Annotated in this window: 48 protein-coding genes, 1 tRNA gene and 1 pseudogene (1 of these 50 only partly in view); 9 read left to right on the top strand and 41 right to left on the bottom strand. The window is 66.9% G+C overall.

Annotated elements, in window-relative coordinates; genetic code table 11:
* Together gap and ppc are read right to left on the bottom strand one after the other, a co-directional pair.
* On the bottom strand, positions 1-446 hold the 5' end (the start) of the coding sequence (gene gap / locus AC1RQG_RS25115; RefSeq protein WP_493135691.1) for a type I glyceraldehyde-3-phosphate dehydrogenase. Its footprint begins 568 nt before the window's first position; 446 of the gene's 1,014 nt are visible here — the first part of the coding sequence; it begins with the start codon at positions 444-446; its stop codon lies off the left edge, out of view.
* A gap of 70 nt (positions 447-516) precedes the next feature.
* A complete protein-coding gene (gene ppc, locus AC1RQG_RS25110; protein WP_493135689.1) occupies positions 517-3,285 on the bottom strand; it encodes a phosphoenolpyruvate carboxylase in 2,769 nt (922 codons plus the stop codon).
* 269 nt (positions 3,286-3,554) lie between these two features.
* Here ppc and AC1RQG_RS25105 point away from each other — a divergent pair, with 269 nt between their 5' ends.
* Entirely contained in the window at positions 3,555-4,343 is a 789-nt protein-coding gene (locus tag AC1RQG_RS25105; protein WP_493135687.1) for a substrate-binding periplasmic protein, read from the top strand.
* Positions 4,344-4,382: 39 nt separating this feature from the next.
* Here AC1RQG_RS25105 and AC1RQG_RS25100 read toward each other — a convergent pair whose 3' ends face one another.
* The 15 genes from AC1RQG_RS25100 to AC1RQG_RS25030 all read right to left on the bottom strand — a co-directional run bounded on the left by AC1RQG_RS25100 (position 4,383) and on the right by AC1RQG_RS25030 (position 17,490).
* Positions 4,383-6,047 (bottom strand): methyl-accepting chemotaxis protein, encoded by a 1,665-nt coding sequence (locus AC1RQG_RS25100; RefSeq protein WP_493135685.1) that lies wholly within the window; start codon positions 6,045-6,047, stop codon positions 4,383-4,385.
* A gap of 94 nt (positions 6,048-6,141) precedes the next feature.
* Positions 6,142-7,194, bottom strand: coding sequence for a 4-hydroxy-2-oxovalerate aldolase (gene dmpG / locus AC1RQG_RS25095; protein WP_493135683.1), 1,053 nt, complete (start codon positions 7,192-7,194; stop codon positions 6,142-6,144).
* Positions 7,194-8,108, bottom strand: coding sequence for an acetaldehyde dehydrogenase (acetylating) (locus AC1RQG_RS25090; RefSeq protein ID WP_493135681.1), 915 nt, complete (start codon positions 8,106-8,108; stop codon positions 7,194-7,196). Before AC1RQG_RS25090 ends, dmpG begins: the two co-directional genes overlap by 1 nt.
* A complete protein-coding gene (locus AC1RQG_RS25085) occupies positions 8,105-8,305 on the bottom strand; it encodes a tautomerase family protein (protein WP_493135679.1) in 201 nt (66 codons plus the stop codon). The genes AC1RQG_RS25090 and AC1RQG_RS25085 overlap by 4 nt, the downstream gene beginning before the upstream one ends.
* 30 nt (positions 8,306-8,335) lie before the next feature.
* Complete coding sequence (dmpH, locus tag AC1RQG_RS25080) at positions 8,336-9,127, bottom strand: 2-oxo-3-hexenedioate decarboxylase (protein WP_493135703.1); 792 nt, start codon at positions 9,125-9,127, stop codon at positions 8,336-8,338.
* Between the two features lie 8 nt (positions 9,128-9,135).
* Positions 9,136-9,933 carry a 2-oxopent-4-enoate hydratase gene (gene dmpE / locus AC1RQG_RS25075; protein WP_493135678.1) on the bottom strand — a complete coding sequence of 266 codons (798 nt, stop codon included), beginning with the start codon at positions 9,931-9,933 and terminating at the stop codon, positions 9,136-9,138.
* Between the two features lie 7 nt (positions 9,934-9,940).
* Positions 9,941-11,401 (bottom strand): 2-hydroxymuconic semialdehyde dehydrogenase, encoded by a 1,461-nt coding sequence (locus tag AC1RQG_RS25070; protein ID WP_493135676.1) that lies wholly within the window; start codon positions 11,399-11,401, stop codon positions 9,941-9,943.
* Between the two features lie 170 nt (positions 11,402-11,571).
* Positions 11,572-12,630: an NADH:ubiquinone reductase (Na(+)-transporting) subunit F gene (locus tag AC1RQG_RS25065; RefSeq protein ID WP_493135674.1), complete on the bottom strand. Its 1,059-nt coding sequence runs from the start codon at positions 12,628-12,630 to the stop codon at positions 11,572-11,574.
* Between the two features lie 9 nt (positions 12,631-12,639).
* On the bottom strand, positions 12,640-12,996 hold the full coding sequence (locus tag AC1RQG_RS25060; RefSeq protein ID WP_493135672.1) for a phenol hydroxylase subunit P4: 357 nt from the start codon (positions 12,994-12,996) through the stop codon (positions 12,640-12,642).
* A 78-nt stretch (positions 12,997-13,074) separates the two neighbouring features.
* The gene (locus AC1RQG_RS25055; RefSeq protein WP_493135670.1) at positions 13,075-14,592 is read right to left on the bottom strand and encodes a YHS domain-containing protein; all 1,518 of its coding nucleotides are present in this window, start codon (positions 14,590-14,592) and stop codon (positions 13,075-13,077) included.
* An 11-nt stretch (positions 14,593-14,603) separates the two neighbouring features.
* Entirely contained in the window at positions 14,604-14,873 is a 270-nt protein-coding gene (locus AC1RQG_RS25050) for an MmoB/DmpM family protein (protein WP_492713661.1), read from the bottom strand.
* Positions 14,874-14,882: 9 nt separating this feature from the next.
* Complete coding sequence (locus tag AC1RQG_RS25045) at positions 14,883-15,875, bottom strand: aromatic/alkene monooxygenase hydroxylase subunit beta (protein ID WP_493135668.1); 993 nt, start codon at positions 15,873-15,875, stop codon at positions 14,883-14,885.
* Between the two features lie 21 nt (positions 15,876-15,896).
* Entirely contained in the window at positions 15,897-16,184 is a 288-nt protein-coding gene (locus AC1RQG_RS25040; protein WP_493135666.1) for a phenol hydroxylase subunit, read from the bottom strand.
* Positions 16,185-16,193: 9 nt separating this feature from the next.
* Positions 16,194-17,129: a catechol 2,3-dioxygenase gene (locus AC1RQG_RS25035; protein WP_493135664.1), complete on the bottom strand. Its 936-nt coding sequence runs from the start codon at positions 17,127-17,129 to the stop codon at positions 16,194-16,196.
* A 34-nt stretch (positions 17,130-17,163) separates the two neighbouring features.
* Positions 17,164-17,490: a 2Fe-2S iron-sulfur cluster binding domain-containing protein gene (locus AC1RQG_RS25030; RefSeq protein WP_493135662.1), complete on the bottom strand. Its 327-nt coding sequence runs from the start codon at positions 17,488-17,490 to the stop codon at positions 17,164-17,166.
* 550 nt (positions 17,491-18,040) lie between these two features.
* Between AC1RQG_RS25030 and AC1RQG_RS25025 the strand changes: the two genes are divergently transcribed.
* Positions 18,041-18,517 (top strand): VOC family protein, encoded by a 477-nt coding sequence (locus tag AC1RQG_RS25025; RefSeq protein ID WP_493135660.1) that lies wholly within the window; start codon positions 18,041-18,043, stop codon positions 18,515-18,517.
* 137 nt (positions 18,518-18,654) lie between these two features.
* Here the strand turns inward: AC1RQG_RS25025 and AC1RQG_RS25020 are convergent, their stop codons facing one another.
* From AC1RQG_RS25020 to AC1RQG_RS24985, 8 genes are all read right to left on the bottom strand, one after another.
* Positions 18,655-19,023 carry a hypothetical protein gene (locus AC1RQG_RS25020; protein ID WP_493135658.1) on the bottom strand — a complete coding sequence of 123 codons (369 nt, stop codon included), beginning with the start codon at positions 19,021-19,023 and terminating at the stop codon, positions 18,655-18,657.
* Position 19,024: 1 nt separating this feature from the next.
* Positions 19,025-19,501, bottom strand: coding sequence for a penicillin-insensitive murein endopeptidase (locus AC1RQG_RS25015; protein WP_493135656.1), 477 nt, complete (start codon positions 19,499-19,501; stop codon positions 19,025-19,027).
* A 9-nt stretch (positions 19,502-19,510) separates the two neighbouring features.
* Positions 19,511-20,002, bottom strand: a complete 492-nt coding sequence (locus tag AC1RQG_RS25010; protein ID WP_493135654.1) for an Hcp family type VI secretion system effector — start codon at positions 20,000-20,002, stop codon at positions 19,511-19,513.
* A gap of 137 nt (positions 20,003-20,139) precedes the next feature.
* Positions 20,140-21,810: a sigma 54-interacting transcriptional regulator gene (locus AC1RQG_RS25005; protein ID WP_493135652.1), complete on the bottom strand. Its 1,671-nt coding sequence runs from the start codon at positions 21,808-21,810 to the stop codon at positions 20,140-20,142.
* Positions 21,811-21,881: 71 nt separating this feature from the next.
* Positions 21,882-24,308 (bottom strand): efflux RND transporter permease subunit, encoded by a 2,427-nt coding sequence (locus tag AC1RQG_RS25000; protein ID WP_493135650.1) that lies wholly within the window; start codon positions 24,306-24,308, stop codon positions 21,882-21,884.
* A complete protein-coding gene (locus AC1RQG_RS24995) occupies positions 24,305-25,414 on the bottom strand; it encodes a WD40/YVTN/BNR-like repeat-containing protein (protein WP_493135648.1) in 1,110 nt (369 codons plus the stop codon). Before AC1RQG_RS24995 ends, AC1RQG_RS25000 begins: the two co-directional genes overlap by 4 nt.
* A 178-nt stretch (positions 25,415-25,592) precedes the next feature.
* Entirely contained in the window at positions 25,593-26,942 is a 1,350-nt protein-coding gene (locus AC1RQG_RS24990) for a DUF1329 domain-containing protein (RefSeq protein WP_493135646.1), read from the bottom strand.
* Positions 26,943-26,963: 21 nt separating this feature from the next.
* Positions 26,964-28,649 carry a DUF1302 domain-containing protein gene (locus tag AC1RQG_RS24985; protein WP_493135644.1) on the bottom strand — a complete coding sequence of 562 codons (1,686 nt, stop codon included), beginning with the start codon at positions 28,647-28,649 and terminating at the stop codon, positions 26,964-26,966.
* A gap of 302 nt (positions 28,650-28,951) precedes the next feature.
* On the opposite strand from AC1RQG_RS24985, the gene AC1RQG_RS24980 reads away from it, so the two are divergent.
* Positions 28,952-29,845 (top strand): LysR family transcriptional regulator, encoded by an 894-nt coding sequence (locus AC1RQG_RS24980; RefSeq protein ID WP_493135642.1) that lies wholly within the window; start codon positions 28,952-28,954, stop codon positions 29,843-29,845.
* A 63-nt stretch (positions 29,846-29,908) separates the two neighbouring features.
* On the opposite strand, the gene AC1RQG_RS24975 is transcribed toward AC1RQG_RS24980, so the two are convergent.
* On the bottom strand, positions 29,909-31,306 hold the full coding sequence (locus tag AC1RQG_RS24975) for a 2-hydroxycarboxylate transporter family protein (RefSeq protein ID WP_493135640.1): 1,398 nt from the start codon (positions 31,304-31,306) through the stop codon (positions 29,909-29,911).
* Positions 31,307-31,665: 359 nt separating this feature from the next.
* On the opposite strand from AC1RQG_RS24975, the gene AC1RQG_RS24970 reads away from it, so the two are divergent.
* Entirely contained in the window at positions 31,666-32,592 is a 927-nt protein-coding gene (locus AC1RQG_RS24970; protein ID WP_493135638.1) for a LysR family transcriptional regulator, read from the top strand.
* A gap of 1 nt (position 32,593) precedes the next feature.
* Here the strand turns inward: AC1RQG_RS24970 and AC1RQG_RS24965 are convergent, their stop codons facing one another.
* On the bottom strand, positions 32,594-33,775 hold the full coding sequence (locus tag AC1RQG_RS24965) for an MFS transporter (RefSeq protein ID WP_493135636.1): 1,182 nt from the start codon (positions 33,773-33,775) through the stop codon (positions 32,594-32,596).
* Between the two features lie 303 nt (positions 33,776-34,078).
* Between AC1RQG_RS24965 and AC1RQG_RS24960 the strand changes: the two genes are divergently transcribed.
* From AC1RQG_RS24960 to petA, 4 genes are all read left to right on the top strand, one after another.
* Positions 34,079-36,925 (top strand): GH39 family glycosyl hydrolase, encoded by a 2,847-nt coding sequence (locus AC1RQG_RS24960; RefSeq protein WP_493135634.1) that lies wholly within the window; start codon positions 34,079-34,081, stop codon positions 36,923-36,925.
* A gap of 86 nt (positions 36,926-37,011) precedes the next feature.
* The gene (locus AC1RQG_RS24955; protein ID WP_493135632.1) at positions 37,012-38,823 is read left to right on the top strand and encodes a thiamine pyrophosphate-requiring protein; all 1,812 of its coding nucleotides are present in this window, start codon (positions 37,012-37,014) and stop codon (positions 38,821-38,823) included.
* A 7-nt stretch (positions 38,824-38,830) separates the two neighbouring features.
* Positions 38,831-41,737, top strand: a complete 2,907-nt coding sequence (locus AC1RQG_RS24950) for an FAD-binding and (Fe-S)-binding domain-containing protein (protein ID WP_493135630.1) — start codon at positions 38,831-38,833, stop codon at positions 41,735-41,737.
* Positions 41,734-42,324: a ubiquinol-cytochrome c reductase iron-sulfur subunit gene (gene petA / locus AC1RQG_RS24945; RefSeq protein ID WP_493135628.1), complete on the top strand. Its 591-nt coding sequence runs from the start codon at positions 41,734-41,736 to the stop codon at positions 42,322-42,324. The genes AC1RQG_RS24950 and petA overlap by 4 nt, the downstream gene beginning before the upstream one ends.
* 45 nt (positions 42,325-42,369) lie before the next feature.
* On the opposite strand, the pseudogene AC1RQG_RS24940 reads toward petA, so the two are convergent.
* From AC1RQG_RS24940 to AC1RQG_RS24885, 12 genes and pseudogenes are all read right to left on the bottom strand, one after another.
* Positions 42,370-42,636: pseudogene (locus tag AC1RQG_RS24940) on the bottom strand (cytochrome C oxidase subunit IV family protein); the annotation flags it as partial.
* A 10-nt stretch (positions 42,637-42,646) separates the two neighbouring features.
* Positions 42,647-43,294, bottom strand: a complete 648-nt coding sequence (locus AC1RQG_RS24935) for a cytochrome c oxidase subunit 3 (RefSeq protein ID WP_493135626.1) — start codon at positions 43,292-43,294, stop codon at positions 42,647-42,649.
* Positions 43,251-44,894, bottom strand: a complete 1,644-nt coding sequence (gene ctaD, locus AC1RQG_RS24930) for a cytochrome c oxidase subunit I (protein WP_493135624.1) — start codon at positions 44,892-44,894, stop codon at positions 43,251-43,253. The genes AC1RQG_RS24935 and ctaD overlap by 44 nt, the downstream gene beginning before the upstream one ends.
* On the bottom strand, positions 44,878-45,816 hold the full coding sequence (gene coxB / locus AC1RQG_RS24925) for a cytochrome c oxidase subunit II (RefSeq protein ID WP_493135622.1): 939 nt from the start codon (positions 45,814-45,816) through the stop codon (positions 44,878-44,880). Before coxB ends, ctaD begins: the two co-directional genes overlap by 17 nt.
* Positions 45,813-46,679, bottom strand: coding sequence for an SCO family protein (locus AC1RQG_RS24920; RefSeq protein WP_493135620.1), 867 nt, complete (start codon positions 46,677-46,679; stop codon positions 45,813-45,815). The genes coxB and AC1RQG_RS24920 overlap by 4 nt, the downstream gene beginning before the upstream one ends.
* 26 nt (positions 46,680-46,705) lie before the next feature.
* Entirely contained in the window at positions 46,706-47,047 is a 342-nt protein-coding gene (locus AC1RQG_RS24915) for a hypothetical protein (protein WP_493135618.1), read from the bottom strand.
* Positions 47,040-48,083: a hypothetical protein gene (locus AC1RQG_RS24910; protein WP_493135617.1), complete on the bottom strand. Its 1,044-nt coding sequence runs from the start codon at positions 48,081-48,083 to the stop codon at positions 47,040-47,042. Before AC1RQG_RS24910 ends, AC1RQG_RS24915 begins: the two co-directional genes overlap by 8 nt.
* Positions 48,080-48,691, bottom strand: a complete 612-nt coding sequence (locus tag AC1RQG_RS24905; RefSeq protein WP_493135615.1) for a c-type cytochrome — start codon at positions 48,689-48,691, stop codon at positions 48,080-48,082. Before AC1RQG_RS24905 ends, AC1RQG_RS24910 begins: the two co-directional genes overlap by 4 nt.
* Entirely contained in the window at positions 48,688-49,230 is a 543-nt protein-coding gene (locus AC1RQG_RS24900; RefSeq protein ID WP_493135613.1) for a DUF3341 domain-containing protein, read from the bottom strand. The genes AC1RQG_RS24905 and AC1RQG_RS24900 overlap by 4 nt, the downstream gene beginning before the upstream one ends.
* A complete protein-coding gene (nrfD, locus tag AC1RQG_RS24895; RefSeq protein WP_493135611.1) occupies positions 49,227-50,597 on the bottom strand; it encodes an NrfD/PsrC family molybdoenzyme membrane anchor subunit in 1,371 nt (456 codons plus the stop codon). Before nrfD ends, AC1RQG_RS24900 begins: the two co-directional genes overlap by 4 nt.
* A gap of 2 nt (positions 50,598-50,599) precedes the next feature.
* Positions 50,600-53,491, bottom strand: a complete 2,892-nt coding sequence (locus AC1RQG_RS24890) for a 4Fe-4S dicluster domain-containing protein (protein ID WP_493135609.1) — start codon at positions 53,489-53,491, stop codon at positions 50,600-50,602.
* Positions 53,479-54,129: a cytochrome c3 family protein gene (locus tag AC1RQG_RS24885; protein WP_493135607.1), complete on the bottom strand. Its 651-nt coding sequence runs from the start codon at positions 54,127-54,129 to the stop codon at positions 53,479-53,481. The genes AC1RQG_RS24890 and AC1RQG_RS24885 overlap by 13 nt, the downstream gene beginning before the upstream one ends.
* A gap of 134 nt (positions 54,130-54,263) precedes the next feature.
* On the opposite strand from AC1RQG_RS24885, the gene AC1RQG_RS24880 reads away from it, so the two are divergent.
* Positions 54,264-55,361 (top strand): enolase C-terminal domain-like protein, encoded by a 1,098-nt coding sequence (locus AC1RQG_RS24880; protein WP_493135605.1) that lies wholly within the window; start codon positions 54,264-54,266, stop codon positions 55,359-55,361.
* A gap of 82 nt (positions 55,362-55,443) precedes the next feature.
* Here AC1RQG_RS24880 and AC1RQG_RS24875 read toward each other — a convergent pair whose 3' ends face one another.
* Together AC1RQG_RS24875 and AC1RQG_RS24870 are read right to left on the bottom strand one after the other, a co-directional pair.
* Positions 55,444-56,436 (bottom strand): SDR family oxidoreductase, encoded by a 993-nt coding sequence (locus AC1RQG_RS24875; protein WP_493135604.1) that lies wholly within the window; start codon positions 56,434-56,436, stop codon positions 55,444-55,446.
* Positions 56,437-56,673: 237 nt separating this feature from the next.
* Positions 56,674-56,747, bottom strand: a tRNA-Cys gene (locus AC1RQG_RS24870).
* Positions 56,748-56,898 lie beyond the last annotated feature (151 nt).

Raw genomic sequence — 56,898 nt, 5'->3', positions numbered from 1 at the left:
ACGGTGTCGGTCGACTTCAGCACGTGCTGGTTCACGCCGTACACGATGGTGGCGTCGACATCCTTGCCGCCGGGCGCGGAGATGATGACCTTCTTGGCGCCGCCCTTCAGGTGGGCCGACGCCTTTTCCTTGGTGGTGAAGAAGCCCGTGCATTCGAGCACCACGTCCACGCCCAGCGAACCCCATGGAATCTCGGCCGGATTACGCTGCGCGAACACGCGGATCACGTCGCCGTTGACGATCATGTTGTCGCCGTCCACCTCCACCGTGCCGGGGAATTTTCCGTGGGCCGTGTCGTAGCGGGTCAGGTGGGCATTGGCCTTGGCGTCGCCCAGGTCGTTGATGGCCACGATCTGGATATCCTGCTTCTTGCCGCCTTCGTAGAAAGCGCGCAGCACATTGCGGCCGATGCGGCCATAACCGTTGATTGCTACTTTGATCGTCATGCTCAGTTCCTCGGGGTTGGTTGGAAGGACACATCATTCGTTACGGGTGCTGCGTGCGGAGCTGCGGCGTTTAGCCGCTGTTGCGCAAGCCGGCCGCGATGCCGTTGATCGACAGGTGCAGGCCAACGCGCGTGTCGGCGTCCGCATTGTTGTCGCGATAACGGCGCAGCAGTTCGACCTGCACGTGATTGAGCAAGTCCACATACGGGAAGCGGTTGCGGATCGAACGTTGCAGCAGCGGGTTGTGGTCCTGCAGTTCGCGCTGGCCGGTGATCTGCTTGACCGCGTCCACCGTGCGCGCATGTTCGGCCTGGATGCGGCCGAAGATGGACTCGCGCAGCGCCACGTCCGTCACCAGGCTGGCGTAGCCGCTGGCGATGGCGATATCGCTCTTGGCCAGCACCATGTCCATGTTCGACAACAGCGAGTGGAAGAACGGCCAGTCCTGGTACATCTGGCGCAGCATGGCCAGGCGTTCGGCCGGGGCGTCGGCCAGGAAGGCGGCGACGGCCGAGCCGAAACCGTACCAGCCCGGCAGCATCAGCCGGCATTGCGACCAGCTCAGCACCCAGGGAATGGCGCGCAGGTCCTCGATCTTGCCCGCCGCCTTGCGCGAGGTGGGACGGCTGCCGATATTGAGCGCGGCGATCTCGGAAATGACGGTCGATTGCCAGAAATAGGTGTCGAAGCCTTCCGTCTCGTACACCAGCGAGCGGTAAGCCTGCATGGCCGATGCCGACAACGCCTCCATGGCCGCCAGCTGCGCCGCGTCGGGCTGGAACTGGCGCTCGCCCAGCAAGGTGGCCTTGAGCGTGGCCGCGATCATCACTTCCAGATTGCGGCGCCCCACTTCGGCGTTCGCGTACTTGGCCGTGATCACCTCGCCCTGCTCGGTGACGCGGATGCGGCCCTGCACCGTGCCGGTGGGCTGGGCCATGATGGCTTCGTAGCTTGGGCCGCCGCCACGGCCGACGGAACCGCCACGGCCATGGAACAGCTGCAGCTTGACGCCATGGCGCGCGAACACCCTCACCAGTTCGATCTCGGCCTTGTACAGTTCCCAGCCCGAGGTCAGGTAGCCGCCATCCTTGTTGCTGTCGGAATAACCGAGCATGACTTCCTGGCGCATGCCGCGCGACTGCAGCAGCCGCATATATTCAGGCGCCGCGAATGCCTGTTCCATGATGGCGGGACCGGCGCGCAGGTCTTCAATGGTTTCGAACAGCGGAATGATGTTGACGGCCAGCGTGCCCGCCTCGCGGCGCAGCAGGCCGAATTCCTTGCACAGCACCGCCACTTCCAGCAGGTCCGACAGGCTGGCCGCCTTGGAGATGATGTAGTTGCAGATCGCATCCTGGCCGTAGGTGTCGTGCGCCTGTTTCAATTGCGCGAAGATGGCCAGTTCGCCGGCCGTGGCTTCGGAATAGCCTTGGTATGGGCTGACCAGCAGCCGTGGCGATGCGATTTCCTCGCGCAACAAGGCGCAGCGCTGGGCTTCGTCCAGCGCCAGGTAGTCGCAGCCGGGACGGGCGTGGGCCAGCAGCTCGGCCACCACGCGCTCGTGCACGTCCGAATTCTGGCGCAAGTCGATCGGCGCCAGGCTGAAACCGAACACCTGCACCGCGCGGCGCAACTGGCGCAGGCGGCCCTTGGCCAGCGCGCCCGCACCGTGGGCCAGCAGCGAATGGTGGAGGATGTCCAGATCGTCGCGCAGTGCTTGCGCGCTGGCGTAATGCGGCGCCTGCGGCTGCGGCGCCCGCGCGTCCGCGTCGTCGGCGGCGCCGGTCAGCAGCGCGTGCGTGGCCGACAGCTTGGCGTGCATGCCATGCAGCGCGCGGCGGTATGGCTCGTCCACCTGGTGCGGCGAACCGTCCGTCGCCTCGTCGGCGAGGCGGCGCAGCTCGTCGGAGCTGCCGCTCAGCGCTTGCGCCAGCGAGAACTGCGACGCCAGCGTGTGCAATTCCGTCAGATAGTGCGACAAGGCGACGTTCGCCTGGCGCTGCAAGGTGGCGCGCAGCACATCGGCCGTGACGAAGGGATTGCCGTCGCGGTCGCCGCCGATCCAGCTGCCGATGCGCATGAAGGGGGGCAGTTCGCGCCCCTGCCAGGCCGGGTCCAGCTTGCCCAGCGTATCGTGCATGCTGCCGTACAGCTGCGGCAAGGTGGTGAGGATGGTGCGGTTGAAGAACGACAGGCCGTTCTCCACCTCGTCCAGCACGGACAGCTTGGTCGTGCGCAGCAAGCGGGTCTGCCACAGCGTGACGATGCCGCGCGCCAGCGCCTCCTCGTTCGCGGCCTCCTCCTCGGGCGTCATCTGGATGCGGTCACGCTCGTCCAGCAGGCGGGCGATGGCCATCTGGCAGTTCAGGATGCTCTTGCGCTGCACTTCGGTGGGGTGGGCCGTGAACACGGGGTTGATGCACGCTTCGGCCAGCACCTGCTGCAACTGGTCCGAGTGGCCGTCGTCGACGATGTTCTTCAGCGCCTGCGCCAGGCTGCCGTTGCGCGGCGCGGTGCCGGCGATCAGGTGGGCGCGGCCGCGGCGGGTGTGGTGCTGGTCTTCCGCGATATTGGCCAGCAGAGAGAAGTAGCTGAACGCGCGGATCAGTTGTTTGGTATCGACCGGGCTCAGTGCATGCAGCTGTTCCTGCAGCGCGTCGCGCCCTTCCTGCGACGGACGCTGGCGCAGGCCGATGGAGGTTTGCCGTATCGTCTCGATGGACTTGAACACCTCCTCGCCATGCAGCGAGCGGATCGCATCGCCCAGCAGGCGCCCCAGCTGGCGGATATCCCGGCCCAGCAATTCATCTTTGTCAAATAGTGCGTTTGAACCGTCCATGTACCCGCCAAATTGTAGTGAATTTACGTAGAACATTCATGGACAAGCATAAATGCCCTCAAATTTCAGAATATTCTACTGATTAAAGTGAGAAATTACAATGCACTGCACAATTACGTGAAATTTTACTACACGCATGAAAGAAACTGACAACTTGCCCGCGCATCGAGCGACGCCCAGCGGGAAGCGACCCGCCACGCGGCGCGGCCGGCAAACGATGCTATATTGAACACTTGGGCAAGAGCCAGGAAGGGAAACCGGAGGCGCATATGCATCGACTCCTATTGCCAGCGCTGTTGACGCTGTCCACCGCGAGCGTATCCGCCATGGCCGACAACTACCACTGCGTGTCGCTCGCCTACCCGCCACTGATCCAGCAGGATGCCGGCGGCCCGGCCCATGGCCTGGCGGTGGATGTGGTGCGCGCCGTGTTCGCCCGCCTTGGGCATGAGATGACGGTGGAGGTGATGCCCTGGGCACGTTCGCTCACACTGGTCAGATTGGGCCAGCGCGACTGCGTATTCACCATCTTTGAAACGCCGGAACGCGAGCAGTTCCTCGACTTCAGCAAGCAGTCCATCATCCCGCAGCTGATCTATTTTTACGCGAGAAGGGACGCCGGCCTCGCCTTCAACGGCGACCTGGGCGCGCTGGCGGGACGGCGGGTCGGCACCGTCATGAAGGTCAATTACGGCGCAAAGTTCGATGCGGCCCGCGAGCACTTCACGGTGCACGAGGTGGCATCGCTGGAGCAGAACTTCCGCAAACTGGTGCTCGGCCGCGTCGATCTGGTGCCGAGCAACGTCTACACGGCCACCTACACGCTGGCCAGCATGCACGACCCGGCCGTCGAGGCGGAAGTAGTCCAACTACCGACCCCGCTTGAAAACGTCGCCAGCCACATCGCTTTCGCCAGGAGCCGGCGGCTGACGGCGCTGCGCGACCAGTTCGACAAGGAGTTAAAGGCCTACATCGCCAGCGGCGCCTACCGTCACTTGCTGGAGCGGTACCGCATCGCCATCACGCCGGAGATGGCGCGCTTCCTCGACAATGATTAAACGCGGCGCCACAAGCGAAAGCCATGCGCAGGCGACACGCTACACCGCGCGCGCCAGGCCGCGCCCAACCGGCGCCTGCCGGGGACTGTGCTCAAGCTTGACCACGGCGCCGTCACGCGCCGCCAGCCGGAACACGTTCACCAGATGCCCGAGCCGGACGGCCTGCTGGCGCATGTTCTCGGCGCCGGCGGCGGCCTGCTCGACCAGCGCGGCATTCTGTTGGGTCATGGAGTCCAACTGCACCACCGCCTGATTGACCTGGGTGATGCCCCGGCTTTGCTCGGCGCTGGCATCGCTGATCTCCCCCATGATACTGGCCGAGCGGTCGATCGACAGCGCGATGCCGCTCATGGCGTTGCCCGCCGCGTCGGCCAGCTGGCCGCCCTGCCCCACCTGGCCGACCGCCCCCTCGATCAGCCCCTTGATCTGCTGCGCCGCCGTGGCCGAGCGCTGGGCCAGCGTGCGCACCTCCGCCGCGACCACGGCGAAGCCCCGCCCCTGCTCGCCCGCGCGCGCCGCCTCCACGGCCGCATTCAGTGCCAGGATATTGGTCTGGAACGCGATCCCGTCGATGACGCCGATGATGTCGGTGATCTGCTCCGCGCTGGTGCGTATCCGGCCCATCATGCCCACCACCTCGCCGACGGCGCTCTTGCCCAGCGAGGCGCTGTCGCAGGCGGCCACCACCAGCTTGTTGGCGTCGCGCGCGTGGTCGGCGTTCTGCCGCACCGTCTGCGTCAGCTGCTCCATGATGGACGCCGTTTCCTCCAGCGCGCTGGCCTGCGCCTCCGTGCGCGCGGCCAGATCGGCGTTGCCGGCCGCGATCTCGCTGGCGCCCTGGTTCACCAGCACCGTGGCCTCCTGGATCTGCCCGACCAGCAGCTTGATATTGGTCTGCAGGATGCGCAACGCCTGCATGACGGCGGCCAGTTCGTCGTAGCCGTCCGCATCGATCTTGCCGGACAGGTCGCCGGCGCTCATGCACTCGATGGCCGCCTTGGCCTGCTGCAGCGGCAACAGGATGCCGTGATACAGCAGCGGAACCAGCGCCAGCGCCGTCAACGCAGCCACCACGGCCGTGATGCTGGCCCAATAGCCGGTCACGCCCGCGCCCGGCCACGCGCAGGCGGCGCTCACCAGCGACAGCACCGCCAGCCCGCCGCCGGCCGCGCTCAACCTGGCCTTGATGGTCATCTTGCGGAATGGATTGAGCCGCGCCGACAAGGTCCGCGCGACCGCCTTGCCTTCCCTGATCTCCATGTGCTTGTCCCCGTTATTCATGGCCCGGTAGGCCAGGTCGGCGGCCCGGATCTGCTGCGCCGTCGGCTTGATGCGGATGGAGATGTAGCCCACCACCTTGCCCTCCTCCAGGATGGGCGCCGCATTGGTCTCGACCCAGTAGTAGCCGCCGCTCCTGGTCTTGTTCTTCATCATGCCGACCCACGTCTTACCGCTGCTCAGCGTGCGCCAGAAGTCCTCCGCCACCAGCTTGGGCATGTCGGGATGGCGCATGATGCTCTGATGGGCGCCGATCAATTCCTCGGCCGGGTAGCCGCTGATGCGGACGCAATCGGGATTGACATACGTGAAGTGGCCTTTGATGTCCGTCTTCGAGATGATCATGTCCGACTCGCTGAGCACATACTCGCCGCCGTTCTGGCGGGCCCTGCTCGCGATGGTCCGGGTGGTGATGGGATTGCTCATGGGAGGTTCCAGTGGTGTAAAGGCGGGGCCGGCGGCCCGGCGCGGCGGGCCGATCACGGCCGCCGTCCGTCCCGCCCGCCCCGCCGTCAGGCCATTAGGCCGCTTTGCCCAGCAGCAGGCCGCGTTCACGCGCCATGGTCATCGCCGTGTCGGTGATCATGTCTTCCTGCCCGCCGATCATCTTCTTGCGACCCAGTTCGATCAGGATGTCGCGCGCCGGCACGCCGAAACGTTCGGCGGCGCGCTTGGCATGCAGCAGGAAGGTCGAATACACGCCCGCGTAGCCGAGCGTGAGCGAATCGCGGTCCACGCGCACCATGTGGTCCATCAGCGGCACCACGATATCCTCGGCCACGTCCATCAGTTTGAACAGGTCGCAGCCGGTCTCGATGCCCATGCGTTCGCACACGGCCACGAACACCTCCAGCGGCGTGTTGCCGGCGCCGGCGCCCAGGCCCGCCACCGAGCCGTCGATGCGGCTGGCGCCGGCCTCGATGGCGGCGATCGAATTGGCGATGCCCATGCCCAGATTGTGGTGGCCATGGAAGCCGATCTCCGTCTCCGGCTTGAGCACCGCGCGCAGCGCGCCCACGCGCGCCTTGACGTGCTCCGGCAGCATGAAGCCGGCCGAATCGGTGACGTAGACGGTCTGCGCGCCATACGATTCCATCAACTTGCCCTGCTGGGCCAGCGCATCCGGCTCGCTCAGGTGCGACATCATCAGGAAGCCGGTGGTGTCCATGCCCAGCTTGCGGGCGAACGCGATGTGCTGCGGCGAGGTGTCGGCCTCGGTGCAGTGGGTGGCCACGTGCACACTGCGCGCGCCGCAGTCGTAGGCCGACTGCAGCTCCTTCATGGTGCCCAGGCCGGGGATCAGCAGCACCGATACCTTGGCCTGCTTCATCTTCGGCACCACGGCGTTCAGGTATTCCTCGTTGCTGTGCAGCGCGAAGCCATGCTGCAGCGAGTTGCCACCGAGGCCGCCGCCGTGCGTGACCTGGATCAGCGGCACGCCCGCATCGTCCAGCGCCGTGGCCACGGCCACCATGTCGGCGATGGTCATCTGCTCGCGCTTGGCGTGCATGCCGTCGCGCAGGCACATGTCATGGATGACGACCTTGCGGCCTTTGAGACTGTTCTCGTTCATTATGCGATCTCCATGGGAGAGAGTTGGATGGTGCCGGCGATGATCTCCTCGGCGAACATTTCGGCCGTGCGCGTGGCGGCGGCCGTCATGATGTCCAGGTTGCCCGCGTAGCGCGGCAGGTAGTCGCCCAGCCCCGCCACTTCCATGAACACGGTGACGCGCTTGTCGTCGAAAATGGGACCGTTGACGAGGCGGTAGCCGGGCACGTACTTCTGCACCTGCTCGATCATGGCCAGCACGGCGGCCGTGATGCGGGCCTGGTCCGGCGCCTCGTCCGTCAGGCAGGAGATGGTGTTGCGCATCAACATGGGCGGTTCGGCCGGGTTGATGATGCACAGCGCCTTGCCCTTGCGCGCGCCGCCGACGGCGCAGATCGCGTTGGACGTGGTGTAGGTGAATTCATCGAGGTTGGCGCGGGTGCCCGGACCCACCGAGCGCGACGCCAGGCTGGCCACGATTTCGCCGTAGCCCACGCTCTGCACGCCGGATACGGCGGCGATGATGGGTATGGTGGCCTGGCCGGCGCAGGAGATCATGTTGACGTTCATGACCACCTTCTCGGTCAGCGAACGCAGGTTCACCGGCGGCACGCACAGGGGGCCGATGGCGGCCGGCGTCAGGTCGATCATCATCACGCCCAGCTCATTGAGCTTGCGCGAATTCTCCGCGTGGACATAGGCCGAGGTGGCGTCGAACGCGATCTGGATATTGTCCTCCAGCACGTGCGGCAGCAGACCGTCCACGCCGCCGGCCGTCGTCTTCAGGCCCATGTCGGCGGCGCGCTTCAAGCCTTCCGACTGCGGGTCGATGCCCACCATCCAGACCGGCTCCAGCAGCGGGCTGCGTTGCAGCTTGTAGATCAGGTCGGTGCCGATATTGCCGGAACCGATCAACGCGCATCGTATCTTCTTCATGCTGCCTCCTGCTTGCGTTGGCCGACGGTGATGCCGCCGACGGCGAAATGTTCTTCCGTGTGTTCGGTGATCAGGACGCGGACCTGCTCCGGTCCCACGCCCAGCGTCTCCACCAGCGCAGTAGTGACTGCCGCCACCGCGTTGCGCTTCTTTTCCGTGCTGCGTCCCGCCAGCAGGTGCATTTCGATAATTGGCATGGTGATGCCTCCTTGCTTGTTTAGAATCCGTTATTCGATGAAGCGCATCGACACGCTGCCCAGCTCCTGGAAGCGGGCCACGACGCTGTCGCCGGGCTTGACGGGGATGGCTTCCGTGATGCCGCCGCTCATGACGAAGCTACCGGCCGGCAGCACCTCGCCCTGTTCGGCCAGGATGTTGACCAGCATGGCGATGGCCTCGGCCGGATGACCCAGCACGGCGGCCGAAGCACCCGTGGCCACGATCTCGCCGTTCTTCTCCATCACCACGCCCAGCGTGCGCAGGTCCACGTCGGCCGCGTAGCGCGCGCGGCCACCGGCCACGTAGCGCGCCGACGAGCCGTTGTCGGCGATCACGCTCGGCATGTCGAACTTGAAGCCGGAGAAGCGCGAATCGATGATCTCCACGGCCGGCAGCACGTAGTCGGTCGCATCGAGCACCTGCTGGAGGGTGCAGCCCGGCCCCTGCAACTGGGCCTTGGTGACGAAGGCCACCTCGCATTCCACGCGCGGGTGCACCAGGTCGGAGGTGGTGATGGCCGAGTTCTCGGGCCGCGCCATGTCGGCCATGAGGAAGCCGATCGACGGGGCGTTCACGCCCATCTGGATCATCTTGGCGCGCGAGGTCAGGCCCGCCTTCCAGCCCACCAGCCGCCGGCCATTGGCCAGGAAGCGCTTGCGCAGCGCGTGCTGCACGGCGTAACCGTCGTCGCTGGTCATGTTCGGATATTCGTCCGTCAGCTTGGGGATGGCCTGGGCGCGCGCCTGCGCGCCTTCGATGCGCTCGCACAGGCGCACAACGTCTTCAGGCTTCAACGTGATTTGACGGCTCATACCGCACTCCTTCCGGAAAATTTAACTTGGCAGCTGCCGAGGCCACCGACGGTGCAGGTCAGCTGGTCGCCGTCGGTCACCGGCACCAGCGCCGACTGGGAGCCGGACAGGATGATCTCGCCGGCCTTGAACGGGATGCCGAGCGCGCCCAGCGTATTGGCCAGCCAGGCCACGGCGTTGGCGGGCGAGCCTTGCACGGCGGCGCCGGCGGCGGTGGAGAACACTTCGCCGTTCTTTTCCAGCACCATGCCGGCCAGCGTGATGTCGAGCTGGCGCGGGTCGCCATGGGTCTTGCCGAGCACGAACACGCCGCACGAGGCGTTGTCGGCCACCGTGTCCTGGATCTTGATCTTCCAGTCGGTGATGCGCGAATCGACGATCTCGAAGCACGGCACCACGTAGTCGGTGGCGCGGATCACGTCCATGGCCGTCACGCCCGGGCCGACCAGATCGTGCTTGAGCACGAAGGCCAGTTCGGCTTCCGCCTTGGGCTGGATCAGGCCATTGAGGTCGATGGCGTCGCCCTCCTGGTAGATCATGCCGGAGGTGAGCTGGCCGAAGTCGGGCTGGAACACGCCCAGGAAATCCTGCACGGCCTTGCTGGTGACGCCGATCTTCTTGCCGACGATGGTTTCGCCGGCCTGCAGGCGGCGCGCGACCATGCGCGACTGGATGCGGTAGGCGTCCTCCAGCGTGATGTCTGGCGTGCGCGCCGTCAGCGGCGGCACGGTCTTGCGGTCGACGTAGGCTTGATACAGTTCGTCGCCGTATTGGGTGATGGTGTTATCGTCCATGAATTCCTCAGAGCTTGACGCAAACGTTGCGCATTTCGGTATAGAACTCCAGCGAGTGCACGCCGCCTTCGCGGCCGATGCCCGACTGCTTCGAACCGCCGAACGCGGTGCGCAGATCGCGCAGGAACCAGCTGTTGATCCAGGTGATACCGACCTCGATGCGCGCCGCCATGCGGTGCGCGCGCGCCAGGTTGGTGGTCCAGATCGTCGTCGACAGGCCGTAGTCGTTGTCGTTGGCCAGGTTGACCACTTCATCCTCCGTGTCGAACGGACGGATATGGCAGCACGGGCCGAACACTTCCTCGCGCACCACGGAGGCCGTCTCGGGCAGGCCGGTCCAGATGGTGGGCTGCACCCAGTTGCCCTGCTCCAGCGCGGCCGGCATGTCCGGCACGCCGCCGCCCGTCACCACCGTGGCGCCCTCCTCCACCGCCTTGGCGTAGTAGGACAGCACCTTGCGGCGGTGCTCGTCGCTGATCAGCGGGCCGTAGTTGGCCTCGGGATCGTCGGGGCGGCCGAACTTGACGGCTTCCGCCTTCTGCTTGAGCGCGGCGACGAAGCGCTCGAAGATCGGGCGCTCCACGTACACGCGCTCCGTGCCCAGGCACACCTGGCCCGAGTTGAGGAAGGCCGAGCGGAAGATCCCTTCCACGGCCGCGTCGAAATCGGCGTCCGCGAACACGATGCCGGCGTTCTTGCCGCCCAGTTCGAACGACACGTCGCGCATGCCTTGCGCGGCGGCCTGCATGATGGTGGTACCGGTGCGCGTCTCGCCGGTGAAGGTGATCGCGTCCACGCCCTGGTTGCGGGTCAGGTACTCGCCGGCCGAGGACGGGCCGAAGCCGTTCACCACGTTGTACACGCCGCGCGGGATGCCGACCTTGTTCATCACCTCGCCCAGCAGGGCCGCCGTCAGCGGCGTCTCCTCGGACGGCTTGACCACCACCGTGTTACCGCAGGCCAGCGCCGGCGCCACCTTCCACGTCATCAGCAGGAACGGCGCGTTCCACGGCGAGATCACGCCCACCACGCCCTTGGGCACGCGCAGACCGTAGTTCAGGGCGCTGCGGCCATCGGGCGTCGCCATCTGGAACGACTCGGTCGGCACGTTCTTGATGACGTCGGCGAAGACCTTGAAATTGGCCGCGCCGCGCGGAATGAACACATGGGTCATCACGTGGCGGGGCTGGCCCGTGTCGGCCATCTCGGCCGCCACGAAGTCCTCGAAACGGCGCGTGATCTCGTCGGCCACGCCGTACAGCAGATCGACGCGCTGGTCCGTCGTCAGCCCGCCCCACACGCCATGGCGCGCAGCCTTGGCGGCGCGCACGGCGCGGTCCACGTCCGCCTGGCCGGCTTCGGCCACGCGGGCGATCACGCGGTTGTCGATCGGCGAGCGCTTGTCGAAGGTCTTGCCTTCCACACTGTCGACGAACTCACCGTCGATAAAATTCTTCACTATTTGCATTGCCAACTCCTTACGGTGCTTTCGTCGGGCGAAAGCGGGGATAGTTTTTGCGCGGCGGTCCCCGTTTCAAACGGAGACCGACTGAAAGCCAGTTTAGGGACGGCAAGCCATACCGTCCAATACCTTTGTTCCGGCGCCGTGATACCCGTAAGGTATCAGGCGCCACGCCCTCAGATCGAGCGGAACAGCGGGCTGCGCACCTGCTGCGCGTCGGCCGCCGAGATGAATTTCTCGGTGTAGATGTCGCGCTCGAACAGGCGCCCCTGCATCAGCGTGTTGATGCAAGCGTCGATCATCAGCGGCGGCCCGCACAGGTAGGCCTTGTGGCCACGGAAGTCGTTGTCGAAGTGGGCCTTCGCCGCCTCGTGCACGAAGCCGCGGAAGCCATGCCACGCGCTGCCTTCCGGCTCGCCCGACAAGGCCGGCACGTAGTGGAAGTTCGGGTGCTTGGCGGCCAGCGCCAGGAACTCGTCGTGGTAGTACAGTTCCTCGCGCGTGCGCTGGCCGTAGACCAGCGTGATGGGCAGCGTGCTGCCCTCGGCCAGCAGGTCCAGGATCATCGAACGGGGACTGGACAGGCCGGAGCCGCCCGCCATGAAGATGGTGGGCACGGCCGCCGACTTCTTGACGAAGAAGCGGCCGTACGGGCCGGACAGCCGCACCCGCTCGCCCACCTTCATACTCTGGTGGACGTAGCCGGTGGCGCGGCCGCCCGGCACGATGCGGATATTGAGCTCCACCTCACCAAGGCCGGGCGGGCCGGCCAGCGAGAACGCGCGGCTGCCCATGTCGTCCGGGAAGTGCAGGTTGACGTACTGGCCGGCCTGGAAGTCGATGCCGGCAGGATCATCCAGCTTGATCCACACGCCCTTGATGGTGGGCGTGAGCGACTCGATGCGGCTCACGGTGCCCATGTAATCGCTCACGGGCAGGTTGCGGGCGTCCGCGTCCTCGTCGATCTCGGCCTCGATCACCAGGTCGCTTTGCGGCGTGGCGCAGCAGGCCAGGCACTTCTGCTCGTCGCGCTCGAAGTCCATCAGCGCGAACGAGGAGGCGGCGCCGTGATCGACCTCGCCGTCCACCACCTGCACCTTGCAGGTGGCGCACAGGCCGTGGCAGCAGGCATGCGGCAGGTAGATGCCGGCCCGCAGCGCGGCGTCGAGTATGGTCTGGCCCTCTTCCACCTCGATGGTCTGGCCCAGCGGCTCTATGGTCAGTTGGTAGCTCATTTCAATACCTCAGGCGGCGGCGCACAGCGTGTTCAGGCCCGGCGTGCTGAAGCGGATCTGGTCCTTGTGGCCGATGCCGTTGGCGGCCACGGTGGCGGAAAAGTCCGGCGTCCACGGCTGGTTCGATTTCAGCCACTCGACCTTGCTCCAGTCGATCGCGCCGGCATCGGGGTCCGGCTGCAGCAGCGGCACCAGCATGGTGTCGCGCACGTCGCCCAGCTTCATGTCCGGGGTGACGCACAGCAGGAACGGCGACGCGAACAGCGAGTGCCGGTCCCAGCTCGCGTACAGCAGCTGCTTGCCATTGAAGTTGGCCACCGCATCGCGCGCCACGCCCACGTATTCCTTGATTGAAGTTACAGCCATGATGATTCTCCTCGCATCTATTTGTCATTGCGGCGCCGCCCGCCAGCCCGTGCCGGCCGGCGGCGCCATTCGCGGCGCTTACTTGTTGGCCTTGGCCATGCCGCGCCAGCGGTCGAAGTTGGCCTCGTCCTGGGAACCGACGAAATCGCCGTTGTCCACGCCATCCTTCAGGCTGACCCAGTCCATCCACGCGCCCACGTCGCCGCCCAGCTCCTGGAACAGCGCCGGCATCGGCAGCCAGGCCTGGATGTACTTCTCCGGCTCGTTCTCGAAGATGTCCTGGCAGTGGTCCGAGCAGAAGTGGTACTTCTCGCCCTTGTACTCGGTCTCGCGGTGGCAGCTCAGCGTCGGATCGCCCGGCTCGTTGAACACGGACGGCAGCTGGCAGCACTGGCACAGCTTGGCCAGGCCGAAGTTCTTGAACGGCGTGCCGGCGTCGGCCAGCTTCTTGATGTGCTTCCAGCGCGGCCGGTAGTACTTGTCGAACGTGGTCGGGTACTTGGCCGACAGCCATTCCATGTCGTCCTCGGACGGAATCCAGCTGTGGAAGGCGGTGCCGAAGCTCCACTGGTACAGGCCCAGCATGAACTGGTGCGACATGTGGTCGATCGCCTCGCCGGCGTCGGCCCAACCCTTGGGAGGACGGATGCCGTAGCGCGCCAGGTCGCGGAACAGCGCGCCGCCGTTCTCCTCGCCGTAGATCTCCCACGCCTCGCGCCACGACATGACGCGCTTGGGCAGCATGTAGTCCATCATGGTGCTGACCAGGCCCAGCACGCGGAAGCCGCGCCAGAACCACTTGTCGATCCAGCCCTGCACGATGGGCAGGTTGTCCGGGTCCTGCTCCAGCATGAACTTGATGCACTCCAGGCCCAGCGTCATGTGGCGCGCCTCGTCCGACTGGGCCGAGAAGCCGAAGGTGACGGTGGCCATGTCGCCGTTGTAGGCGGCGCCGGACATGAACGGCACGAACAGCAGGTTGGTCAGCACGTATTCGAACGAGAAGCCGATGGCGATCATGAATTCGAACGGGCCGGCCGACATCGCGTCGTCGAAGAACGAGCGCGCCACCGAGGTGTACCAGATGCGGTCGCGCTGGTCGGCGAAGGCGTGGAAGCCGTTGTAGTACTTGTTGTAGTTCGACAGCGCATGGATTTGCGTCTGCGCGTGGCGGATCTCGTCGATGGCCTGCATCTGGCAAGCCACCTGCGTGCCCACGCCGGGGAACTCGCGGCCCGCGCGCGAGAAGCCCTTGTGCGCCGCGTACTCGCCGGGGCTGATCGCCTGCAGGAAGATCTTCAGCGCGCTCAGGTAGCGCGCGTCCGTGATGTTCAGGTGGCCGTTGTTCTGGGCGTGCGCGTCGATCACGGCGTAGAACTTGCGCTCCTTCTCGGCCTGGTATTTCCAGTACGAGTCCATGGTCAGGCGGAACGGGTCTTCCCACTTCTCCCAGTCGTGGATCTTGATGCCCTCGTAGCGCGCGTACGGGTACACCTCCTCCTGCGGCTGGTAGCTGGTTTCCCAGGCCAGGTCGCGGGTCAGCAAACGGTATTTTTCCTTCAGGCCCAGCTTGGGCTTGGTGACTTTGGTATCCATGTCGTGATTCCTTAATTGTTCCAGTGGAGCGTGAGTTCGTCTTCCGTCTCGTCGACGTTGCCGCTGAGCGTGATCAGGTTGACCTGCAGTTCCTGCAGATCGAAATGGGCGCCGGTCTGCTCCTCGATGGAGCTGCGGCGGATCACCAGGTGGCCGGGGGCGTTGATCTTGACCATGGCCGGATCGCGCTTGATGGTGGCCTCCGGGTTGTCGGCCAGGATGGCGTCGATGATGGGACGGGTCGCTTCGTTCGCTTGCAGTGCGATAAATACAGTGGACATGGTGCCTCCTCAGACTTCGATGCCGATTTTGTTCATACGCGCCTTGAAGGCCGCCACTTCCTCGCCGAGCACCTCGTCGGCCTCCGCGCCCAGCGCCAGACCGGCCACCGGCAGCAACGCGCTCGCCGCGCGGTTACTCCACTTCTGGGTCCAGTCCTGCAGCACGGCGCGGTTATGCGCCGACTCCGCCGCGGCGGTGCGCAGCACGGCATCGACCCACTTGCGGGTTTCGTCGAACCAGTCGTTCATGAACTGGGTGAGCATGGCCACGGCCGAACCGCCGGCCGTGGACCAGGTGTCGTCCACCACGCGCTCGTAGATCAGCGGGTACAGCAAACCGTCCATCGCCGCGTTCTGCGCCACGAACAGCTCGAACGGATCGCGCAGCACCAGGCAATCCTCCATGTAGCGGCGCAGCGGCTGCCACGCGTCGTCGGTCATCCAGGCGCGCTTGCCCTCGGCCAGCGCGTCCGTGCCCTCCAGCAGCAGGCCAAGGCGCGACAGGTACTGCGCGATGCCCAGGTTGTCCATCGCGTGGTACATGCACGGCTGGGTGAAGATGGTGCTGTAGCCGTAGCCGCAGATGAAGGTGTTGTTCAGGTTCGCGCCATAGGCCGCGTGACGCAGCGGCACCAGCACGCGCAGGGCCGCCTCCTTCAGGTTGTCCGGCAGCGCGTCGGCCAGGCCGCGCGATTCGACGAAGCTGAAGTTGGCCTCGGCCGTGTCCTGCTGGCGGGCGCGGGCCAGCGTGTAGGTGTTGTAGTAGAACTGGCGCGGGTCCTTCAACGCGTACCAGTCGGCCATCACGATCTTGGTGATGGAGGCGTCGTACAGTTCCTGGCTCGGGTCCCAAGTGGGGCGATAGTGCAGGTTCTCGGCGGCCTGGATATCGTAGCTGCCCTCCTGGTAGCGCGAGGCTGGCTTGTCGCCAAAGCGGCGCGCCAGGTGGTCGAAGGTTTGCCGCAGGGGCTGGATGCTCAGTGTTTGCAGATCGATTTGCATGGTGGTTCTCAAATAAGATGGTTATGCATCGGTGGACTTGAACGGGTGCGCGGTCGCATCGGACAGGCGCCAGTCCCAGTCGTCGGGCGTGTCGGACGGCGCGGACGCCGGCAGCACTTCCACCTGGTTGGCCTCGCAGAATTCCGCGTAGGCGTCCGGGGTGAGGATCAGCTCGACGAACAGTTCCGGCTCGCCGATGGCGAACTCGAACTCGATGAAGCCCTTTCCGCGCCCGCCGCGCGGACGCACGAAGCGGCGCGTGGTGTCGAGCGTGCGGGACGGCGTGGCCGTGTCCAGAACGGGTTGCATGGCGGCCTCTCAGCTGACCACGGTCAGGAAGGATTCATGCAGCTTGCGCTGCACATAGTCCAGGCCACCTTCGACGATCAGACCATCGAAGGTCCAGGTCAGCGGCGCGTGGTCCGGATACGGCGTGCGGTCTTCCTTGAACGTCTCGAAGCGGTTGCCCGACGGGTCGAACGCGTAGATGGTGCAGCCGCGCGTGACGCCGTGACGGGTCGGGCCGATATCGACCGGCACCTTGTGCATGGACATGATGTCGCCGGCGCGCAGCACGTGGTCCCAGCTGTCCATCAGGAACGAGCAGTGGTGCAGCTTGCCCGGCTCCGGGTATTCGCCGAACGCGATGTCGTGCGACTTGATCGAGCAGCTCAGGAACACCACCTGGTTGGCCTTGCCGTCCGGGGTGAGGATGTGTTCGACCAGCGTGAAGCCCAGCACGTCCACGAACAGCTTGCGCACTTCCTCTATGTTGGGGCCGTACAGCAGCGCGTGGTCGAGGCGGCGCGGCGCGATGCCGCGCTCCGACTGCGGGCTCCACGGCGTGGGGTTGACGGCACCGCAACCGTTACCGTGCGGCGCCTTCTCCGCGTACAGCTCGATGGTGTGGCCGGTGGCGACCACGAAGCGCACACGCTCGCCCGTTTCCAGCATCTCGCGCGCGGGGATGCGCTCGGTCTTGACGCCGTATTCCTTCAGGTCCGCTTCGAGCTGGTTCAGCGTCTTCACATTCAGCACCTTGAAGCCGATGAAGTCCAGGCCGGCGCGGTCGGCCTGGCGCAGCACGACGCTGGCGTGGTCGATCTCGTCCCAGCACTTGAGGTAGACGCGGCCTTGCTCGTCGCGGCCGGTTTCCTCCATGCCCATCACGTCGCGGTAGTGGCGCACGCCTTCATCCAGATCGAGAACGCGGATTTGTACATGCCCTGGACGTAAAACACCTGTCATTGCCATTTGAAGTCTCCTGGTTGTAATAAGAAAAGCTGGGTCAAGCCTGTTTGCTGGAAGGCTGGTCCAGTACTGCGCGTTTCATGTGGCCGAGCACGCGGATTTCGAGGTCCGTGCTCGGGGTGATGCGGCATGCGAGCACCCTGCCCTCGCGTTCATCGTCCGCATCGACGTGGCAGCGGCTCATCGGCTTTTGCGCGTAGCGGCCGGACAGCACCTCCACCTTGCACACACCGCAGGCGCCGCCGCGGCAGCCGAGCGGAATCCCGCGCTTGCCCAGGCGAACCATCCCTTCCAGCACCGACTTGTCGTCGGGGCAGGAAAAGACTTCCTGGGTTTCACTGACCGTTATGTTGAAAGTGGTCACGATCGCCTCCGGCCGTCAGTGGGAACGGTGGGGATGGCGGCAGCGGCCGGATCGTGATGGGGATGACGCCGCGTGGCCGTGGCTGAAGCCGGACCGGGGCGTATTGGACAAGGCTGGCGTACCACCGCCAGCCCGCAGATGGGCTGCTCGTTTCATGGCTGTCTCCTGTGAAATCGGTTTGCCGGCTGTCGCCGACAGAAAAAGATCGCATGTCTTTTTCCAGCTATTTAGCAAGCGCCGTGCCACTTCGCAAGCTATTGATTTAAAAGGAAAATGCAATAAACGCAAACTGGAAGATTCATGCCTGGCTCGACAAATTCGTTAAGCGGTAAACCGTCGTTGGACAAATTTGTCAAATGGCCGGAAGTGCCCTTGAGAGGCAGGGGCGCCGGCAGCTTGAGCGGGTGTGATTCGAACGCGGAGATGGCACCGGGACGCATGAAGCGGATGCTGCTTATTTGCTAACGGGAGTAAGCTAGGTCGCAGGACGGGATACGGCGCGTTATGGCGCGTGCGGACCAGCCCTGGTGATGACCAACAAAGGAGAACAATGATGGCAAAGAATACGATCTGCCTGTGGTACAACCATGACGCGGAAGAAGCCGCACACTTCTATGCCCGCACCTTCCCCGACAGCTCAGTCGGCGGCATCCACCGCGCGCCGTCCGATTTTCCGGGCGGTAAAGCGGGCAATGTGCTGACCGTCGAATTCACGGTCTGCGGCATCCCGTGCCTGGGCCTCAATGGCGGAGATGTTTTCAAACACAACGAAGCGTTCTCGTTCCAGATCGCCACCGACGACCAGGAGGAAACCGACCGCTACTGGAACGCGATCATCGACAACGGCGGCTCGGCCAACGCGTGCGGCTGGTGCAAGGACAAATGGGGCTTGTCGTGGCAAATCACGCCGCGCGTGCTGACCGAGGCGATGACGCAGGGTGGCGAGGTGGCGAAACGCGCGTTCGACGCGATGATGAAGATGCAGAAGATCGACGTGGCCGCGATCGAGGCGGCTGTGCGGGGTTAAACCCTCGTAAGCTAAACTCAAGCTGCTATATGAGCAGGTATATCAAAGTGATCTCCACAAAACAATGCGCCCCTCCTGGGGCGCATCGAAGCAAAAAATTCTGGCCGCATCAAGCTCTGCAAGCGGAAGATATGACATCAACAGCTAACGGTCGGGATGCTCTCGCCGGTTCGCAAATTGAGGCCGATCCAGCAACGGTATTCACTTCCTTTACGACTGTAGATGCAATCGACACCAACTTTCTGTCTCTCTCGATCGCCTTTTTCTTGACTGCAAAGCGGACGAATATCCGGCGCTATCGAATCGAACACTTCCTTAGCAGCCGGCCCTTCAATCGCCACCGTCATCGTGCGCTGGCTCGCCGTCGGCGCCTCTCGCTCGGCGAGCTCACCGGAATAAATCGTGTAACTGGCTTTCATTGGTTTCCATTCCCCAGACCATTCCGCAGCGGAAGCCACCACAAACACCACGCCAAGGCTGAGAATCACCCCGTTGATTTTTCGCATGCTAGCCTCGCATCTGTACATGAAAATGATTGTCATGCTTGATCATTTTCTCTACGAACGGCATATCTGGATCGTTGAAATAGATCAGTGCAACTGGAGCATAAATACGAAACAGATCAATCAGAACCTCTGTGGCGTCGTGGTCATACTCGGCGTCATGCCAAGTCACGGGTTCGGGCAATCCATCCTTGCGCAGTGGTCGTATGTCCACTTCCAGCCCGCTGTGGTGCGTCTTGTGGTCCAGGTTTGCCGCCCCGTTAGCCAGGCTGATATCACCGACACCAAACTTGCGCGAGTCAAGAGCTTGCCATTCCCGCTCCACTCGCAAAATCGCCGTCATCATCGACGGATGTGCATATTGAAAAGCGCCGTGACTTGGGTGGCCGTTTAACCTGCCGTAGACGTAATAACCCGCATCTTCGGGAGCCTGCGGGAGCATGAAGTATTTGCGCTCATCTTTGGGGGCGACTTCAAGCATGATCGCCCCTTATGCTATTTTGTTGGTCGACAAATTCCAGCCACCGGCCGTATTGCCGCCCGCACCACCGCTAATCTTTTGCTGCGTGTACTTCCACTTCACTTGGGAAAACTTCAGGCCGATGGAATCGTGGAGGATGCTGCCTTCGGTCACTAACTGATCCATGCTTCCGACCAGCACATTCTCCAGCTCGACTTCATAATACTTCACGCGTTCACCCTGGCCATCGGCGCGCATGAACTCCATCCTGGCCTTGGGAATTGTCTTGCCTGCCGAGCTGATCTGCATCAGCAATGGGGACGAAAGATCGGCCAGTTTGGTAATTGAGAGAGTCCGATGTTCGCACCGTTCGGCGGTGTGGCCACCGCCAGTCGACGCGGTCGCGCTTTTTGGCTGTGTCACCCCCCAGTGCGCTGAAGTGACCTCGATCCATCCAACGTGCGAGGAATCCGCTGACTCCCCCTTGATGCCATCGATCTGCAGATAGACGTCGATTGCCATGACATTCTCCAAATAAGAAAATAGTCATTGCATAGTCATACATTGGCGCACCGACGCTTAGCGAAAGATCAAGATTAGCGTGCTCACCCAGTAGTCGTCACGCAAGATAGCTGAGCCTGCGGAATTTGAATGAGCCATCACTCCCCACTCCGATTAAACTTATAAGCCAGCTGCCGCCGCGTAATCCCCAGCAAGCGCGCGGCCTGGCTCAAGTTGCCGTTGGCCTTCTTCACCGCCAGATCCACCAGCGCGTTCTCATGCGCGATAAGGTTAAAGTCCGGTCGCAACAACTCCTCGCACAGCCCCTGTTCCCGAGCCGCGTTGCGTTCCGGCAGATGCCCTTCCAGGTCTATCCCCTCGCCTTCCTGCACGAATTGCTGCTGCTCGGCGAATAAATGGCCGGCTTCGATGCGTGCGCCGGGCGGCACCAGCAGCACGCCGCGTTCGATCACGTTCTCCAGTTCGCGGATATTGCCGGGCCAGGAATACTGGCTCAGCATCTGCATGGCGCGCTCGGTGACGCCCAGCACCTTCTTCGGATACAGCGCGCTGAACTTCTCGATGAACGATTCCACCAGCAACGGCAAGTCGCTCGGCCGTTCGCGCAGCGGCGGGATGGTGACGGGATACGTCGCCAGCCGGTAGTAAAGATCGGCGCGGAATTTCCCCGTGCTGATGGCTTGCTGCAGGTTGACATTGGTGGCCGACACCAGCCGCACGTCGACCTTGCGCGCATGGTCGTCGCCCAGCCGTTCGACTTCCCCGGTTTGCAGCACGCGCAACAGTTTGACTTGCGCGGCGGGCGCCAGGTCGCCGATCTCGTCCAGGAACAAGGTGCCGCCGTTGGCCCGCTCGAACCGTCCGGGGCGCGACTGTTCGGCGCCCGTGTAGGCGCCCTTGGTCACGCCGAACAGTTCCGCTTCGATCAGGTCGTGCGGGATGGCGGCGCAGTTGACGGCGATGAAGGGCTTGTCGGCCCGTGGTCCATTCTCGTGCAGCCAGCGCGCGAAACGCTCCTTGCCCACGCCCGTTTCGCCCAGCAACAACACGTTGATCGGGCTGAGCGCGGCCTTCTTCAACAGCGAGAAGGCGCCCCTGAACGCGACCGATTCGCCCACCATGTTGTCCGATGATCCGCGCGCCGAATCGAGGGTGGCGCGCAGTTGCGTCACCTGCTGCTGCAGCTCGATCATCTGCTCGGCAATGTTTTCAGGATGGAAATAGCGCAGATATTCCTCATCCCATTCCTCGGCGTTCTTGCCGATCATGTTGCAGAGCGCTTCGCCGCAGGCGTGGCAGGCCGTCTCGCGGAACACGATCAGCCGGTTCATGAACGCGGTCACGTAGCCTGAGGCGTAGCCTATGACGCTCCAGCACGCATGGTCCTTGTCCACACCGAAGGTCTGCAGGTGCGATTCCGCCTCCCAGGAATTTTCGAGCGTGAATTCGCCATAGAAATTCCCATGCTCGAAATCAAGGTCGCAACGCACCGTCCTGGTCTTGACCACACCTTCAAGGCCGTGAATTTCCGGTCCCAGCAGGAAGATCTCGTCCAGCGGACGGTCGCCGGCCAGTTTCTTGGCCAGTTCCCCGTCCTGCTGTCCGGCCACAAAACCCATCCGCACCAACAGCCCACGCGCCCGCTCGACGCCCAGGGAATCGAACAATTCCTTGCGCAGGGCGCCGAACGCGCGCGTGTGCAGCAACATCATGCGGCTCTCGTCGAGCCAGATGTTGCCGTTGGCGGTGTCGAAACGCAGACGCGAGCGGAGATTGAATACTTCGCTAAGCGCCTTATTTTTTCCCATGTCTCGCATTCTGGTTTTATAGTTACCCTACTTTAACGCAGAAAACCCGTTTCAGCCATGGCCCGCCGGGCTCAGGCCACGGCCGTCGTTGGCTGCTGGGCCACCGGCGCGTCCTGCGCCGCCCGCTGCGCGGGACGCAGCAGGAAGTGCGCCAGCGCGGGCAGCAGGATCAGCGTGCCCAGCATGTTCCAGATGAACATGAAGGCCAGCAAGATGCCCATGTCGGCCTGGAACTTGATGGGGGAGAACGCCCAGGTCGCCACGGCGATGCCCAGCGTCACGCCCGTCAGCACCACCACCTTGCCCGTGAACAGCAGCGCCCTGTAGTACGCTTGCGACAAACTCATGCCCAAGCGCATCTGCCCCAGCATCACCGTCATCACGTACAGCGCATAGTCGACGCCGATGCCGACGCCCAGCGCGATGACGGGCAAGGTGGCGACCTTGACGCCGATATGCAGGGCCACCATCAGCGCTTCGCACAGAACCGAGGTCAGCATCAGCGGCAGCACGGCGCAGATCACGGCCCGCCACGAGCGGAAGGTGATGAACGACAGCACGATCACGGCGGCGTACACCAGCAGCAGAATCTCCAGGTTGGCGCGCTTGACGACGATGTTGGTGGCCGCTTCGATGCCGGCGTTGCCGGCGGCGGACAGGAAGCGGATCTGGTCGCTGTCATGCTCGCGGGCGAAGGCATCGACGCCTTCGACGACGCGGCTCAGCGTGTCTGCCTTGTGGTCTTTCAGATACACATAGACGGTCAGCAGGTCGCAGTTCTGGTTGAACAGCTCGCGCGGGGCCCGCGTGATGATCGAGTTCAGCATGTTCTGCGAACGCGGAATCTCGTACCATTTCAGGCTGCCTTCGTTCATGCCGGCCGCCGCCTGCTTGGCCAGCGCGGCCAGCGAGTTGGTCGCCTCCACGCCCGGCAGCTGTTGCAGGCGCGATTCGAGGTCGTCCACCAGTTGCAGCGTGTCGTAATGGGCGCAGTAGAATTGTGGCGTTTTGACCATGACCACGTAGGTGTCGCTGCTGGCCGCGTAGTTGGCCACCATGAAGGCGTTGTCGCGGTTGTAGCGCGAATCGGGCCGCAGTTCCGGCGCGCCGGGGTCGGTGTCGCCGATCTTCAGCTGGGTGCTGACCAGGAAGCCCGCGCCGCCCAGCACCAGGCTGGCCGCGATGGCGACGCCGGCCCACTTGCGCTGGGTGAACAGGTCGAGGAAGACCCAGAACGGATGCTTGTCCGCTTCGTCGCTCTGTTCGGCGACCAGGCTGCGCTGCGCGGCCACGGCGCTCACGCCGGTGAACGACAGCAGGATAGGCAGCAGCACGAGGTTGGTGAAGATCAGCACGGCCACGCCCAGGCTGGCGGCGAGCGCCAGTTCCTTGATGACCTGGATGTCGATCACCAGCAGCACGGCGAAGCCGACGGCGTCGGCCAGTAGCGCCGTCATACCGGCCAGGAACAGGCGGCGGAAGGTGTAGCGCGCGGCGATCAGCTTGTGCGTGCCACGGCCGATGTCCTGCATGATGCCGTTCATCTTCTGCGCGCCGTGGCTCATGCCGATGGCGAACACGAGGAACGGCACCAGCACGGAATACGGATCGAGTCCCAGGCCCAGCGTGGGCAGCAGGCCCAGCAGCCAGATCACGGCCACCAGCGAGCACAGCACCACCAGCGCCGTGCTGCGCGCGCAACGGGTGTGCCAGTACAGCACGCCGGCGCAGATGGCGATCGCGATGGCGAAGAACACCAGCACTTCACGCAGGCCGTCCAGCAGGTCGCCCACCACCTTGGCGAAGCCGGTGATGTGGATGTGGATGTTGCGCGTCTCGTACTTGGCGCGCAGCTTTTCGAGCCGGCCCGACAGGTCGTGGTAATCGATCGCCTTGCCCGTCTCCGCCACTTTTTCCTGCAACGGCAGCAGGATGATGCTGGAGCGGTAGTTGGCCGCCACCAGCAAGCCGATCTCGCCGGAACGTTCGACGTTCACGCGCACCTGATCCAGGCTGCCCGGCGAACCGTCGTAGGTGTCCGGGATCACGGGGCCGCCATCGAGGCCGTCCTCCGTCACGCCGGTCCAGCGCACGGACGGCGTCCACAACGACTTCATGTAGGGCCGGTCCACGCCCGGATAGAGGAACACTTCATCGGTGATCTTGCGCACCGTATCGAGGTACTCGGCGTCGAAGATGGTGCCCTGCTCCACCTCCACGGCGATGCGCAGCGAGTTGCCGAGGCCGGCGATCTGGGCCTTGTTGGCCAGGTAGTTGACGATGTAAGGATGGCGCGTCGGAATCATCTTCTCGAACGCGGCGTTGAGCGTGAGGCCCAGCGCCTGGTAGCCGAGCACCGCCGTCACGATCAGGCACAGCACGGCGATCACCAGCCGGTTGTTGAACAGCAGACGTTCGACCAGCGTGCCGGAGCGCGCGTCGAAGTCGCGCAGGTCGCGGATCACTGGTTCGTCATTGGACAGTTGGCCGTGGCTCATTTCGTAGCTCCTAAAACAGTTTCAGCGGCGATGCGCACCATGCCGCGCGTGCCGGACAGCACCAGGCTGCCATCGGCCGATTGCGCCACGCCCGTGAACGAGGCCCGCTGCGTGAGCGGCACGGACGCGAAACTCGCGCCATCGTCGCGGCTTTTCAGCACGCGGCCCGTCTCGTCGGCCAGCACGATCTCGCCGGACGCCAGGCGTTGGCCGGCCGTGAGCGTGATCGGCAGGCCGGTATCGACCTTCTGCCAGTTGGCGCCGCCGTCGGTGGAGCGGTAGGCGTTGCCGCGCAGGCCGAACAGCATCAACTCGCCGTGGCGGCCCGTCACCATGCCGAAGTAGCTGCCCGCGTACGGTGTTTTGATTTCCTGGAAATTGGCCGAACCGTCGGCGGCGCGGTACAAGGCGCCCTGCTCGCCGGCCAGATAGGTGTTGCCACCTTCGGCGTAGATCCGGTACAGGTGGTGGCCGCGCGGATTGTCGATCTGGCCGCGCAGCGTGGTCCAGTTGGCGCCGCCGTCGGCGGTGGCCAGGGCCATGCCGTAGGCGCCGACCACCATGCCGTGCTGGGTGTCGCTGAAGCGCACGTCCAGCCACGGCTTGTCCGCGCCTTCGGCCAGCAGGCGTTCAGCGTCGTGCAGGCGCGCGGCGCCGGCTTCGCCGTCCTGCGGCGCCTGCTGGCGCGCGCCGGCCAGTTCGATCTGCGCGGCCTGCAAGCCGTCCAGCTGCTTGCGCCACGTGGCGCCGCCATCGCTGGTGGCCAGTACCACGCCGCCGTGGCCCACGGCCCAGCCATGCTGCGCGTCCGGGAAGTGCACGGCCGTCAGCGCCACGCTGACGGGGGCCGGCGTCTGGCGCCAGGTCTTGCCCTGGTCGTCGGACAGCAGGATGATGCCGCGCTCGCCGACAGCCACCAGCCGCGCGCCCGCGCTGGCCACGGCCAGCATGACAGCGCTTTCCGCGTGCTGGCGGATCACGGCCGGGCGGGTCAGCAGGTCAACGCCCTTCTGGGCCGGCGCGGCTGCCGCCATGGCGAGCGGCGTGAGGCCGCAGGCCAGCCAGAAGGCGGCGATGCGGCGGTTTTGATTCAATGATGGGAACATGGTCGCAATCCGATGGCCCGCAGGCGGCTGGGAGGCTGCCCTTGGGCGGTAAAAATATAGGCGCCGTCACCCTAGCGTTCGTCGTTCCCGCGTAGGCGGGAACCCATAGACCGCTTGCCTGCTTACTCAGCATGGGTTCCCGCCTGCGCGGGAACGACGGGGGTGACGGAAGACTTTCTCAGCGCGCCGCTTCCGCCGCCACGGCGTCACCGGTGAAGAACTTCTCCGGCTTGCGCGGCACGATGCGGAACGTCTCGTCGTTCAGCAACTGCACGCCGCTCATGGTGCCCGCCTGCAGGTTGAACACCAGCACCGGCTTGACCAGGTTGGCCGGCACGGACGGCGCGGCGAACGGCGTCATCTGCGAGGTGCGCCACAGTTTGCCTTCCGTGTCGTAGCCATCGACCATGGCCAGCAGCCAGCTGTCCTCGTCGAAGTAGTAGCGGCGCTTGGGCACCGCATGGCGCTTGCCTGGGGCGACGGTCGCTTCCACCACCCACACGCGGTGCAGCTCCCAACGCATCTTGTCCGGGTTGTAGTGGTGCTTGCCCAGCGCGTCGTCCAGCTTGGCGCTGATCAGGTTGTTATTGTTGTACGGGATGTACATCTCCTGCTTGCCGATCAGCTTCCACTGGAAGCGGTCCGGTGGGCCGAAGAAGCCCTGCACTTCATCGAAGTAGTTGGCGCCGGAGGCGACGAAATCTGGCGTGTCGTAGCCGACCGTCGGTGCGCGGCGCACGCGGCGCTGGCCCACCAGGTACTGCCAGGCCTGGCGCGGTTCCTTGGCGTTGATGCCGTCGCGCAGCACCAGCGATTCACCGGCCTTGAACGGCGGCGCGGTGGTGATGAAGCGCTGCAGGAAGTACTCGCCCGACCACTTCTCGGCGCTGCCGTCCTTTTGATAGTACGGGTACTGGAACCAGATGTCGTTGCGCGTGGCCAGCGTGACGGAACCGTCGGCCGAACCGACCACGTTGCGGAACGCATAGGCCACCGACTCGGGCTCCACGCGCAGCAGGTAGTTCCAGATGATCTCCGCGCCGCTCTTGGGCACCGGGAACGGGATGCCGCCGAAGCAGCCTGCGACCGACGCGCCTCCCTCCACCAGCTTGCAGTTGGTGGCGTTCTTCAGCGTGTGCTCGTACACGGTCTGCGGCGCGGCGGCCGTGCGGTGGGTCGGGTAGACGTCCAGCCGGAAGCTGTCCGGATACTTGGCCATCAGGGCGCGCGTGCCGTCGCTCAGTTTGGCCGCGTACTGGGCGGCGTTCTTCGCCGTGATCTGCAACTGCGGCTTCTCGCCGGGGAACAGGTCGACCGGAATATCGCCGCGCACAGCGCCCGCTGGCATCTTGGTCAGGCCGCCGGTCCAGGCGGGAATCGTGCCGTCCTTGTTGGCGGCCTTCTCGGCGCCCAGCGGCGTGAGGACGGAATTGAGTTTGGCCGCTTCATCGGCGGGTACGGCGGCCATGGCCAGCTTGCCTGCGGCGAGCAAGGCGACCAGGGCGAGCAACTTGGGTTGGGTATGCATGTTGTGTCTCCGGCTAGGTAATTAGAAGGTGCGTTGGACCGAGAAGGTCACGAAATCCCGGTCCTTGTAATACTGCTGGTAGCTGGCCTGGGTGTTGGTGGCGGCGTTCAGCGACGGGGCCGCGCCGGCGGCGCCGATGTAGTGCGTGTACTGCACACCGGCGCGCCAGGTCTTCTTGTAGTCGAGGTTCACGCCGACACTGAGGTCGCCGCCATGCTCGGGCGCCACCTGGAACACGGCCGAACGGCCGGAGATACCGTAGCCCAGGCCGATCGGCACCTGCAGGTCGAGGCCGGACAGCACCTGGAAGTACTCGGGCTGGAACACCATGCGCATGGCCCAGGCATCGCGCGTGTGGGTGGTGTTCAGCACGCCGTTGGTGAACATGGGATTGGTCGGATTGCGCGTCACGCTCAGCAGCCGGTTGAACGCCAGCTCACCCACGAAGCTGCCCGCGTCCCACAGCGGATTGGCGGCCAGCACGGTGATCGCGGACAGGTTGGCGTGGAAGCTGTTGCCGACCGCGTATGGCGAGTTCTTGCGGTTGTCGGCCGTGGGATCGAAGTTGATCACCAGGTCGCCCAGCGGCGCCAGCGGCGTGTCGCGGCGGGTCGACATTTCGCCGCCCACGTTGGTTTCGCCAACCAGGGTCGAGAAGCTGGCGCCGTACACTTTCACGTCCTGCGCGTACATCAGGCGGTAGGTGCCGCCGTTGTAGGCGCCCGGCTCGGTCACGGTGAGCACGGGAATCGGCGACTTGTCGTGGTACTTCGCGGCGTACAGGCCGTATTCCACTTCGCTGCCCGGCACCTTGAACTTGACGCGGCCGCCGAACTGGCCCGAATCGCGCCCGCCCAGATCTGGCCTGCGGCTGGCGGCGCCGCCCACGGGCGTGAGCAACAGGTCGGCGCCGTCGCCAACGAAGTCGGCGGGGCTGAAGTAGCTGCCGGCGGCCGGCAGGCGCAGCGCGCGCCACTGGTACTGGTAGTAGGCGCCGATGGACAGGTCGGAATTGATTTGCAGATTGCCCGACACCTGCCCCACCGGCAGCGCGATTTCCTTGAACTGCACGCCGGGCAGCGAGAACAGCTTGATCAGGTCGACCGGGCCCTGGGCGTAGGCGATGCCGTTCGCGCCCAGGAACAGCGTTTCGCCATACAGCTGCGTGTGACGGCCGATGCGGCCACTCAGGCCCATGCCGTCGCCAATGTCGGTGCTGCCGTAGACGAAGGCGTCGGCCAGCTCGGCCTTGCGGCCCATCAGCTTCTTGGCCGCCGGCGTGAACGTGTTGTTGGGGCCGCCCGCCAGCGCGCCGGCCGTGTTCGGGAACGGAATCGAGACGGGGAAATCATTGCTGCTCTTGTTGTAGACCGTGTCATACCAGGCGGCGGCGGACACGCGCGCACCCAGGCCCTGATAGGCGACATCGAGTTCCGTCAGCCAGTCTACGCGGTTGTTGATCAAGCCCTTGTCCAGGGCCAGGTCGCCGGCGTCCACGTTGGGATTGACGTACGAGGCCGCCACGTTCTGGCTGGCATCCTTCACGCGCAAGGCGGCCGAATACTTGAAGGTGTTGTCCCAGCGCACCTTCAGGTCGGGCTGGCCGGTCTCGATCGTGCCGGCCTGGGCTTGCGCCATCTGCAGCAACGCCGCCACACCGGCCGCGAGCGCGAATCCACCTGCAGAAACTACATTCTTGTTACTCATGTCTCCTCCGTTGAAATCTCTTTTTTATGGTTCCCAACTGCGCTTGCGGGTCGCGGACGGTGCTCCTGGAACACTGGCCCGGGCCCGAAACTTCAGGACTTTTTGCATGGTATGTTGCGAAAAAATGAGCGTCCAATGCCTTCTGAACGCCTACTTGATACGAAAAAGGTATGACTCACCGGCCAGCGCGCGGAATCGCGCGTAAAATGGCTGGCCGCCGGACGCGGCGCGCGCGAGCCGCCGCCGCCGCCGCGTCGCGGCGCCGCCACGCGCCACCTGATCGCCATCATCGAAAGACCCGCATGAATTTTCGACAAATCAAATACTTCGTCGCCGTCGCACAGGAACTGAACTTCGGCCGTGCGGCCCTCGCGCTGAACATTTCGCAACCGCCGTTGACGCGTCAGATACAACAGCTGGAGGAGGAAATCGGCGCGCCGCTGTTCGAGCGCACGGCCAAGGGGGTGACGTTGACGCAGGCGGGGGAATTGCTGCTACAGGAATCGCTGAACATCCAGTCGCTGGTGGAGCAGGCGGTGGAGCGCACCCAGCGCGCCGCGCAGGGCAAGCTCGGGCGGATCGACGTGGGCATCTTCGGCTCCGGCGTGCTGTCCATGATCCCGAGGCTGCTGCTGCGCTTCCGCACGGCCTACCCGGACGTGAACATCGTGCTGCACGCGATGAACAAGACGGAACAGATCGAAGCGCTGCGGCAGCACCGGATCACGATCGGCTTCAACCGCATGCTGGGGCCGATTCCCGACATCCGCATCGAACTGGTCAAAATGGAGCCGGTGCTGGTGGCGCTGCCGGAAGGCCATCCGCTGGTCGCCGAGGAAGCGATTCCGCTGGCGGCGCTGAAAAACCATCCGATGGTGATGTTCCCCACCGGGGTCAAGCCGAATTTCATCGACCGGGTGATGGAGTTGTGCCGGCAGGAAGGCTTCCTGCCCGATGTCTCCCAGGAAGCCGGCGACGCCGTGACCGGCGTGGCGCTGGTGGCCAGTGGCTTCGGGCTGGCGCTGGTGCCGGAGTCGGCCACCAGCCTGCGCTTGCCGGGGGTGGTCTACCGGCCGTTGAAGAACGCGCCGCACGCGGTGGTCGACCTGAGCTGCATTTACCGCGAGGACGACGTGTCGCCTATCCTGGCGGCGTTCCTGGAGATCGTGCGGTCGCATAACGACCAGGCGGCTTAGCGGCACGCGATTCCATATGGGAGATGGGGTCGGCGACCTCAAGGGCTTGCTGATACAACTCGTTCAGGCCCCCAGCCTGGCCAGCGCGAACAGCGCCAGGGTGACCACGATGGCGCCGCCGATGCGGGTCGCGATCTGCGCGAACGGCATCAGTTGCATGCGGTTGGCGGCGGTCAGGATGGCCACGTCGCCCGTTCCACCCTGGCCGCTGTGGCAGGCGTTGACGATGGCCGCCTCGATCGGGTACATGTGCATGCGGCGCGCCACCACGAAGCCGGTGGCCATCAGGGTCGCCACCGTGGCCACGATGGTGGCCAGGTTGGCCAGCGTGAACGCGGCGATCAGCTTTTCCCACGGCGTCATGGCGGCGCCGATGGCGAACAGCAGCGGATAGGTCACCGCCGTGGAGAAGAACTTGTACACCACCAGCGAAGCCTGCTGCAATTGCGGCGAGACCAGCCGCCCCAGCTTGAACACGACGGCCACGAACAACATCACCACCGGCGCCGGGAAGTCGAACAGCTTGGCGCTGATCAGGCCCACCATGTACAGCGAGATGGCGGTCAGGCCGGCGGAGGCCACCTGGCCGACATCGACCGTGGCGGCCGGCAGTTCGACCACCTGCGGCGCGTTCTCAATACCCGGCTGCAAGCGTCCCTCGCCGGTCAGGTGCGGATAGCGCTTGCCGACGAAATTGAGCGTGCCCGCCATGAGGATGGCGCACAGGCTGCCCAGCATCACGGGCGGCAGCACCTGGGCGAACATGTCGCCCTGCGCCTGCCCGAGGATGGCCGCGTAGCCGATCGAGAGCGGGATGGCGCCCTCGCCCACGCCGCCGGCCATGATGGGGACGACGATGAAGAACAGCGTGTGCTGCCAGCCCAGACCGAGCATGGCGCCGACCAGCGTGCCCGCCAGCGCGGCCATGACGGTGCCGGCCGCCAAGGGCGCGAAGATCTTCAGGAAGCCCTGCACCAGCACCGTGCGGTCCATGCTGAAGATGCTGCCGACGATGATCGAGGCGATGAACAGGTACAGGAAATTGCTGACCTTGGTGAATTCCACCACATTCTTCAGCAGCACAGGCGGGATCGCGTGCAGGTAGACCAGCAGCGACGGCACGAAGGTGGCGAAGATGGCGGCTGCGCCGATGTTGCGCAACAGTGGCATCCGTTTGCCGAACTCGGCGCAAGTGAAGCCGCCGACGGCCAGCACGGCGATCGACACCGACATATCGGTTGGCAGCTTGCCCATCGCGATGAAGCCGCCGATCAGCGCCAGCAGCAGCACATAGATCGGCAAGGAGAGCAGGCCGACCCGCATATCCATCACCCGCCACGCATGCATGTGCCACGGCGTTTTGCCGCGCGGCTGGCCGGCGCTGTCCTCGAGCGGGACACGCGCCGGCGCAAGCTGGGACGGGATGGATGCGTCGGCATGGCGGGATGGGGAAGCGTTCATGGGCTGGCTCTCGTCTCTTGATATTAAAATCGTCTGTGCGACCGAGGCATTGCGCCAGGGTCGGAGCCGACTATACCGGTCCAAGCTTTCAATCCACTTTCATTCCCGGGCGGGGACGGACGATGCCGCCCCCTTCTCCCGCCAACCGCCCAGCGCCATCCATTCAAAGGGCCAGGCCGCGCGCGCCAATGTCATCGCGGTGTGCTCGATCATGTCTTCCTGCCCGCGTGCTTCCCTAAGAACCGCCGCGCGCACGAGGAGCAAGAAAAACCTGAGATGCCCTCGCTTTACGGCCCGGAATACGTCCTGATAAGATAGTGCAATTCGTCAAGACATTTGCGCGGACCGCAAAAGCAAACATGGACCGATTCTCCGAACTCAAGGCATTCATACTCGTCGGCAGCACGGGTGGGTTCTCATCGGCCGCGCGCCAATTGGGCGTTGCCACGTCTTCGGTCACGCGCCTGGTCGACGCCCTGGAGGAGCGCGTTGGCGGGGCACTCCTCAACCGCTCCACACGCAGTGTCACGCTGACCGACACCGGCCAGGCTTACTTCGAAAAAGCGGTGTTCATTCTTGAGCAACTGGAGGCCGCCGACGAGGCCGCGTCGGCACGCGACGGCGAGCTGCAGGGACTGCTGCGCGTGACCGCACCGGTGACGTTCTGCACCATGTACATCGCCCCGATGCTTGGGGAATTCGGGCGACGCTACCCGAAGCTGGAACTGGAAATACAACTGAGCGACGCCATCAGCAACATGGTCGACGACTCCATCGACCTCGCCATCCGCATCGGCGCGATCGATCGGCAACCGAACTTCATTGCGCGCCGGCTCACGGGCCACGAGCGGCGCGTTTGCGCCAGCCCCGCCTACCTTGCGGCACGCGGCATACCACAAGTTCCCGCCGACCTGCTGCACCACAATTGCCTGCAGTTCGCCTACGGTGCAACCAGGCGCGGCTGGCGCTTGCAGCGCGACCAGGATGTCGCGGACATCCCGGTGCGCGGCACGCTTTCCGTCAACAATGCCGAGGTTCTGCGGCAGGCCATCCTGGACGGCGCGGGCATTGCACTGCTTGCCGATTGGCTCGTAGGAGAGGACTTGCGGTCAGGCGCGCTCATCCGTCTCTTTGAAGGGTATCAGGTCAACCCTGGCGCGATGGACATCGGACTCCACGCGGTGTATCAGGCCAACCGCCGCGGCTCACTGAAGGTGAAAGCCTTTGTCGATATGCTGGCCGAACGCCTCGAAGTTGCGTTTAGCGCTCGTGGCACGGTCGACTGAGTCACTCACCGAGCCAGTACAACAGCGCCGCGCCCGGGAAGGCCATGCCTGTCCACAGCGCGGCATGCCAGCCAAAATTGGCATACACCCATGCGCCGGTGAACGAACCCAGCGCACCGCCAGCAAAGAACAGCGCGAAGTAAATGCCATTCAGACGACTGCGCACCTCGGCTCCCAGGGAAAAGATCGCGCGCTGCCCCAGTACCAGATTGCCGGCGACGCTCATGTCCAGCACGATCGACGCGACGACCAGCAATGTCAGCGCCAGGCCACGCGAGTTGGGGGCCAGCAGAGGGAGTGCGAATCCGAGCACACCCAGCGCAAGCGCCGCCGCCGTGGCAATTTTCGTATGACCACTGTCCGCCAGACGCCCCGCAATCGGTGACGCGATCGCACCGGCCATGCCCACCAGGGCAAAGATCGCGATGCCGGACTGGGACAGATGAAACGCCGGGCTTTCAAGCATCATCGGGGTGACGGTCCAGAACAGGCTGAAAGCACCGAACAAGCCTGCATGGTAGGCGGCACGTCGCCTTACCACGGGAGTGGACTTGAACAGTTCCCACAAGGACCCAATCAACACCGGATAAGGCGTAGGAATTGTCGGCATGCGTGCGGGCAGCTTGTTACGCAGCAGAACTGCAACCAGCAGGATCATGATGGACGCACCGGCAAAGACAACGTGCCAGCTGCTATGGTCCGCGACCAACGATGCCGCGGGCCGCGCCAACATGATGCCCAGGAACAGGCCGCTCATGACCTTGCCGACCGTCTGGCCACGCGTGGATTCCAACGACAAGTGCGCGGCAAATGGCACCAGAATTTGTGCCGCCACCGACCCCAGGCCAATCGCCAACGCTGCGGTGAGGAACACCCAGGCACGGGTGCTCAATGCCGCGGTCATCAGCGCCACCGACGTGAAGATCAACGCACTGACGATCAGACGGCGGTTTTCGAGACGGTCGCCAAGCGGCACAATGAACAGCAATCCCAAGGTATATCCAAGCTGGGTGAGCGTGACGATCAGTCCAGCGGCCTGGGCGGACATCCCCGTCGCACTGCTGATCGGCCCCACCAGGGTTTGCGCGTAATACAGGTTGGCGACAATGAGACCGGTTGCCACCGCGAGCAGCAGGACAGTGCCAGGCGCGATATTGGTCTGTACGGCGATAGTTTTGCTCATAATACTTCCTCGATCAATTGGATGGATCCCCGGCGACGACCCGCACGCAGCTGGGAACGCTCCCAGCTGCAGCAAGAGCGAGCGCGGGTGGGATTGAGTCGAGGATAGCTTTTGCGCCCGACATTGATAATCCACGGCCGACAGAATAGACCTTTGCGCGATCCGCAAAGGCAAGCGGAACTTATGCCGCACCGTTGCCCGCGCCACTAGCCCAACCGTAAGCCCTCACGTGCGCGCCGATTTCGCGCATCGATAGATAATCGTCGCAAACCGGCCCCAGAACATGCGCCCGGCGGAGGATGTATGACGGTGACTTTCGAATGCGATGTATCGGCGGCGGCAACGCCACTGCGCCACATGTGGGAGGAATGCGTGGGCAGCGGCCATGCGCCGCTGGCCCTGCGCGCCGACTGGCAGGCCCAGCTGCGCCGCGCGCACGCTGAGCTGGGCATGCGCCAGGTGCGCTTCCACGGCCTGCTGTCGGACGACATAGGCACGCTGATCTGCCACCAGAATCGCTTCCTGTACTCGTTCTTCAACCTCGACCAGATCTTCGACTTCCTGCTCGACATCGGCATGCGGCCGTTCGTCGAACTGAGCTTCATGCCGCGCACGCTGGCCTCGGGCGACACCACCGTGTTCAACTACGCGGCCAACGTCACGCCGCCGCGCGAGATGGCGCAGTGGTCGGACCTGATCACACGGCTGGCGCGGCACCTGCTGGCGCGCTACGGCGCCGCCGAGGTGCGCCACTGGAACTTCGAAGTGTGGAACGAGCCCAACCAGCCGCAATTCTGGCCGGCCAGCCGCGACGACTATTTCGCGCTGTACGACGCCACCCACGACGCGCTGCGCGCGGCCGATGCGCAGTTGCGGGTGGGCGGTCCGGCCACCTCGAAGAACGCGTGGCTGCCCGAATTCCTTGAGCACTGCCAGCGCGGCGGCCGTCCGCCCTCCTTCGTCAGCACCCACCACTATCCGACCGATGCGTTCGGCCAGCAGTCGGACGACACGGAAACCCAACTGGCCCACGCCGGCCGCAGCGTGCTGCTCCACCAGGCCGAGGCCGCGCGCGCGGCCGCCGGCAAGCTGCCGTTGTACTACACGGAGTGGTGCACCTCATCGAATCCGCGCGACCCGCTGCACGACGCGCCGTTCGCGGCGGCCTACATCGTCAAGACGGTGCTGGAGGCGGCCGGCGTGGTGGACGCCTACAGCTACTGGACGTTCAGCGACATCTTCGCGGAAAACTACTATCCGTCGCGGCCCTTCCACGGCGGCTTCGGGCTGCTCAACCTGTATGGCATCCCCAAACCGGCCTACCGCGCGTTCGAACTGCTGCACCAGGCCGGCGCCACCGTGCTGCCCGTCGCCGGCAGCCACGCCACGCTCGACGTGTGGGTCACGCGCGCGGCCGACGGGCTGCGCATCTACATCACCAACAGCGCATTGCCGCGCCACGCGATCGCGCGCGAGCGCCTGCGCATCGTGCTCACGCGCGCGCCGGCGCCCGGCGCGGCCACGCTGTACCGCATCGACGACGACCATGCGCACGCCACCGCCGCCTGGCGCGCGATGGGCGCGCCCGAGTACCTGAGCGCCGACCAGCGCGACGCCCTGCTGCGTGCGGCCGAGCTGCGGCCGCAACCGCTGCCATGGGCGCATGGCGACGGCGGCCTCACGCTGGAACTGGAACTGCCGCCGCAAGGGGTCGCCATGATCAAGCTGCCGTGGGCGGGCGAGGATGTCGCCACGGGCGCGCCGCCGGCGCAGGCGCAGGCCACCACCCCGGCCCGGCCCGGGGCCGACGGCGGCGCCGACAAGGGCGGCGACAGCCACGAGGCGGCCGACGACGAGCGCATGCTCGACGACATCCAGCGTGAAACCTTCGCCTACTTCATGAACGAAACCGAGCCATCCACAGGTCTGGTGGCCGACTGCACGCGTCCGGACTGGCCCAGCAGCATCGCCGCCACCGGCATGGCGCTGAGCTGCTACCCGGTCGGCGTCAAACGCGGCTACTGCGAACGCGAGGAGGCGCTGCGACGCGCGCTGACCACGCTGCGCTTCTTCGAGCGCAGCCCGCAGGGCGACGGGCCGCACGACACGGGCCACCACGGCTTTTACTACCACTTCCTCGACATGCGCAACGGCCGCCGCGTGTGGGAGGCGGAACTGTCGACCATCGACACGGCGCTGCTGGTGGCGGGCATGCTGACGGCGGCCGCCTATTTCGACCGCGACAACGCCGGCGAAGCCGAACTGCGCGCGCTGGCCGACCGGCTCTACCGGCGCATCGACTGGCGCTGGATGCTCGACGGCGGCGCCGCGCTGCGCCACGGCTGGAAGCCGGGCGGCGAGGGTTTTCTCGGCAGCCGCTGGCAAGGCTACAACGAGGCGCTGCTGCTGTACATCCTCGCGCTCGGCTCGCCGACCCACCCGCTGTCGGCCGACAGCTACCTGGCCTGGTGCGACAGCTACCACTGGAAGACCCTGTACGGCCGCGAACTGCTGTACGGCGGCCCGCTGTTCATGCACCAGCTGTCGCACGTGTGGCTGGACCTGCGCGGCATCCGCGACGCGCCTATGCGCGCGCACGACAGCGACTACTTCGAAAACAGCCGCCGCGCCACCCAGATCCAACAGGAATACGCGGTGCGCAATCCGCTCGGCTACAGCGCCTACGGCCCGAACTGCTGGGGCATCAGCGCCGGCGACGGCCCCGGCCCGGTGCAGCAACTGGTGGCCGGCGTGGACCGCCAGTTCTACGGCTACATGGCGCGCGGCGTGCCGTTCGGACCGGACGACGGCACCCTGATGCCGGCCGTCACGGCGGCCTCGCTGCCGTTCGCGCCGGAGCTGGTGTTGCCGGCGCTGCACCACTACATCGAGGCGGTCGACCTCAAACCGGGCGACCGCTATGGCTTCAAAACGTCGTTCAACGCGGAATTCATCGCATCCGATAGCGACCCGCAAAACCCGCACGGCTGGATCTCGCAATGGCACTACGGCCTGAACCTGGGCCCCGTGGTGCTGATGCTGGAGAACCAGCGCAGCGGCCTGCCGTGGCGGCTGCTGCGCACCTGCCCGTACGTGGTGGCCGGCCTGCGCCGCGCCGGCTTCACCGGCGGCTGGCTGGACGGCGCCTGATCCGGCGCCCACGGCAAGCGAACGAATCGACGGAACGAATCAACGGAACGAATCAACGGAACAGATCAACGGAACCGGAGGACGAGATGGCGACGACGGTGGGAGATTTTATCGTGGCGCGGCTGGCCGAATGGGGCGTGCGGCGTATCTATGGCTATCCGGGCGATGGCATCGACGGCGTGATCGGCGCGCTGCGCCGGGCCCGGGACCGCATCGACTTCGTGCAGACCAGGCATGAGGAACTGGCCGCCTTCATGGCCTGCGCCCACGCCAAGTTCAGCGGCGAGGTCGGCGTGTGCCTGGCCACGTCGGGGCCGGGCGCGATCCACCTGCTCAACGGCCTGTACGACGCCAAGCTCGACCACCAGCCCGTGGTCGCCATCGTCGGCCAGCAGAACCGCATGGCGCTGGGCGGCGACTACCAGCAGGAGGTGGACCTGATCTCGCTGTTCAAGGACGTGGCGCACGAGTTCGTGCACATGGCCACGGTGCCGGCCCAGGTCCGCCACCTGGTCGACCGCGCCATGCGCATCGCGCGCGAACGGCGCACCGTCACCTGCATCATCCTGCCCAACGACCTGCAGGACGTGGACGCCGTGGAGACGCCGCCGCGCGAGCACGGCACCGTCCACACCGGCATCGGCCACACGGGCCGCGCCCTCGCGCCGCCGGCCGACGAGCTGCAGCGCGCGGCCGACGTGCTCAACGCGGGGCGCAAGGTGGCCATCCTGGCCGGCGCCGGCGCGCTGCACGCGGGCGGGCCGCTGATCGAGACGGCCGAACGGCTGGGCGCCGGCATCGCCAAGGCGCTGCTGGGCAAGGCCGCCGTGCCCGACGCCCTGCCCTATGTGACGGGCGCCATCGGTCTGCTGGGCACCAAGCCCAGCTGGGACATGATGAACGACTGCGACACGCTGCTGATCGTCGGCTCGGCCTTCCCCTATTCCGAATTCCTGCCCAAGGAGGGCCAGGCCCGCGCCGTGCAGATCGACATCGACCCGCGCATGCTGAACCTGCGCTACCCGGTCGAGGTGGGGCTGGCGGGCGACAGCGCCGCCACGCTGGCCGCGCTGCTGCCGCTGCTGCGGCCACAGCCGGGCCCCGACCCCGCCTGGCGCGCAACCATCGAGCGCAATGTCGCGCAATGGTGGCGCGTGCTGGAGGCGCGCGCGATGAACGCGGCCCATCCGATCAACCCGCAGCGGGTGTTCTGGGAACTGTCGCCGCGCCTGCCCGACAACTGCATCCTCAGTTGCGATTCCGGCTCCAGCGCAGGCTGGTACGCGCGCGACCTGCGCCTGCGGCCCGGCATGCAAGCCTCGCTGTCGGGCGGGCTGGCCACCATGGGCTCGGCCGTGCCGTACGCGCTGGCGGCCAAGTACGCCCATCCCGACCGGCCCGTGATCGCGCTGGTGGGCGACGGCGCCATGCAGATGAACGGCATCAACGGCCTGATCACGCTGGCGCGCGTATGGCGCGAGTGGGGCGACCCGCGCCTGACGGTGATGGTGCTCAACAACGGCGACCTCAATCAGGTCACGTGGGAACAGCGCGTGATGCAGGGCGATCCCAAGTTCACCGGCTCGCAGGCGCTGCCGGACTTCCCCTACGCCCAGTACGCCCAGTTGCTGGGCCTGCGCGGCATCCGGGTCGACCATCCCGACGCCGTCGCCGGCGCCTGGGACACGGCGCTGGCGTCGGACGTGCCGACCGTGCTGGAGATGGTGACCGATCCCGATGTGCCGCCGCTGCCGCCGCACGTGTCGGCCAAGCAGGCGTTGGCCTACGGCCGGGCGCTGCTGCGCGGCGATCCCGATGCGCGGGGTGTGGTCACGGCCTCGTTCAAGGAAGTGTGGGACGGACTGGTCGCGCCGCTGCGCGGCAACCATCCGGGTTGAGGCGGCCATGGACACCGTGCACCTGGTTCCCCAAGCCGCGTTCGCGCCCGAGGGGCCGGCCGTCGATACCCACACGCTGGAAGCCGAGCTGCGCGCCGCCGTCGCCGGCGAGGTGCGGTTCGACGCGGGCAGCCGCGCCCTGTACGCGACCGACGCGTCCAACTACCGCCAACTGCCGATCGGCGTGGTCATCCCGCGCAGCGTGGACGACGTGGTGGCCGCCGTGCGCGTCTGCCATGCGCACGGCGCGCCGTTGCTGTCGCGCGGCGGCGGCACCAGCTTGTGCGGCCAGTGCTGCAACGTGGCCGTGGTGCTCGATTTTTCCAAATACCTGAACCGGGTGCTGTCGATCGACATCGAAGCCAAGACGGCGCGCGTGCAGCCGGGCGTGGTGCTCGACGACCTGCGCCACGCAGCCGAACAGCACGGCCTGACGTTCGCGCCCGACCCCGCCACGCACAGCCACAACACGCTGGGCGGCATGATCGGCAACAATTCCTGCGGCCCCCATTCCGTGATGGGCGGCGAGACGGTGCACAACATCGTCGCGCTCGACGTGCTGACCTACGACGGCGTGCGCCTGACGCTGGACGCCAACACGGCCGCCGCGCCGCCGCCCGGTCGCGCCGGCGAGATCGTGGCCGCCCTGTCCGCGCTGGGCCAGCGTTACGCGGACCAGATCCGGGCCCGCTTTCCGCCCCTGCCGCGGCGCGTGTCCGGCTACAACCTGCCGGCCCTGCTGCCCGAACGGGGCTGCAACCTGGCGCACGCGGTGGTCGGTTCCGAGGGCACCTGCGTGGTGGTGCTGGAGGCGACCGTGCGCCTGCTCGACAACCCGCCCGCGCGCACGCTGCTGGTGCTCGGCTACGACAGCGTGTACGAGGCCGGCGACCATGTGCCCGAGGTGATGGAGAGCGGCCCGATCGCGCTCGAAGGCATGGACGACCGCCTGCTGGCCGACATGAAGGCGATCCACCTGCATCCGCACGAAACGGAGCTGCTGCCGTCCGGCGCCGGCTGGCTGCTGGTCGAATACGGTGGCCGCGACAAGGACGACGCCGACGCCCAAGCCCGCGCGCTGATGACGCGGCTGCAATCGCAGCCCGGCGCGCCGTCGATGAAACTGTTCGACGATCCGGCCCAGGAGGCGTTGCTGTGGAAGGTGCGCGAATCGGGGCTGGGCGCCACCGCCCACGTGCCGGACCAGCCGCTCACGTGGGAAGGCTGGGAGGATTCGTCGGTGCCACCGGAACGGCTGGGCGACTACCTGCGGGCGCTGCGCGCGCTGCTGCGCCGCTACGACTATGGCTGCGACCTGTACGGCCACTTCGGCCAAGGCTGCGTCCACACCCGCATCAACTTCGACCTCGAGACCGTGCATGGCATCGAACGCTACCGTGCCTTCATTCGCGAGGCGGCCGAACTGGTGGTGGGCATGGGCGGCTCCATCTCGGGCGAACACGGCGACGGCCAGTCCAAGGCCGAGCTGCTGCCCATCATGTTCGGCGAAACGCTGATGCAGGCGTTCCGCGAGTTCAAGCGGATCTGGGACCCGCACTGGAAAATGAACCCCGGCAAAGTGATCGACGCCTACCGCGCCGACGAGAACCTGCGGCTGGGCCCCGGCTACGCGCCGTCCGTGCAGCCGGTCCACTTCCACTACCACGACGACGCGGGCGACTTCTCGCGCGCCCTGCTGCGCTGCGTGGGCGTGGGCGAATGCCGCAAGAAGACCGGCACCATGTGCCCCAGCTACATGGCCACGGGCGAGGAACGCTACTCGACGCGGGGCCGCGCGCGCCTGCTGTTCGAAATGCAGCGCGGCGAAGTGCTGCGCGGAGGCTGGCGCGAGCCGGCCGTGTTCGAGGCGCTCGACCTGTGCCTGGCCTGCAAGGGCTGCAAGGGCGAATGCCCGGTCCAGGTCGACATGGCCACCTACAAGGCCGAATTCCTGGCGCACTACTACGCCCACCATGCGCGCCCGGCGCACGTCTGGGCCTACGCCCACATCGACCGGCTGGCGCGGCTGGGCGCCCATCTGCCGCGCACGGCCAACCTGCTGCTGCGCGCCAAGCCCACGGCCGCGCTGCTGCGCCGGCTGGGGCACGTCACGCCGCAGCGCACGCTGCCGGCGCTGGCCACCCGGACGTTCACGTCGTGGTTCGCGCGCCGCGCGCCGCCGTCCGCCAGCGGCCTGCCCGTCATCCTGTGGCCGGACACGTTCAACAACCACTTCCACCCGCAAGTGCTGCGGGCGGCCGTCCACGTGCTCGAACATGCGGGCTGCCGCGTGACCGTGCCGCCCACGCCGCTGTGCTGCGGACGCCCGCTGTACGAGGCCGGCCTCGTTGAGCAGGCGCGCGCGCGTCTGCGCCAGGTGCTGGACGCGCTGGCCGACGCCATCCGCGACGGTGTGCCGGTGGTCGGACTGGAGCCGGCCTGCCTGTCCGTATTCCACGACGAGTTGCCGGCCCTGTTCCCGTACGACGTGGCCGCGCACCGCCTGCGCGAACAGACCCTGACGCTGGCCGAATTCCTGTTGCAACGCTGCCCGGACCTGCGCTACCCGCATCTGGCGCGGCGCGCCGTGGTCCATGAGCACTGCCACCAGAAGGCCGTGCTGCACACGGCGCCGGACCGCACCCTGCTCGCACGCATCGGGCTGGACGCCGACATCCTCGACGCCGGCTGCTGCGGCATGGCCGGCGCCTTCGGCTACGACCGCGACAAATACGAGGTGTCGATGGCCTGCGCCGAACGCATCCTGTTGCCGGCCGTGCGCGCCGCAGCGCCAACCACCATGCTGATCGCCAACGGCTACAGTTGCCGCGAACAGATAGTCCAGGCCACCGGGCGCATGCCGCTGCATCTGGCCGAAGCGCTGGCCGAAGGCTGGCGCGCGGAGCAGCCATGAGCGCCCCCGACCTCGACCTCGACCGCGAGCGGCGCAGGCTGCTGATCGCCACCAGCACGGTGGGCGGTGTCGGTCTTGCCGCCGCCTGCATCCCCTTCATCGAGAGCATGGAGCCGAGCGCCCGGGCCTTGGCGGAGGCTGGTCCGGTGGACGCCGAGGTGGCCACGCTGGCGCCCGGCGCGCTGAAGACGGTCCAATGGCGCGGCAAGCCCGTGTGGATATTGCACCGCAGCGATGCCATGCTGGCCAGTCTCGGCGGCCATGACGCGCAGCTCGTCGATCCGGCCTCGCACAGCGCCCAGCAGCCGCGCGCCTGCGCCAACGCCACCCGTTCGCTACAACCGGCGCACCTGGTGCTGGTGGGGCTGTGCACCCATCTCGGTTGCGTGCCCACGTTCCGGCCCGATGCCGGCGCCCCCGACCTCGGCGCGGACTGGCCGGGCGGCTTCTACTGCCCCTGCCACGGTTCGCGCTTCGACCTCGCGGGCCGCGTGTTCCGCAACGTGCCCGCCCCGCTCAATCTGGAAGTGCCACCGTACCGCTACCTCACGCCCACGCAGTTGCGGATCGGCGAGCCGTCGGGTTGACGGCGGCGCCTGCCACGGCGCGGGCCTCAGTACGCGCGTGCCGTAATCAGCCGCCGTCAGCACCAGCAACAACAGCAGCGCCGCCAGCCCCGTCGCGGCCACCAGACGCGGCACACTGTCGGGCCGCCGCAGCGCCATGTAGCGCCACGCCACCAGCGCCGCCTTGGCCAGGGCGATGGCGAGGTTGAGCGCGCCGTTCCACACCCCCAGCGGCACCCAGGCACTGCCCGCCGTCAGCGCCAGCAGGGCCAGCAGGGCCAGCCAGGTCCGCACGTGGCCGCCCTGCTCGCGCGTCAATTGGTCGTCGTCCATGGCCCGGCCCTCATCCGGCGCGCCCGACCAGGTACAGCATCGGGTACAGGAAGATCCACATCAGATCGACGAAATGCCAGTACAACCCCGCCAGTTCGACCCGCTCCGGCGACGCCTGCTCCGGCCGCTGCGCGCGCAGCGCCAGCGCCAGCGCGGCGCAGCCAGCGCAGCCCGCCAGCAGGTGCAGCGCGTGCAATCCCGTCAAGCCGAAGTACAGCAGGAAGAACTGGCGTTCGCCGCCCGTCAGGCCCGGCGCGGCCTGTGGCAGCCATGGCACGAGGCCGCGCGACCAATCGCTGTGGTACTCGAATCCCTTGAGCGCGAGGAAGGCCAGTCCCATCGCGGCGCTGGCCGCCAGCAGCCACATCGCCGTCCGTTCGCGCGCCGGACCCGAGCGGCGGGCCGCGACCGCCAGCGCCATCGTCATGCTGCTGGTCAGCAGCAGCGCCGTGTTCACGGTGCCGAGCACGAAGTCGGTCTGCCGGCTGGCCGCCACGTACGACTGCGGGAAATGCACGCGCCCGTACACATAGCCGAGCAGCAGCGGCGCGAAGAACATCAGTTCGCTGACCAGGAACACCCACCAGCCCAGCGTGGTGGCGCGCGCCTGCCGCTCAGGGTTGGCGTACGGGGGTGCCGTCGTGGCTGGGGTAGGCATACGGTTCCTCCTCAACGGTCGGTGGCGCGTCGAAGTTCTCCACCGGCGGCGGCGACGCGGTGCGCCATTCCAGGCCCGTGGCGCCCCACGGGTTGCGCTCCGCGCGGCGCCCGTGCCGCAGCGACCAGCCCAGGTAGGCCAGCGGCAGCAGATAGCCGCAGGCCAGCACCACGGCGCCGGCCGACGACAGCACGTTGAGCAACTGGAACTGCGGCGGATAGGTGTGGTAGCGGCGCGGCATGCCCTGCACGCCCAGCAGGAACTGGGGGAAGAAGGTCAGGTTGAAGCCGAAGAAGATCAGCACGGCCGCCGCCCGCGCCCACATTTCCGGATACAGGCGGCCGCTGATCTTGGGCCACCAGAAATGCAGGCCGCCCAGGTAGGCCGTGACGGCGCCGCCCACCATGATGTAGTGGAAGTGGGCGACGACGAAATAGGTGTCGGTCAGGTCGACGTCCAGCGCCAGCGCGGCCAGGAACAGGCCGGTCAGCCCGCCCGTGGTGAACAGCCCGACGAAGCCGAGCGCGTACAGCATGGGCGCGTCGAAACTGATGGCGCCCTTGTACAGCGTGGCCGTCCAGTTGAACACCTTGATCGCGGAAGGGATGGCCACCAGGTAGCTCAGCAGCGAGAACACCAGGCTCGCATACGCCGACTGGCCGCTGACGAACATGTGGTGGCCCCACACGAGGAAGCCGATGGCGGCGATGGCGAGGATGGCGTAGGCCATGGCGCGGTAGCCAAACACGGGGCGGCGCGCGAAGCACGGCATGATCTCGCTGACCACGCCCATGGCCGGCAGCACCATGATGTACACGGCCGGATGCGAGTAGAACCAGAACAGATGCTGGAACAGCAGCGGATCGCCCCCCAGGGCCGGGTCGAAGATGCCGATGCCCAGCAGCCGCTCGGCCGTCACCAGCAGCAGCGTCATCGCCAGCACCGGCGTGGCCAGCACCAGGATGATGCTGGTGGCGTAGATGGCCCACACGAACAGCGGCAGGCGGAACCAGGTCAGGCCCGGCGCCCGCAGCGTATGCACGGTGACGATGAAGTTCAGCCCCGTCATCACGGACGACACGCCGGCCACGAACACGCCGGCCAGCACCAGCACCACGTGGCTGTTGCTGAACATGGTCGACAGCGGCGTGTAGAAGGTCCAGCCCGTGTCCACGCCGCCGGCCGCCAGCGCGCCAAGCGTCAGCAGGCCGCCCAGCGCGTAGAGATACCAGCTGGCCAGGTTCAGGCGCGGGAAGGCGAGATCGCGCGCGCCCAGCATCAGCGGCAGCAGGAAATTGCCAAGCACCGAGGGGATGGACGGGATCAGGAACAGCCAGACCATGATCACGCCATGCGCCGTGAACAGCTTGTTGTAGGTGTCGTGGCTGACCAGCGCGCCATCGGGCGTGGCCAGGGTCAGGCGCATGATGGCCGCCGCCGCGCCGCCGACGAAGAAGAAGGCCGTGATCGACAGCATGTACAGCACGGCGATGCGCTTGTGGTCGCGCGTGCCCAGCCACGAGCGCAAGGTGTCGCCGGCGGCCAGGTAGTTGGGCACATCCGTCACCGGCTGGTATGGCGCTTCAGGGTTGCTGCTCATGGGTCGCTCCGTGCAGGTAGGCGATCAGGGCCAGCACGTCCTGTTCGGACAGCTGGCCGGCGTAGGAAGGCATCAGCGGCGCGTAGCCGGCCACGATGTCGCGGCGCGGGGCGAGGATGGCGGCGCGCAGGTAGTCGTCGTCGGCCAGCACGCGGCGGCCATCGGCCAGTTCCACCAAGCCGCCGGCCACGCTGGCCAGCGGCGGCGCGCGGCCGGCACCGTCCGCGTGGCAGCCGCTGCAGCCATGTTCGCGGAACAAGGCCGCGCCGCGCGCCGCCATGCCGACCGGCGCCGCGCCGCGCGCCAGCCACGCGGAGAACGCGGCCTGCGGCATGACGACGACGCGCCCGCGCATCACCGAATGCTCGGTGCCGCAATACTCGGCGCAATACAGGTCGTACACGCCGGACCGGGTGGGCGTGAAGCTGAGCGTGGTATAGCGGCCCGGCACCAGGTCTTGTTTGATGCGCAAGGCCGGGACGAAGAAGCTGTGGATCACGTCCTGCGACGTCATCAGCAGCCGCACGGGCCGGTCCTGCGCCACGTGCAGCTCGTTGATCTCGCGCAGGCCGTTCTCGTGTTCGAGCGTCCACATCCACTGCTTGGCCACGACGAACACCGGCATGGCGCCCGCCGGCGTGCGGTGCTGGCGCAGGAAATCGAACGCGGCCCAGCCGAACAGCAGGACGAACAGCAGCATGGGCAGCACCGTCCACGCCACTTCGACCCAGCGCGCCGTGACCGGCACATGGCTGCGGTCGACCCGCGCACCGCGCCGGTAGCGCACGCAAAAGCCGATGATCAGCACCATCAGCGTGAGCGCCGTCGTCGCGCTCAGCGCCAGCAACGCGAAAAACAGCGTATCGACGCGGGCGGCATAGGCCGACGCGGCCGCCGGCCACCATGGGATCGACGGGTTCATGCCGCCCTCCTTCGTCGCGCCAGCACCCACACCAGCGCAGCCAGCAGCGCGAGCGTGGCGGCGCCGGCCGCCTGCACGGCCCGCACCACGGCGCCGCTGTGCGCGCCGGCCAGCCGCGCGGCCGCCGCGCACACCAGCGCCACCGGCTCGGCCAGCGCGCCGGTCCCGCCCTGCCCCGCCAGCGCCAGCGCGGCGCGCAATGCGGCCGGATCGTAGCGCAATCCGAGGAAATAGCGGGCGATGGTGCCGTTCGGCGTGGCGATCAGGAAGCCGGCCGGATGCTGGTACTGGCCCTGTTGCGCGTCGTAGCGATAACCAAAGCCGGCCGTGCGCGCCAGGTTTGCCAGCGGCGCGGCGTCCCCGGTCAGCAAAATGGGCGCCGACTGGCTGGGCAGCGCCCGGCGCCAGCCCGCCAGTCGCGCGGCGGCGTCGGCCGGCCCCTCGCTGGGATCGATGCTGATGGCGAGCAGCCGGTAGTCTTTCGCGCCACTCAGCGCCAAGGCTTGCAGCACATCATCGAACACCAGGTTGCACAAGGTGCGGCAACGGTAATAGCCGAAGACCAGCAGCACGGGGGACGAACCGCCGAAATAGTCGCCCAGCAGCACATTGCGCCCGGCCCCGTCGCGCAACGGCGTGCGCAACGGCAGGCGGGCGCCCAGTTGTTGAATGAATTGCGGCGGCGCGACGGCGGTGGCCGGTGATGATGGCTCGATGGCGGTGGCCGGTGACGATGGCACCACGGCGGTGGCCGGTGACGATGGCACCACGGCGGCCATGGCGGCGACAGCATCCCCGGACGCCCCGGCGACCATGACGGCGGCGATCGCGAAGGTCGCGACGGCCGAAACGATGGTCGTCATTCCTGAACCGCGATACGTCCGCCCGGTCATTTACGCCCCCCGGCACGGGCCGCCGCGTCGCGCTCGGCCAGCAACATCATCGCCTCGCGCACCGGAATGCGCGCCACGCCCGGCTCCCCGACAACCCAGCCCCATTGTTCGGTCTGCGCCTGCTGCGCACGGCGGAAAGCGGCCAGGTCGGCCTGCGGCGACGATTCCAGCATCGGCCCCTGGACCCGCATCGTCGACGCGCTGTTCAAGGCGTCGGGCCGCCAGGCGCGCCACGCCAGCCAGGCCAGCGCCGTGGCGGCGAACAGCGCACCCAGCACCGCGAGCGCCGCGCGGACCACGCGGCCGGGCCGCACATCGGCGTCCGTCTGCTCATCCATGTTGCACCTCCGGCCGCAAGCGCCAGCGATACCACGTCCAAGCCGGGCCGCCCACGCTGAGCGCGCCCAGCGGCAGCGCCACCAGCCAGTGCCATAGCGGCAGCGGCAGCGGCAGCGACGGCAGCACCAGCCAGCACGTGTGCACGAACAACATCGCCAGCACCAGCATGGCGACACGCCGCAGCGCGCCGTCATCGCGCTTGATCCGCCGCGACAGCAACAACAACAGCGGCGCGGCGAACAACAGCACCGCCAGCGCCCAGTCGACCAGCAGCCACACGCCCTCCGCCCGCGCCAGGTACCAGACGATCTCATGCGGCAGGTTGGCCGACCAGATGATCAGGAGCTGCACGTACTCCAGATAGGCCCAGCACAGCAGATAGCTGAGCATCAGATTGCCCAGGTCGGCCCGCACGGACGGCGGCACCGGCGCCCGTCCACGCAGCACGATCGCCAGCGCCATCCCGCCCAGCAGTTGCGCGGTGCCGCACAGCAGGCCGAACACGCTCGAATACCACAGCGGCATGAGCGACATGATCCAGTCCATGGCCGCCATGCCGACGCTGAAGCCATACAGCAGCAACGCGGCCGCCGCGAAACCGCGCCGCTCGCGCCACGGCGCCCGTCCGCTCAACCAGGCCAGCAACGTCCACAGTGCGAGGCAGGCGGCCGCGCGCAAGCTGAACAGCGTGGGCGTCAGCCAGAGCCGCTTGAAGCCGGGCGCGGCCAGTTCCGCCTGCCAGCGTCCCGCCACCGGTGCCGCCCATGGGTACAGCCAGTGTTGCCCGGCCAGCACGGGCAGGAACAACAACGCCACCAGCCACAGTGCGGTCCCCGTCTCCAGCATGGGCGCACGGATGACCTCGCCCCAGCCGCCGCCGGTCAGCGTGTGCAGCCAGACCTGCGCGAGCGCGCCCAGGCACAGGCTCAGCCAGCACCACCACGCCACCAGATAGGCGGCCAGGAAGGCGCTCGGGTCGAAGGCCCAGCCGGCCACACCGGCCACCACGGCGACCAATGGCAGCAACAGGTTCATGGCGCGCCTCCGTCAGGCGTGGCGGGCAGGCGCGCGCGCATGGCCGGCGGCAGGCTGGCCGCGTCGGCATGCTGGCTCAATTGCAGCGCGCGCAGATAGGCCACCACCGCCCACCGCTCCGATGGTTCCAGCTTGTCTTCGAACGGATACATCACGCCATAACCCCGGCTGATGACGTCATACAAATGGCGGTCCGGCGCGCCACGCAGCCGCGCGACGGCGAAAGGCGGCGGCCGGGGAAAGCCGCGCTGGACGATCCGGCCGTCGCCGGCGCCCACGGCGCCGTGGCATGGCAGGCAGTAAATCGCGTAACGTTGCTGGCCCTTAGCGAGCAAGCGGGCGTCGATGGCGTATGGCATCGCGGGCGCGGCCTGGGCGCCGGCGTCGTCCGCCACCGCATCGGCACCGATGCGACCGCTACTGCTGCCGGCGAACGGTCCGCGTGCCTGCGGCAACGCGCCATCGGGCACGGTGCGGGCGGACGTGCCATCGGCAAACAGCGGGCTTGCCGCCAGCGGTTTGTACTTGGGCTGGTCGTACATATCCTGGCGGCTGCGCTCGCAGCCGGCCAGCAGCAATGGCAGCACCAGCCATGCCCCCCGCTTCATGGCGGCACCTCGCACACCAGCAACGGCCCGGTTGCGGCCAGCGCCGCGCGGCATGCCCCGGCATCGAACGAGGCGCCGCCCGCGCGCGCCACGAGATAGTAGCGGTCGCGCGTGGCCAGATCGAAAGCGGGCACCGCGAACAGCGGGTGCACGAGTCTGGGCAAGCCGTTCTGGACCAGCATCGCCAGTACGGCCGCCAACGCCGCGCCCAAGATGGTCAGCTCGAACGTGATGGGAATGAACGAGGGCCAGCTGTGCAAGGGCCGGCCGCCGATGTTGAGCGGATACGACATCACGGCCGCATACCATTGCAGGCCATACGCGCCGGCGCCGCCGAGCACGCCACCGGCCAGCGTCCACGGCGCCACGCCGCGCGGCACCGGCCCCAGCGCCTCGGCCAGGCCGTCCACCGGGTACGGCGCGTAGGCCTCCAGCCGCTCCAGCCCGGCCGCGCGCGCCTGTTGCGCCGCCGCCAGCAAGGCGTCGGTGCTCGCGTACTCGGCCAGCAGGCCATACAGCGCGGTGGCAGGCGCGCTCACGATTGCTCCTTCGCCAAGGCGCGCATCTCGCTGATCGAGATCAGCGGCAGCACCCGCACGAACACGAGGAACAGCCACGCGAACAGGGCGACCGAGCCGGCCAGCGTGATCCAGTCCCAGACCGTGGGATAGAACATGCCCCACGCCGACGGCAGGAAATCGCGGTGCAGACTGGAGACGACGATCAGGAAGCGCTCCATCCACATGCCGAGGTTGATCACGAGGCTGGCGGCGAACAGCAGCACCGCGCTGTGGCGCGCGCGCCGCCACCACAGCAACTGCGGCGTCAGCAGGTTGCACGCCAGCATGGTCCAGTACACGGGCGCATACGGGCCGCGCCAGCGGTTGATCGTCATGTACTGTTCAAAGGCGTCGCCGCTGTAGAACGCCGTGAAGATCTCGCTGGCGTAGCCATAGGCCACCAGCCAGCTCGTGGCCAGCAGCACCTTGGCCGCGTTGGCGAGATGACGGTCGGTGATGAAGTCGTGCAGGCCGAACACGCGCCGCAGCGGGATGGCCAGCGTGAGCACCATCGCGAAGCCCGAATACAGCGCGCCGGCCACGAAATACGGCGGGAACACGGTCGAGTGGTAGCCCGGCGTGTTGCCGACGGCGAAATCGAGCGAGACCACTGTGTGCACCGACACCACCAGCGGCGTGGCCAGGCCGGCCAGCAACAGATAGGCATGCTCGTAACGCGCCCAGTGCCGCGCCTCGCCGCGCCAGCCCAGGGCGAACAGGCCATACACCAGTTGCCGCCGGCGTCGCACGGGCGGCCGGCCCGCCCGGTCGCGCAGCGTGGCCAGGTCCGGGATCAGCCCCACATACCAGAACAGCAGCGACACCAGCAGATACGTGGAGATGGCGAACAAGTCCCACACGAGCGGACTGCGCCACTGCGGCCACAGGTTCATCACATCCGGATACGGCACCAGCCAGTAGAAGAACCACGGCCGCCCCAGGTGCAGGATGGGGAAGATGCCGGCGATCCCGGCCGCGAACAGCGTCATGGCCTCGGCGAAGCGGTTGATCGAGGTGCGCCAGCGTTGGCGCAGCAGCAACAGCACGGCCGAGATGAACGTCCCGGCGTGGCCGATGCCTATCCACCAGACGAAGTTGCCGATCGCAAAACCCCATGCGACGGGGATATTGACGCCCCAGATCCCGACCCCGCGCACGAACAGCCAGACGATGGCGCCGAACAGCACCACCACGCACGCCGAGGTGGCCAAGAATGCGCTCCACCACGACCAGCCGGCGGGCCGCTCCAGCACCTGGCCGGCGATCTTGTCGCCTATGCTGGCGTCGGTCCAGCCCGGCCCCAGCACCTCGGCGCCGGCGGAATGCGATGGTGGCGGCGTCTGCATCGCTACTCCAGCGCCGGATCGGCGTTGCGCACGCGCGCGGCGTAACTGGTGCGCGGGCGCGTGTTCAGTTCGGACAACAGCACATAATCGAGCGGCGACGCCTTGGCGCGGTTGACGGCGCTGCCGGGCGTGTTCAAGTCGCCGAACACGATGGCCGCCGTCGGGCACACGGCCTGGCAGGCGCTCACCACCTCGCCATCGCGCAGCGGCCGGCCCAGTTGCTCGGCGTCGAGCCGCGCGCGCGTGATGCGCTGCAGGCAGTAATTGCATTTTTCCATCACGCCGCGCCGGCGCACCGTCACCTCCGGATTGCGCCGCGCGGCGTCGGCCGGCAGGTCGCGCCCGTAGTGCAGAAAGTTGAAGCGGCGCACCTTGTACGGGCAGTTGTTGGAGCAGAACCGCGTGCCCACGCAGCGGTTGTAGACTTGCACGTTGACGCCTTCGCTATCGTGCATGGTGGCGCCGACCGGACACACGAGCTCGCACGGCGCATCCTCGCAGTGCATGCAGGGCACGGGCTGGAAGATGCCGCGCCACCGTTCGCCCTCCCCCTGCTCGTAGCGGTCGACCCGGATCCAGTGCATGATGCGGCCGCGCGCCACCTCGTCCTTGCCGACCACGGGGATATTATTCTCCGCCTGGCAGGCCAGCGTGCAGGCGCCACAGCCGATGCACGCGTTGAGGTCGATGGCCATGCCCCATTTGTAGCCCGGGTACGCCACCGCCGGATACAGCGAGCCGGCCGGCGCACTGGCGCGCTCGGCGGCCGTGGCGAACTGCGGATCGCGCGTGAACGCGGCCAGGCTGCCGCTGCGGGCCAGCGCCCGGCCCGCCATTTGCGTGTGCGGCTGGGGCAGCGCGAACGTGTGGCTGCGTCCGGCCGGGCTCACGGTCAGCAGCGCCGGGCCGGTCAACGGCATCAGCGGATACGCGTCGAAGCCGACGCCATTGCCGACGCTGCCGGCGGCGCGGCGGCCATAGCCGAGCGGCAGCGTCAGGCACTGCTCGGCGTGGCCGGCCATGATCCACACCGGCGCCTCCAGCGCGGCGCCGCCGCCGGGCACGGCCAGGCGCACCACGTCGCCGCTGCGCAACGCCAGCGCCTGCGCCGTGCGCGGGCCGAGCAGCACCGCGTTGTCCCAGCACAGGCCGGTGAGTGGATGGGGCAATTCCTGCAGCCATCCGTTGTTGGCGAACTCGCCCGCGCCGATGGCCGGATCGGCGCGGAACCAGGCGGGCAACGTAGCGGAGGACGACGATGGCCGCGCCAGTTCCGGCACGGGGGCCGATGCAGCCAGCTTCCGTAACGCGGCCAGCGCCAGCGGCGGCGACGCGCTGCCTTCGATCACCCCGCGCCGCAGCGCATCAGACCAAAATGCGTCGAAGCCGGCGTCGCCGCGCAACTGGCGCCACGTGCGCTGGACCAGCAACCTGCCGTCGATGCCGTCCTCGCCATTGAGCCACGCCAGCACGGCATGCACGGAACGGCCACCGTACAGCGGCGCGATCAGCGGCTGCACGATGCTGGCCGTGCCGTCGAACGCGCGGGCGTCGCTCCAGTGCTCGCAGGCGTGGGTGGCGGGCACGTGCCAGCTGCTGGCGCGCGCGGTCTCGTCGCGGTACAACCCCAGGTGCAGCGAGCAAGGCACTTGCCGCAAGGCGGCGCCGAACGCGAGTATGCCCGGCGCATCGTAGACCGGGTTCGTCTCCAGCATCAGCAGCGTATCGACCGCGCCGGCCCGCATCTCGTCCACCAACGCGGCCAGCGCGGGCCGCTGCGCGCGCGCCGGCGCCACCACGGGCGCGATCGGCTGCACGGTGGCGCCCACATTGCCCAGTTTGACGTTCAGCCCATGCGCGATGGCGCGCGCGGCCGCACCCAGCGCACCGCCGGCCACGACCAGTGACGCGCCCCTGTCACGCCGCAACGCGGCGCTCAACGCGGATTCCCACAGCGCCAGCTGCGCCGCGTCCGCGCCGCTGGCGGCGTCCATCGCGGGCGCGTCGCACACGCCGAAGCGCGCGGCCACGCGGGCCAGCAAATATTCGATCTGCGCAGGCGCCAATGCCAGCCGGTTGTCGGCGGCCGCGCCGGTGAGCGTGGAACAGGACTCGACCACGTACAAGCGCCGCTGGAAACGGGGCGACGTGCTGTTGCGCTCGCGCACGAACGCGCGCGCGAACGCGACGGCGGCCGCGCCCTGCCCCAGCGGATCGGCGTCGAAACACAGCACCGTGCGCGCGGCCTGCGGACGCGCAATGAAATCAACGCTATGACCAAACGCCAGTTGGGCCGCCTCGGTGGCCGCGTCGTCATGACGGGGATCGTACTGGAGCCAGCGCGCGCGGGGCAAGCGCGCCAGCAATTGCGCCATCTGCGCCGCCAGCGTCGGCGAGCTCACGCTGCCCGTCAGGATGCGCAGGCCGGCCCCGCCGTCCGCCGCCCAGGCCGCGCGGCGCGGCGCCAGCGCCAGTTGCAGCGCGGCCCAGTCCGACACGGCGTCACCATGCATCACCAGCTGCGAGCGGTCCGGGTCCCACAGTTGCAGGATCGAGGCCTGCGTGATGGCGTCGGTCGCGCCCAGGCTGGCCGGATGGTGCGGATTGCCCTCAACCTTGGTCGGCCGGCCCATATTGGTTTCGACCAGCACGCCATGCGCAAAGCCATCACGCACCAGCGCGGTGGCGTAGAACACGGGCTGGCCGGCGACGCCCATTTCCGGCATGCGGACATATGGCAGGATCTGCTCCCGCGGCGGCCCGCTGCATCCGGCGCTGGCCAGCGCGGCCGATGCCGCCATCAGCGCCAGCGCCCGCCGCCGCCCCGGATCGGGTGGCGCGGACAGCGGATGGATGGCGATCTGGCGGTAGCGAGGCATGATCAGCGATGGCAAGTGGAACAATCGGTGAGGCGCGCGCGGCCCTGGAGCTGCAGCAGGCGCTGCAACTGGTGCAACTCCGCCGCCGACAAGGGCCGCACGTCGTCCATGCGGAACACATCCCCGGGTCGGCCGATCTGGTGCGCCGCATCGCGGTGGCAGGCGAGACACCATTGCATATCGAGCGTGGCGCGGCGCAACGTCAGCGGCATCTGGTCCACCCGGCCGTGGCAGCGCACACAGGCCACACCCTTGGCCACATGGATGCGGTGGTCGAAATACACGAAGTCGGGCAAGTCGTGCACGCGGTTCCAGCGCACTGGCTGGTGCTGCGCCACGCTCGCGTGCAGCGGCGCCAGCGCCGGAGAGTCGCGAAACAATTGCGAGTGACAAGTCAGGCAGGTCTGGCTGGACGGCAGGCCGGCGAAGCCCGACTTCTCCACGCTCGTGTGGCAGAAGCGGCAGTCGATGCCGTCGTCGCCCACATGGTGCCGGTGGCTGAACGCGATCGGCTGCGGCACCGGCGCATTGCGCGCGGCGGCCGGCGTCATCACCCAGCGCGCGAGCAAGACGGCGCCGGCCAGCAGGCCGCACGCCAGCAGGGCGGCGGTCTTGAGCAGCAATACCGTATGAGGACGAAACGCTTGCGGCATGACATTCCCGTTGCGGTGAAACCGGACATGACGACTAGACCGACGCCATTGTGGCGCGATCAGCGCGACGGCAGCGCCACGTTGCCTGCGCATATCGAACGCCGCACGTGTGCGCACACGCCTATGATGTCCACATGCTCAAGCCTCAAGCTCCCATCACCGCGCTCAGCGCGCGCAGCTACACCATTCCGACCGACGCGCCCGAATCGGACGGCACGCTGGCGTGGGACAGCACCACGCTGGTGGTGGTGCAACTGGAGGCCGGTGGTGCGCGCGGCCTCGGCTACACCTACGCCAGCCACGCGGCGGCCGTGCTGATCCGCGAACAACTGGCGCCGCTGTTGCGCGCGCGCGACGCGCTGGCCACCGGCGCGCGCTACCACGACATGGTGAGCCACTTGCGCAACCTCGGCTGCCGCGCCCTCGGCGCCATGGCGGTGTCGGCCGTCGACGTGGCGCTGTGGGATGTCAAGGCGCGGCTGGCCGGTCTGCCGCTGGCCACCTTGCTGGGCCAGGCCCGCGCCGACATTCCCGTCTATGGCAGCGGCGGCTTCACCAGCTACACCGTCGCCCGCCTGTGGCAGCAACTGGGCGACTGGCGCGCGGCCGGCATGACGCGTGTGAAAATGAAAGTCGGGCGCGATCCGCAAGAGGACGCGGCACGCGTGCGCGCGGCGCGCGAAGCCATCGGACCCGATGCGGAATTGTTCGTGGACGCCAACGGCGCCTACACCGTGCCGCAAGCGCTGCGGCTGGCCCAGGAATTCGCCGCCGCCGGCGTGAGCTGGCTGGAGGAGCCCGTCCCGTCGGACGACCTGCCCGGCCTGCGCCTGCTGCGCGAACGCGCGCCGCCCGGCATGGCCATCGCGGCCGGCGAGTATGGCGACACCCTGCCCTATTTCCAGCGCATGCTGGCGGCCGGGGCTGTCGATGTGCTGCAAGCGGACGCCACCCGTTGCGGCGGCGTCACCGGATTCCTGGGCGCGGCCGCGCTGTGCGAAGCGTTCCACATCCCGCTGTCCAGCCATTGCGCGCCGGCGCTGCACGCGCCGTTGTGCTGCGCGGCGCGGCCGGCCGTCCACCTTGAGTATTTCCACGATCACGTGCGCATCGAACAGCTGCTGTTCGACGGCGCGCCCCAACCGCACGACGGCATGCTGGCGGCCCACGATGACCGTCCTGGCCTGGGACTGGAACTGCGCGAACAGGACGCAAGCAGCTACGAGAACTGAATCGCGAAGTTCACGCCCAACGCCCTGCCGCTGCGCGGGCGGACCGCCAGCATGGCACACACCGCAAGCGCGGCGTGCGTGCTCATCCCAGCCCCCGCGCCAGCGCCACGCCCAGCGCCGCCAGCGCGACGACACACCCCGCCCCCCATGTCCAGCGATGCGTGGTGAACCACAGTTGCGCGCTCCGGTTCAGCGCCACATCGTCGAAACGGCCGTGGGCGCCATGGTCGCCAGGGACGGCTTGGTACAGATTGTCGCGCCGGCCCGGCGGCAACGGCTGGTTCGACAACTGGCCGTCAAAGGCTTGCCTGGCCAGCTTACGGTCCAGATAGCCGGGCAGCAGCCGGGTGCCAATGATGGCCAGCACGGCGGGCCAGCCCACCCACAGTTCGCGACGGCGGTGCGTGGCGGCCCAGTAAATGCCGCGCGCGGCCACCTCGGGCTGGAAGATTTTGCCCAGCGGTTTGGGCGCGCGCTGGTAGCAGGTGCGGCCCCAGTCGAACTGCGGCGTATTGAAGGCTGACAGGTGGACCATGGTCAGGTGCACGCGGCTGCGCTGGTGGATCAGCTCGGAGCGCAGCGCGTCCGTGTAGCCACGGATGGCGCTCTTGGCCCCGCAATAAGGCGCCTGCAGCGGGATGGAACGGTAGGCGAGCGCGGAACCGACTTGCACGACCACACCCGCGTCGCGCGGCACCATGCGCGCCAACGCCGCCTGGGTGCCCCACACGGTGCCGAAATACGTGGCCTCGGTGGCACGGCGAAAGTCATCGGGCGCGATGTTGCTGGCTTCGCAGAAGATGGTGGCCATGGCATTGTTGACCCACACGGCGATCGGTCCCCATTCGCGCTCCACGCGCGCGGCCGCGGCCTGGACCTGCGCGGCGTCGGCCACGTCCACCACCTGCACCATGGCCTCGCCGCCGGCCCGCTCGACGTCGCGGCGCGCGCCATCCAGGCCATCGGCGCCGCGCGCGAGCAAGGCCACGCGCCAGCCGTGGCTGGCAAACTCGATGGCCGTCGCCCGGCCGATGCCGGCCGAGGCGCCGCTGATCACCACGATATCGCGTGCCATGTGTGACCCCTCGCACGTGCGGTAAGATTGACCAGCTTACCGCACCGGCGCAAAGTCTGGCGCGCGTGCGTATCGAACAGGCGGGAACAGGCGGCGACTTGATACTGCGCAGGGGTTGGTTTGTTTGTGATGTCGCAGGTGTTGAAGAATATCAGCGCGAAAATAAAAAAATCACCGTCGAAGCGGTGATTTTCTTGAGTCCGGCTTACCGCGCACAGCGGCAAACCCTTGATGTTCTGGAGGCGAGGATCGGAATCGAACCGACCTAGACGGCTTTGCAGGCCGCTGCATAACCTCTTTGCTACCTCGCCAGAGGGTCTTACTGGGCAGAACCGCGCAGCGCGGTCTTGCTTTCTTGCCGCAGCCAGCGCGATGCTTGCTGCGAGAATTCTGGAGCGGGAGAAGAGTCTCGAACTCTCGACCTCAACCTTGGCAAGGTTGCGCTCTACCAACTGAGCTACT

The sequence above is a fragment of the Rugamonas sp. GW822-FHT03B10 genome (assembly GCF_058801745.1).
Note: the sequence above shows the minus strand (reverse complement) of the source record. Positions and strands in the feature narration are given on the sequence as shown.

Excerpts from the sequence above, each read along its gene's own strand:
- ppc (WP_493135689.1), bottom strand. The coding sequence starts at position 3,285 with ATGGACGGTTCAAACGCACTATTTGACAAAGATGAATTGCTGGGCCGG.
- AC1RQG_RS25105 (WP_493135687.1), top strand. The coding sequence starts at position 3,555 with ATGCATCGACTCCTATTGCCAGCGCTGTTGACGCTGTCCACCGCGAGC.
- AC1RQG_RS25100 (WP_493135685.1), bottom strand. The coding sequence starts at position 6,047 with ATGAGCAATCCCATCACCACCCGGACCATCGCGAGCAGGGCCCGCCAG.
- dmpG (WP_493135683.1), bottom strand. The coding sequence starts at position 7,194 with ATGAACGAGAACAGTCTCAAAGGCCGCAAGGTCGTCATCCATGACATG.
- AC1RQG_RS25090 (WP_493135681.1), bottom strand. The coding sequence starts at position 8,108 with ATGAAGAAGATACGATGCGCGTTGATCGGTTCCGGCAATATCGGCACC.
- AC1RQG_RS25085 (WP_493135679.1), bottom strand. The coding sequence starts at position 8,305 with ATGCCAATTATCGAAATGCACCTGCTGGCGGGACGCAGCACGGAAAAG.
- dmpE (WP_493135678.1), bottom strand. The coding sequence starts at position 9,933 with ATGGACGATAACACCATCACCCAATACGGCGACGAACTGTATCAAGCC.
- AC1RQG_RS25070 (WP_493135676.1), bottom strand. The coding sequence starts at position 11,401 with ATGCAAATAGTGAAGAATTTTATCGACGGTGAGTTCGTCGACAGTGTG.
- AC1RQG_RS25065 (WP_493135674.1), bottom strand. The coding sequence starts at position 12,630 with ATGAGCTACCAACTGACCATAGAGCCGCTGGGCCAGACCATCGAGGTG.
- AC1RQG_RS25060 (WP_493135672.1), bottom strand. The coding sequence starts at position 12,996 with ATGGCTGTAACTTCAATCAAGGAATACGTGGGCGTGGCGCGCGATGCG.
- AC1RQG_RS25055 (WP_493135670.1), bottom strand. The coding sequence starts at position 14,592 with ATGGATACCAAAGTCACCAAGCCCAAGCTGGGCCTGAAGGAAAAATAC.
- AC1RQG_RS25050 (WP_492713661.1), bottom strand. The coding sequence starts at position 14,873 with ATGTCCACTGTATTTATCGCACTGCAAGCGAACGAAGCGACCCGTCCC.
- AC1RQG_RS25045 (WP_493135668.1), bottom strand. The coding sequence starts at position 15,875 with ATGCAAATCGATCTGCAAACACTGAGCATCCAGCCCCTGCGGCAAACC.
- AC1RQG_RS25040 (WP_493135666.1), bottom strand. The coding sequence starts at position 16,184 with ATGCAACCCGTTCTGGACACGGCCACGCCGTCCCGCACGCTCGACACC.
- AC1RQG_RS25035 (WP_493135664.1), bottom strand. The coding sequence starts at position 17,129 with ATGGCAATGACAGGTGTTTTACGTCCAGGGCATGTACAAATCCGCGTT.
- AC1RQG_RS25025 (WP_493135660.1), top strand. The coding sequence starts at position 18,041 with ATGATGGCAAAGAATACGATCTGCCTGTGGTACAACCATGACGCGGAA.
- AC1RQG_RS25020 (WP_493135658.1), bottom strand. The coding sequence starts at position 19,023 with ATGCGAAAAATCAACGGGGTGATTCTCAGCCTTGGCGTGGTGTTTGTG.
- AC1RQG_RS25015 (WP_493135656.1), bottom strand. The coding sequence starts at position 19,501 with ATGCTTGAAGTCGCCCCCAAAGATGAGCGCAAATACTTCATGCTCCCG.
- AC1RQG_RS25010 (WP_493135654.1), bottom strand. The coding sequence starts at position 20,002 with ATGGCAATCGACGTCTATCTGCAGATCGATGGCATCAAGGGGGAGTCA.
- AC1RQG_RS25005 (WP_493135652.1), bottom strand. The coding sequence starts at position 21,810 with ATGGGAAAAAATAAGGCGCTTAGCGAAGTATTCAATCTCCGCTCGCGT.
- AC1RQG_RS25000 (WP_493135650.1), bottom strand. The coding sequence starts at position 24,308 with ATGAGCCACGGCCAACTGTCCAATGACGAACCAGTGATCCGCGACCTG.
- AC1RQG_RS24995 (WP_493135648.1), bottom strand. The coding sequence starts at position 25,414 with ATGTTCCCATCATTGAATCAAAACCGCCGCATCGCCGCCTTCTGGCTG.
- AC1RQG_RS24990 (WP_493135646.1), bottom strand. The coding sequence starts at position 26,942 with ATGCATACCCAACCCAAGTTGCTCGCCCTGGTCGCCTTGCTCGCCGCA.
- AC1RQG_RS24985 (WP_493135644.1), bottom strand. The coding sequence starts at position 28,649 with ATGAGTAACAAGAATGTAGTTTCTGCAGGTGGATTCGCGCTCGCGGCC.
- AC1RQG_RS24980 (WP_493135642.1), top strand. The coding sequence starts at position 28,952 with ATGAATTTTCGACAAATCAAATACTTCGTCGCCGTCGCACAGGAACTG.
- AC1RQG_RS24975 (WP_493135640.1), bottom strand. The coding sequence starts at position 31,306 with ATGAACGCTTCCCCATCCCGCCATGCCGACGCATCCATCCCGTCCCAG.
- AC1RQG_RS24970 (WP_493135638.1), top strand. The coding sequence starts at position 31,666 with ATGGACCGATTCTCCGAACTCAAGGCATTCATACTCGTCGGCAGCACG.
- AC1RQG_RS24965 (WP_493135636.1), bottom strand. The coding sequence starts at position 33,775 with ATGAGCAAAACTATCGCCGTACAGACCAATATCGCGCCTGGCACTGTC.
- AC1RQG_RS24960 (WP_493135634.1), top strand. The coding sequence starts at position 34,079 with ATGACGGTGACTTTCGAATGCGATGTATCGGCGGCGGCAACGCCACTG.
- AC1RQG_RS24955 (WP_493135632.1), top strand. The coding sequence starts at position 37,012 with ATGGCGACGACGGTGGGAGATTTTATCGTGGCGCGGCTGGCCGAATGG.
- AC1RQG_RS24950 (WP_493135630.1), top strand. The coding sequence starts at position 38,831 with ATGGACACCGTGCACCTGGTTCCCCAAGCCGCGTTCGCGCCCGAGGGG.
- petA (WP_493135628.1), top strand. The coding sequence starts at position 41,734 with ATGAGCGCCCCCGACCTCGACCTCGACCGCGAGCGGCGCAGGCTGCTG.
- AC1RQG_RS24935 (WP_493135626.1), bottom strand. The coding sequence starts at position 43,294 with ATGCCTACCCCAGCCACGACGGCACCCCCGTACGCCAACCCTGAGCGG.
- ctaD (WP_493135624.1), bottom strand. The coding sequence starts at position 44,894 with ATGAGCAGCAACCCTGAAGCGCCATACCAGCCGGTGACGGATGTGCCC.
- coxB (WP_493135622.1), bottom strand. The coding sequence starts at position 45,816 with ATGAACCCGTCGATCCCATGGTGGCCGGCGGCCGCGTCGGCCTATGCC.
- AC1RQG_RS24920 (WP_493135620.1), bottom strand. The coding sequence starts at position 46,679 with ATGACGACCATCGTTTCGGCCGTCGCGACCTTCGCGATCGCCGCCGTC.
- AC1RQG_RS24915 (WP_493135618.1), bottom strand. The coding sequence starts at position 47,047 with ATGGATGAGCAGACGGACGCCGATGTGCGGCCCGGCCGCGTGGTCCGC.
- AC1RQG_RS24910 (WP_493135617.1), bottom strand. The coding sequence starts at position 48,083 with ATGAACCTGTTGCTGCCATTGGTCGCCGTGGTGGCCGGTGTGGCCGGC.
- AC1RQG_RS24905 (WP_493135615.1), bottom strand. The coding sequence starts at position 48,691 with ATGAAGCGGGGGGCATGGCTGGTGCTGCCATTGCTGCTGGCCGGCTGC.
- nrfD (WP_493135611.1), bottom strand. The coding sequence starts at position 50,597 with ATGCAGACGCCGCCACCATCGCATTCCGCCGGCGCCGAGGTGCTGGGG.
- AC1RQG_RS24885 (WP_493135607.1), bottom strand. The coding sequence starts at position 54,129 with ATGCCGCAAGCGTTTCGTCCTCATACGGTATTGCTGCTCAAGACCGCC.
- AC1RQG_RS24880 (WP_493135605.1), top strand. The coding sequence starts at position 54,264 with ATGCTCAAGCCTCAAGCTCCCATCACCGCGCTCAGCGCGCGCAGCTAC.
- AC1RQG_RS24875 (WP_493135604.1), bottom strand. The coding sequence starts at position 56,436 with ATGGCACGCGATATCGTGGTGATCAGCGGCGCCTCGGCCGGCATCGGC.